The sequence below is a fragment of the Streptomyces sp. NPDC048353 genome (assembly GCF_055587165.1).
Genome location: NZ_JBVJGU010000011.1, coordinates 55,921 through 112,436 on the forward strand (window position 1 = coordinate 55,921; position 56,516 = coordinate 112,436).

The following is a 56,516-nucleotide window of genomic DNA, read 5'->3' on the forward strand; positions in this document are numbered from 1 at the left end:
CGCGGGGGGGGGGGGGCCCCCCACCGACGTCGAACGCCCCCCCCACAACCCAACAACCGGGGGGGTTGGGGGGGGGGGGGCGGCGCCCGGGAAGGGGGGGGGGGGGGGGGGGGGGGGCGCCCCCCCACCAGTCTACGTGTCCGCGAGGGTCCGGCACGCCCCGCATCGTGACACCTCGGAACGACACGCCTCGGACCCGGCCCCGCGCGGTGGGGCCGCGCGGGCGGGACCGTAAGCCGCTCCGCCCCCTCAGCTCTTCGCCGTCGGTTCCTTCGGGCGCTTCTCGACCGGGCCGCGGCGCACGGAGCCCGGCGCGTTCCAGTCCTGGCGCTTCCCGGCCCGCTTCTTCGCCGCCTCGGAGGACCGCAGCTGGTACGGCACCGAGGTGACCATCACGCCCGGCGTGAACAGCAGCCGCCCCTTGAGCCGCAGCGCGCTCTGGTTGTGCAGCAGGTGCTCGTACCAGTGGCCCACGACGTACTCGGGGATGTAGACCGAGACGGCGTCGCGCGGGCTCTCGCGGCGGATGCTCTTCACGTAGTCGATGACCGGCCGGGTGATCTCGCGGTACGGCGAGTCGAGGATCTTCAGCGGGACGTTGATGCCGCGCCGTTCCCACTCCTCCTTCAGTGCCTTCGTCTCCGCCGGGTCGACGTTGACGCTCAGCGCCTCCAGCTCGCTGGCGTGCAGCAGCTTGGCGTAGGCGAGCGCCCGCAGGGTCGGCTTGTGCAGCTTGGAGACCAGGACGACGGAACGGACCCGCGAGGGGCGTACGTACTCGTCGGGGCGCTCCTCGGCGGCCGCGATCTCCGCGGAGACGGAGTCGTAGTGCTTCCGGATCGCGGTCATCGTGCCGTAGAAGATCACCATGCCGAGCAGTGCGACCCAGGCGCCGTGGGTGAACTTGGTCGCCAGGACGACGACCAGGACCAGGCCGGTGAAGAAGGCGCCGAAGGCGTTGATCGCGCGCGAGCGGATCATGTGGCGGCGCTTCGCCTGGTCCTTCTCCGTCCTCAGGTGACGGTTCCAGTGCCGGACCATGCCGGTCTGGCTGAGGGTGAAGGAGACGAAGACGCCGACGATGTACAGCTGGATCAGCTTCGTCGAGTCGGCGCCGTACACCCACACGAGCAGCGCGGCCGCGCCGGCGAGGAGCACGATGCCGTTGGAGAACGCGAGGCGGTCGCCGCGGGTGTGCAGCTGGCGCGGCAGGTACCGGTCCTGGGCGAGGATCGAGCCGAGGAGCGGGAAGCCGTTGTACGCCGTGTTGGCGGCCAGGAAGAGGACGAGCGCCGTGGCCGCGGCGAGGACCACGAAGAGGAAGGTGCCGTCGCCGAAGACGGCCGCCGCGACCTGCGAGATGACCGGGTCCTGGACGTAGCTCTCGCCGACCGGGACGCCGTTGAGCAGCAGGTCGTGGGCGGGCTTCTCGGCCATCCGTACGTCGGTGGCCATGGCCAGGAAGATGATGCCGCAGAACATCGTGACGGCCAGGCCGCCCATGAGGGCGAGCGTGGTGGCGGCGTTCCGCGACTTCGGCTTGCGGAAGGCCGGGACGCCGTTGGAGATCGCCTCGACGCCGGTGAGGGCGGCACAGCCGGAGGAGAAGGCGCGCAGCAGCAGGAAGACCAGCGCGAAGCCGGCCAGGCCCTGGTGCTCGGGCTTGATCTCGAAGTCGGCGGTGGGGGCCTTCATCGTGTCGCCGAGGACGATGCCGCGGTAGGCGCCCCACGCGATCATGAGGAAGACGCCGGTGACGAAGACGTACGTCGGGATGGCGAAGAGGCTGCCCGACTCCCTCACCCCGCGCAGGTTCATCACGGTCAGCAGCACGATGACGGCGACCGCGCAGAGGACCTTGTGCTCGACGACGAACGGAATGGCCGAGCCGAGGTTCTCGATGCCGGAGGAGATGGAGACGGCGACGGTCAGGACGTAGTCGACGAGCAGGGCGCTGGCGACGGTGAGTCCGGCCTTCGGGCCGAGGTTGGTGTTGGCGACCTCGTAGTCACCGCCGCCGCTGGGGTACGCGTGCACGTTCTGGCGGTAGGAGGCGACGACCGTGAACATCAGGACGACGACCGCCAGGGCGATCCACGGGCTGAAGTGGTAGGCCGACAGACCGGCGATGGACAGGACCAGCAACACCTCGCCCGGTGCGTACGCCACCGAGGACAGAGGGTCGGAGGCGAAGACGGGGAGTGCGATGCGCTTCGGGAGGAGGGTCTCCCCGAGCCTGTCGCTGCGCAGGGCCCGCCCGATCAGGATCCGTTTGGGCACGTCGGTCAGTTTGGACACGGAGAGGATCGTAAGCGTTCGAAAAGCGCCATGCCCACCGGCACCCCCGATCCCCACGGAATCTCCGTGCGTACCACCTCGGATGAGGTCCCGGCCAGTGTTGCCGCATAAGCTCGGGTCGGACAGCACGGCAGGGCGCTGTCCGCCACGGCCCGGGCCAAGTCGGGTGAGGAAAGTTGTGAGCAGGGTGTTTTCGCAGGTCAGCAAGGCGATCAGGAGTGCGGGGTAAGGGGACGTGCACATCGTCATCATGGGCTGCGGGCGAGTGGGAGCCGCTCTCGCGCAGACCCTGGAGCAGCAGGGCCACACCGTCGCCGTCGTGGATCAGGACCCGACGGCTTTTCGCCGTCTCGGGTCCGCCTTCGGCGGTCGTCGGGTCACGGGCGTCGGGTTCGACCAGGACACACTGCGCGAGGCCGGCATCGAGGAGGCCGGGGCCTTCGCCGCGGTGAGCAGTGGTGACAACTCCAACATCATCGCCGCGCGGGTCGCGCGCGAGATGTTCGGCATCGAGAACGTGGCGGCCAGGATCTACGACCCCCGGCGCGCCGAGGTCTATCAGCGCCTGGGGATCCCCACGGTCGCGACGGTCCGCTGGACCGCCGACCAGATGCTGCGGCGGCTGCTGCCGTCCGGCGCGGAGCCGCTGTGGAGCGATCCGAGCGGTGGGGTGCAGCTCGCGGAGGTGCACACCTCGTCCGCGTGGATCGGCCACAAGGTGAGCAGGCTGCAGGACGAGACGGGGGTGCGCGTCGCGTTCCTCACCCGGCTGGGCGAGGCGATTCTCCCGACGTCGCAGACGGTGCTGCAGGAGGGCGACCTCGTGCACGTGATGATGCGTACGGACGAGATCGCGAAGGTCGAGGCGGCCTTCGCCGAGGGGCCTGAGGAGGGCGGTCACTGATGCGTGTCGCTATTGCGGGCGCGGGTGCGGTGGGCCGTTCCATCGCGGGCGAGCTGCTGGAGAACGGGCACGAGGTGCTGCTCGTCGACAAGGCGCCGACCGCCATCTCGGTGGAGCGGGTGCCGCAGGCGGAGTGGCTGCTCGCCGACGCGTGCGAGATCACGTCGCTGGACGAGGCGGCGCTGCAGCGCTGCAACGTGGTCATCGCGGCGACCGGTGACGACAAGGTGAACCTCGTCGTGTCGCTGCTCGCGAAGACCGAGTACGGCGTGCCGCGCGTGGTCGCCCGGGTGAACAACCCGAAGAACGAGTGGCTCTTCAACGAGTCCTGGGGCGTGGACGTCGCCGTGTCGACGCCGCGTCTGATGTCGGCCCTGGTGGAGGAGGCGGTGAGTGTCGGCGATCTGGTCCGGCTGTTGCGCTTCAGCCACGGCGACGCCAACCTGGTGGAGCTGACGCTGCCGCCGGAGTCGGCGATCGCGGGGACGTCGGTGGGCGACGTGGCTTGGCCGCAGGACACCTCTCTGGTCACGATCATCCGCGGTTCGCGCGTGCTCACGCCGAGCCCGGAGGAGACCCTGGAGGCGGGCGACGAGCTCCTCTTCGTGGCCGCTCAGGCCCGCGAGGAGCAGCTGGAGGACCTGCTGTCGGTCCGCCGCGGCGCCGAGGACACGCCGACCGACTGAGCACGGCGTACGCCCCCGGCACGGCGCGTGCGACGGGGAGTGTGCGACACGGTGGTACGAGAAGGGCCCGGGCCTCTGATGAGGTCCGGGCCCTTCTCGTGACGCGGGGGCGGGCGCCGCACGGGCCGGGAGCCGTACAGGTCCCGTGCGGGCGCTCCTGAGGCGGGCACTCCGGTTCGCGCTGTGGCGTGCGCCGACCCCCCTGTTACGCCTCCGGCTGCTGTGCCGCTGCCGCCTTGCGGGCCTTCTCGGCCTCCTCCTCCGCCTCCATCTCGGCGAAGACGTCGATCGGCGGCGGGGCCTTCGCGAGGAAGACCCACGTCAGATAGACGGCGAGCAGGAACGGCGGGATCTTGAGCGCCACCAGGACCCACCCGAACTGGGTCGTGTCGGCCCACCAGTACAGCGGGAAGAGGATGGCGCACTTGGCCAGCAGGATCAGGCCCCAGGCCCAGCTGGCCTTGGCGTACGCCTTCTTGCGTCCGGGGTTCCGGGTCCGCCAGGAGAGGTTCTCCTTGAACACCGGGCCGAGGATCAGGCCGATGAGGGGCACGCCCGCCAGCGTGGTGACGATGTAGGCGAGGGCGAGACCCAGGGTGTACAGCATGCCCGGGAGGTAGAAGTCCTTGGCGTTGCCGGTCATCATCGCGAAGACGACACCGATGGCGACGCCGAAGACGCCGCTGAAGGCGTGCTTCATCGTGTCCCGGCGGACCAGGCGGACGACCAGGAGGAGCACGGCGACCCCGAGCGCGGCGATGGCCGAGCTGTGCAGGTCCTTGTTGATCGTGAAGATCGTGACGAAGAGGAGTCCGGGCAGGACCGTCTCGACCATGCCTCGTACGCCGCCGAAGGCCTCGAACAGCGCGGCTTCGTTGACCTCGCGCGAGACCCGGGCCTGGGAGGCGGGCGCCTCGGGGGCCCGGGCGTCGTCGGAGGCCCGGGCGTCCTGATCCTGCGTCGGCTTGTCGAAGGACGTCACCGGCTACTCCTGTCCGAGCGGTCGGAGCTCGTATTTGGGGTTGAAGAGGACCCGCCGGCCGTGGCTCATGGAGATCCGGCCGGAGGCGATCAGCTTGCGGCCCGGCTCGATGCCCACGATGGACCGCCGGCCCAGCCACACCACGTCCAGCGGGGCCGTGCCGTCGAACAGCTCGGCCTCCAGGGCCGGCACACCGGCCCGCGGTCGCAGGGTGACCGTGCGCAACGTACCAGTCACCTTGACTATCTGGCGGTCGGAGCAGTCGCAGATGCGCGTGCACCCCGAAGCCGCGGTGTCCCCCTGGAGCTCTTCGGACTCCAGCTCCTCCTGCGAGGTGGACAGCCGGTCGAGCATCCTGCGGAAGCGCCCGGCCGGCTTCTCTGTTCGCGGTGCAGCACTCATACAGAAAGCGTACCGGCCCCCACGGACACGGGCCCCGGCCCTCCGTACGGCGGCCGACCGCGGCCGGATCAGTGCTCGAAGCGGTATCCCATGCCCGGTTCGGTGACGAAGTGCCGGGGGTGCGAGGGGTCCGCCTCCAGCTTGCGCCGCAGCTGGGCCATGTAGACCCGCAGATAGTTGGTCTCGGTGCCGTACGACGGCCCCCAGACCTCCTGGAGGAGCTGCTTCTGGCTGACCAGGCGGCCGCTGTTGCGGACCAGCACCTCCAGGAGGTGCCACTCGGTGGGGGTGAGGCGGACGTCCTTGCCGTCCCGGTGGACCTTCTTCGCGGCCAGGTCGACCGTGAAGCCGGCGGTCTCGACGACCACGGCCCCGTCCTCGGCGCCGCCGACCGGCTCGGCCCGGCGGACCGCGGCGCGCAGCCGGGCCAGCAGCTCGTCCATCCCGAAGGGCTTGGTCACGTAGTCGTCGGCGCCCGCGTCGAGCGCCTCGACCTTCTCGTCGGAGGTCTGGCGCGCCGAGAGGACGAGGATCGGCACGCGGGTCCAGCCGCGCAGTCCTCTGATGACCTCGACGCCGTCGATGTCGGGCAGCCCGAGGTCGAGGACGACCACGTCGGGATGGCGTTCGGCGGCGAGCCGGAGGGCGGTGGCTCCGTCGGGCGCGGCGTCCACCTCGTACTTCCGTGCCCGGAGGTTGATCACCAGCGCGCGGACGATCTGCGGCTCGTCGTCGACGACGAGGACCCGGGTCATCGAAGGGTTCCTTCTCTCTTCTGCGGCGGGGGCGTACGGGAAGCCGGCCCCTCGGGGTCGGGTCAGGAGGTGAGGCGGGCGGGGAGCCCGGCGGTCGGCGGCGGCTCCTCGGCCCTCCGTACGGCCTTGAGCGTGAGCGTCATGGTGAGGCCGCCGCCGGGGGTGTCCTCGGCGGTGAGCGTGCCGCCCATGGCCTCCACGAAGCCGCGGGCCACCGCGAGACCCAGGCCGACCCCGGAACCGCGCGGGGCGTCGCCGAAGCGCTGGAACGGTTCGAAGATGCCGTCCTTGCTCTCGTCCGGCACCCCGGGTCCGCGGTCGGCGACCCTGAGCTCCACCCGGTCGGCCAGCGCGCTGGCGGCGACGGTCACCGGCACGTCGGGCGGGCTGTACTTCACCGCGTTCTCGACGATGTTGGCCACCGCCCGCTCCAGGAGCCCCGTGTCGACGTCGACCATCGGCAGGCTCTCCGGGATGTCGAGCTCGGCGCTGCCGTCGGGGACGCCGCCGAGGGCCATCGGCACGACCTCGTCCAGGTCGACGGCCCGGATCAGCGGGGTGACGGTCCCGGTCTGGAGCCGCGACATGTCGAGGAGGTTGCCCACGAGGTGGTCGAGGCGGTCGGACCCCTCCTCGATGCCGGCGAGCAGCTCCGCCCGGTCCTCCTCCGACCAGTCGACGTCGTCGGAGCGCAGGGAGGAGACCGCCGCCTTGATCCCGGCGAGGGGGGTGCGCAGGTCATGGCTGACCGCGGCGAGGAGCGAGGTGCGGATCTTGTTGCCCTCGGCCAGCTTGCGGGCCTCCTCGGCCTCTCCGACGAGCCGCCGGCGGTCCAGTACCACCGCCGCCTGCGCGGCGAACGCGCCGAGCACGCGCCGGTCCTCGGCGGGCAGGGCCCGGCCGTTCAGGGCGAGTGCGAGGTGTTCGCCGACGGGCATGTCCACATCGGCCTCCTCGGGGCGGGCGGCGGGCGCCGCGCCCACGCTGCCCGCGCGCCGCCACGGCTCGACGTCGCTGTCCCGTTCCAGCAGGGCCACGGACTCCATGGAGAAGGTCTCCCTGACCCGCTCCAGCAGGGCGTCCAGGCTCGACTCCCCGCGCAGCACGCCCCCGGCGAGGTAGGACAGCACCTCGGACTCGGCGCGCAGCCTGGCGGCCTGGTGGGTGCGCCGGGCGGCCAGGTCGACCACCGACGCGACCGCCATGGCGACTCCGAAGAAGACGGCGATGGCGACGATGTTCTTGGGGTCGGCGATGGTCACCCGGTGCAGGGGCGGGGTGAAGAACCAGTTCAGCAGGAAGGAGCCGGCCGCCGCCGAGGCCAGGGAGGGGAGGAGTCCGCCGAGCAGGGCGGAGGCGACCGTGAGCGCGAGGAAGAGCAGCATGTCGTTGGCGAGACCGAGGTCGGCGTCGACATGGGTGAGGAGCAGGGCGAGCAGCACCGGCCCGGCGAGGCCCACCACCCAGCCCCAGATGATGCGGGAGCGGCCGAGGCGGGCACCGCGGGCGACCGGAAGTCCGCGGCCCTTGGCGACGGACTCGTGGGTGACGATGTGGACGTCCAGGTCCGGCCCGGACTCGCGGGCGACGGTCTGGCCGACGCCGGGGCCGAAGACGTACTGCCACGTCTTGCGCCTGCTGGAGCCGAGGACGATCTGGGTGGCGTTGACGCCCCGGGCGAATTCGAGGAGGGCGGAGGGGATGTCGTCGCCTATGACGTGGTGGAACGTTCCGCCGAGATCCTCGACCAGGGTGCGCTGGAGCGCCAGCTCCTTCGGCGAGGCGGCGGTGAGTCCGTCGCCGCGGGCGATGTAGACGGCGAGCACCTCCCCGCCGGCGCCCTTCTCGGCGAGCCGGGTGGCGCGCCGGATGAGGGTGCGGCCCTCGGGGCCGCCGGTGAGGCCGACGACGATCCGTTCACGGGCCTGCCAGGTCGAGCGGATGTTGTGCTCGCCCCGGTACTGCCGGAGGTACTCGTCGACCCGGTCGGCCGTCCACAGCAGGGCCAGCTCGCGCAGCGCGGTGAGGTTGCCGGGGCGGAAGTAGTGGGAGAGGGAGGCGTCGATCTTGTCGGGTGTGTAGATGTTGCCGTGGGCCATGCGCCGGCGCAGCGCCTCCGGCGACATGTCGACCAGTTCGATCTGGTCGGCGCGGCGGACCACCTCGTCGGGGACGGTCTCCCGCTGGCGGACCCCGGTGATCGACTCGACGACGTCGCCGAGCGACTCCAGATGCTGGATGTTGACGGTCGATATGACGTCGATCCCGGCGGCGAGCAGCTCCTCGACGTCCTGCCAGCGCTTGCCGTTGCGGGAGCCGGGGACGTTGGTGTGGGCAAGCTCGTCGACGAGGACGACGGCCGGTCTCCTGGCCAGGACCGCGTCGACGTCCATCTCGGTGAAGGTGGTGTCCCGGTAGGCGAGGGAGCGGCGCGGGACGTGCTCCAGGCCGTGCAGCATCACTTCGGTACGCGGGCGGTCGTGGTGCTCGACGAACGCGACGACGCAGTCCGTGCCACGCTCGACGCGCCGGTGCGCCTCGGACAGCATCGCGTACGTCTTGCCGACGCCCGGTGCCGCACCGAGGTAGATCCGTAGCCTGCCGCGTCCCGCCATGGCTCGACCATACGTCCAGCGAAACGGGCATACCGTACGGGTCCCGGGGCCTCCGGGCCGTATTGACGGGACTTTGATGCGGCCGCCCGGGGGCCACGAGCAGCCCGCCCGGACGGGACGGGCGGCTCCCCCTGGGATCCGCGGATGCCCGCGCGCCCCCGTGCCCCCGTGCCCCCGTACGTCTAGTGCTCGATGATCTCGCCGTCGTTCAGCTCCAGGACCCGGTCCGCCAGGCCCAGCAGCTGGGCGTCGTGGGTGGCCACCAGCGCGGTGACCCCCTCGCTCCGTACCACCGCCCGCAGCAGCTCCATCACCGCGAGGCCCGTCTCCGCGTCGAGCTGGCCGGTCGGCTCGTCGGCGATCAGCAGGGCCGGCCGGTTGGCGAGGGCGCGGGCGATCGCCACGCGCTGCTGCTGGCCGCCGGAGAGTTCGCCGGGGCGCTGGGCGGCGTGGTCCGCGAGGCCGACGAGGGCGAGGAGGAGGGCGACCCGCTCCTCGCGCTCCCGGGGGTCGGCCTTCCGCAGCCGCATCGGTACGCCGACGTTCTCGGCGGCGGTCAGAATCGGGATGAGCCCGAAGGACTGGAAGATGAAGCCGATACGGTCCCGGCGCAGCTCCAGGAGCCCGTTCTCGCCGAGGTCGGCCAGGTCCGTCCCGCCGACCGTGATCCGCCCGCCGTCGGGGGTGTCCAGGCCGCCGACCAGGTTGAGCAGCGTGGTCTTGCCGGAGCCCGAGCGGCCCTTGAGGGCGACGAGTTCGCCGCGCGGGATGTCGAAGGAGACCCCGCGCAGGGCGTGGACGGCCGCCTCGCCCGTACCGTACGAGCGGTGCAGGTCCTCGACCCGGACCATGGGGCCGCCGGTCGGGTCCTCGGCCACCGCCGTGCCGGACCGCGCGCTGCCGCTCCTGCTCTCGCTCATCCCTGGGACCCCCCGTCGTCGCACGTCCGTGCCGGACGTCTGCGCCCGCCAGTATGGGCCGCGCCACGCCCGGCGGGCCAGGGTTCACCGCCATCGGCGGATCTTCGTTCGAGGCGGCGGCTGCGTACGCGCACAGTGCGACGCCCCGCCGAGGCGCGTGTACGCGAACGGCCGGTGGCCCGGGCCGTACGCGAGGTACGGAGCGGGGCCACCGGCCGTCGTCCCGGCCCGGTCCTTCGGATCGGGCCGCGGGGTGGGTCGGCGTCGTGCCGTCGGCGGTCGGCCGGCGGCACGTGGTGTCAGCGGACCTCGGTGATCTCCGGTCCGCGCTGGAGCTGGCCCATGCCTCCGGAGAAGCGCGAGCCTTCCTGGTCGTCCGTCTGAACGCCCTCGGGCACCATCTGGGCGTCGTTCGGCAGCTTCAGCACGATCGGGTCGCGCGGAGCCATCGGGCCCTCGCCGCGGACGACGACGGTGTCCCGGACGATCTGCTCCAGGAGGCCGGCCGCCTCGGGCTGCACCGCGCCCTGGCCGGAGATGACTCCGCGGAGGAACCAGCGGGGGCCGTCGACGCCCACGAAGCGCACCAGCTGCACACCGCCGGTGCCGTCCGGCAGCTGCACCGGAACCTGGGCCCGCAGCTCCCAGCCGAGGGGGCCCTCGACCTCGTCGATGACACCGCCCTGCTGGGTGATGCCGGAGGCGATCTCCTCGCGGACCTCGCCCCAGATGCCTTCCTTCTTCGGCGCGGCGAACGCCTGCAGCTGCACGGCGCTGTCACGCAGGACGACGGTGGCGGCGACGATCGCGTCTCCGGCCACCTCCACACGCAGCTCCATGCCCTCGACTCCGGGCACGAAGATGCCGCCGAGGTCGACCCGGCCGTCCTCCGGCTTGGAGACCTCGGAGATGTCCCACGGCCCGTCGGGCCGGGGAGCCGGCGGAAGATTCATCCGACGCGACCGTCCGGCCGCGTCCGTGCCGTCACGGGTTTCGACCTCGTCGACGACCTGCTCGGCCTCGCCCGCTGCGTCCTCAGCGGCACCGCTCTTCTTGCGACGTCCGAACACGTCACTGTCCTTCCCGGTCGGATACGACCGAAGCGTATCGATTCCCACCCGTTGTGCCGTCCACGGCGGCATGACCGCCGGTGGACCCGAAGCCCCCCTCGGCCCGCGCGGAGCCGGGAAGCTCCGCGACCTCGTGGAAGCGCACCTTCTCGACCTGCTGGACGACAAGTTGGGCAATCCGGTCGAACCGCTCGAACCGCACGCTCTCACGCGGGTCCAGATTGACCACGATCACCTTGATCTCTCCACGGTACCCGGCATCCACCGTCCCCGGGGCATTCACCAGCGCGATACCCAGCCGTGCGGCCAGTCCGGAGCGCGGGTGCACGAAGGCGGCGTAGCCGTCGGGGAGGGCGATGGAGATCCCGGTGGGGAGCACGGTCCGCTCCCCGGGGGGCAGGACGGCCTCCTCCGTGGTCACCAGGTCCACCCCGGCGTCGCCGGGGTGGCCGTAGGCGGGGATCGGTACGTCCGGGTCCACGCGCCGGACGAGTACGTCGACAGGGTTACGCATCAGGGGTTCACCTCGAAGGCGCGGGCGCGCCGGACCTGGTCGGGGTCGGACATGGCCGCCTGGATCTCCTCCGGGCGTCCGTTGTCGATGAAGTGGTCGACCTTGACCTCGATGAAGAGGGCGTCGGCGCGGACCGCGACGGGGCCGCCGGGCCCGCCGATCCGGCCGGTGGCGGTCGAGTAGATCTTGCGCCCGTGCACGGCGGTGACCTCGGCCTCCAGGTGCAGCACCGTGCCGACCGGGACGGGCCGCGCGAAGTCGGTCTCCAGCCGGCCGGTGACGGCGATGACCCGGAGCAGCCAGTTCAGGGAGCCCAGGGTCTCGTCGAGCGCGGTGGCGAGGACGCCGCCGTGCGCGAGGCCGGGGGCGCCCTGGTGGTCGGGGGTCACGGTGAATTCCGCGGTGACGGTCACGCCCTCGCCGGCGCGGGCCGCGAGGTGGAGTCCGTGGGGCTGCCCGCCGCCGCACCCGAAGCAGTGCTCATAGTGCGCGCCGAGCAGCTCGCCGGGGGCGGGCGCGTCGGGGTGGCGTACCGGCGGTATGGCGTCGGCCGGCGGGGTGAGGGCGGCAGATGTTGCAGTCACAGGCGCAGACCTTACCCGCGCGGATGGGGGCGGGTCGCGCCGTGCCAAGCTAGGAGGTATGCAGCCTTCCGCACCGTCCTCCGCGCCGGGTTCCGCACCGTCCCCCTCGCCGTCCGCCGCCCCGGGTTTCGACGAGCGTCTGACCGCCCCCGCTTCCTGGTGGGTGATCGTGGCTCTGCTGGGGCTGTCGGGTGGTCTGGTGATGTTCCCGCTGGGCACGGTTCCGACGCTGGGCGGGCTGATCGGGGCGGCCGCGCTGGCGGCCGTGGCCGTCTCCTCGTACGGCTCGGCCCGCATCCGGGTCGTCGCGGGGTCGCTGGTCGCGGGCGACGCGCGGATCCCGGTGTCGGCGCTGGGCACGCCCGAGGCGCTGGACGCCGAGGAGGCGCGCGCGTGGCGGACGTACAAGTCCGATCCGCGCGCCTTCATGCTGCTGCGGAGCTACATCCCGACGGCGGTCCGGATCGAGATCACGGACCCGGCGGACCCGACGCCGTACGCCTATCTGTCCACCCGTGACCCGGAGGGCCTGATCGCGGCCCTGGAGGCCGTACGCGACGGGGGCACGCGGACGCGGGGCGCGGAGGAGCCGGCCGAGGACGCGGTCGCGACGGCCGAGGACGCCTAGACCGGGCGGGCCCTCTTCGCGAGGACGCCTGGATCGGTCGGGGCCTTCTCCGAGGGGCGCCGGACGCGGCGCCCTAGAACTCGATCTCCGTGGAGGGGTTCTCGGGCTGCTCCAGCGGCGGCAGCCCGCCCAGGGCGTCCCAGGGCACCTGGCGGTGCCGCAGGTCCTTGCGGACGTGCTCGGCGAGCTTCTTGGTGTCGCGCCGGTTCATCACGGCTCCGACGGCGGCGCCGACCATGAACGGCGTCAGGTTCGGCAGGTTGCGCACCATGCGCTTCATGATCTGCTGGCGCAGTTCGCGCTTGAGCTGACCGCCGAGCGCGGCGTTGACGGTGGTGGGCTTGGTGGGGTCGATGCCCCGCTCCTCCGCCCAGGAGGTCAGATAGGCCGCCGACCGCTGGGTGAGCGTGCCGGACGGTCGCACGCCGTAGACCTCGTGCAGCTCGGCGATGAGCTTCAGCTCGATCGCCGCGACTCCGGTGATCTCCGCGGCCAGCTCGGCCGGCATCGCGGGGGGTACGGGGAGCATGGCGGCGGCGCCGATGCTCGCGCCGACGGTCGAGCTGGCGTTGGCCGCTCCCGCGACGAGCTTGTCGGCGATCTGTTCGGGGCCCAGCCCCGGGAAGTGGCGGCGCAGGGTCGCCAGGTCCCGCACGGGGACGCGCGGGGCGATGTCGATGATCCGGTCGGCGATATAGCCGATTCCGGCCTTGGCGCTCTCGCCGCCGCGCTTCACGCCGCGTTTGACGGCGTCGATCCGCGCGCGGTCGAGTTTGACGCGCTCCAGCTGTACGCGCGCCGGATTGGCGACGCGCCTGACGGCGTCGAGACGCCTGTGGCGGGGCTCCTCCCGCTCCACCGGCACGGGAGCAGCTTCGAGCGAGGCCGAGGGGCCCCGCTCGTCGTCACGTGCGCCGAGGGAGGGCAGGAGGGCGGTGGGCTCGGCGTCGGGCGTGTGCTGGGCACCCTCGGCCCGGGCGGGGCCGCCCTGATCCGCCTCCGGCTTCCCATGAAGCCGGAAGCGTCGCTTCCGGGACGGTGTATCGCCTGCCACGGTCGGCCTGCCTCAGTCGCAGTCGCGGCAGATCGGCTGGCCGTTCTTCTCCCGAGCCAGCTGGCTGCGGTGGTGCACGAGGAAGCAGCTCATGCAGGTGAACTCGTCGGCCTGCTTGGGCAGGACCCGGACGGCGAGCTCTTCGTTCGAGAGGTCGGCGCCGGGCAGCTCCAGGCCTTCGGCGGCCTCGAACTCGTCGACGTCGACCGTCGAGGTCGACTTGTCGTTCCGGCGGGCCTTCAGTTCCTCAAGGCTGTCCGAATCGACGTCGTCGTCGGTCTTGCGTGGGGTGTCGTAATCCGTTGCCATGTCGCTCTCCCCCTCTGGGTGGTTGCGGTGTCTCCAGCGCACGTAACGCGTGAGAGGCCGGACTTGTGCCCGACCCGAGGCGGAGATTTTGCCTCACATCAAGGTCTGTTACTCAATCGACACCCAACCCGCCCTCTCACGAGTGATCGGCTTTGGGTGGCGAACGGGACCGTACACGGTCCACCTGCCGTCCTTCACGGGCGCCACCCCGTGTACTTCCCGTCATCAAGGGGCCCGGAAACCCGGACTTTTCCCGGTTTTCCGCGGGAATTCCCGATCACGGAGAGTGGAAAGACGGCTGTACGTACCTGTGATCGATCACACAGGGGCGTCTCACGGCCGGCCTCCGAAAATTCCGCGCACAGCGAACGGAAGCGGCAGGTACACGAAGTGTGTCAGATCGGGAGAGTGACGCGCATCACGAGACCACCGCCTTCACGAGGCTCCGCGATGATACGGCCGCCGTGGGCGCGCGCCACCGACCGGGCGATCGACAGGCCGAGCCCGACTCCCTTGTCGCTCCCCGTCCGCTCCTGGCGCAGGCGCCGGAAGGGCTCGAAGAGGTTGTCGATCTCGTACGCGGGAACGACGGGACCCGTGTTCGAGACCACGAGGACCGCCAGGCCGTGCTGGGTCTCGGTGGTGACCTCCACCCAGCCGTCCTCCGGCACGTTGTAGCGCACGGCGTTCTGGACCAGGTTCAGCGCGATCCGTTCGAGCAGGACGCCGTTGCCGTGGACGATGGCCGGCGCCCGCTCGCCACGGAACTCCACGCCCTTGGCCTCGGCCTCCGCGTGCACCTGGTCCATGGCCCGGGAGGCGACCTCGGCCAGGTCGACGGGCTTGCGCTCGATGATCTGGTTGTCGCTGCGGGCGAGCAGCAGCAGGCCCTCGACCAGCTGCTCGCTGCGTTCGTTGGTGGCGAGCAGGGTCTTGCCGAGCTGCTGGAGCTCGACCGGAGCGCCGGGGTCCGAGAGGTGGACCTCCAGGAGCGTGCGGTTGATCGCCAGCGGGGTGCGCAGCTCGTGCGAGGCGTTCGCCACGAACCGCTGCTGGGCGCTGAAGGCGCGCTCCAGGCGCTCCAGCATCTCGTCGAAGGTGTCGGCCAGCTCCTTGAGCTCGTCGTCGGGGCCGTCCAGCTCGATCCGGCGGGCCAGGTCCGACCCGGCCACCTGGCGGGCGGTCCGGGTGATCCGGCCGAGCGGGGACAGGACGCGTCCCGCCATGGCGTAACCGAAGGCGAAGGCGATGATGCTCAGGCCGAGGAGAGCGAAGAGCGAGCGGCGCAGGAGGTCGTCCAGGGCGTGCTGGCGCTGTTCGTTGACGCAGGTGTTCATGGCCGCGTTGAACTCGGTGGCCGGGGCGTCGTTGGGGAAGTTGCAGACCTCGCTGGTGACCTTGCCCTGCACGATCTTGAACGGCAGCTCGCTGCCGATGTGCAGCGCCTGCGCGGCGAGGAGGTAGATGATCGACAGCAGCAGGATGCCGGCGATCAGGAACATCCCGCCGTACAGCAGCGTGAGCCTTATCCGGATCGTCGGGCGCAGCAGGGGCCTGACGGGGTCCCGGGGGTCCCAGGTCGGCTTCGGGGGCGCCTGTGGCGGCGCCGGGGTCGCGGCCACCGGCTCAGATCCGGTAGCCGGAGCCGGGGACGGTGACGATGACCGGGGGTTCGCCGAGCTTGCGGCGCAGCGTCATCACCGTGACCCGTACGACGTTCGTGAACGGGTCGGTGTTCTCGTCCCAGGCCTTCTCCAGGAGCTGCTCGGCCGAGACGACCGCTCCCTCGCTGCGCATGAGGACCTCCAGGACGGCGAACTCCTTCGGCGCGAGCTGGACCTCCTTGCCGTCGCGGAAGACCTCGCGGCGGTTGGGGTCGAGCTTGATGCCGGCCCGCTCCAGGACGGGCGGGAGCGGGACGGTCGTACGCCGGCCGAGGGCGCGGACCCGCGCGGTCAGCTCGGTGAAGGCGAAGGGCTTCGGGAGGTAGTCGTCGGCGCCCAGCTCCAGGCCCTCGACCCGGTCGCTGACGTCGCCGGAGGCGGTGAGCATCAGGACGCGGGTGGGCATGCCGAGCTCGACGATCTTCCGGCAGACGTCGTCCCCGTGGACGAGCGGGAGGTCGCGGTCGAGGACGACGACGTCGTAGTCGTTCACCCCGATGCGCTCCAGGGCGGCGGCGCCGTCGTACACGACGTCGACGGCCATGGCCTCCCGGCGCAGTCCGGTGGCCACCGCATCGGCGAGCAGCTGCTCGTCCTCGACGACGAGTACGCGCACGTCGCAATTCCTTCCTGCCGGCCCTGGCGCGCATGGCGGACAGAGCGGTTCCTGAGCGTGGACTGTGGGTGTCCATCCTGCCCCGGACGCGCGTAAACCGGCTGTAAGGCGGGGTACAACCGGGTTCCGCACGGGCTCCGGCCGGGGGCGGGAGGTCGCGCGGGACAGAGGGCGGGAGGGGCCGGGGGCCCTGCGCGAGGGGGCGGGAGAGGGCCGGGGGCCCGGCCGGAGGGGCACCGAGAATTCACCTGACTCACCGGCCAGTTGAGGTTTCCGTGAGGAACGGCTTGGGGAGGACGTCTGCACACCCCGCGATCACGCCCTGTATGTGGCACGCCACAGGCCGCTCTGTCCCCCAGAGGTGGCAGCGTGTGATCCACCCACCCTCGGCACACCCCCGTGCCACCGACCCATGACGAGGGGGCGCACCATGGACGCTTTCACCGCAGGACTGCTGCAGCGCATCAGGAGCGCGCAGACCGACCTCACACGGGCTCGCGAGACGGGCGACGACTTCCTCGCGGACGTCGAGCAGGCTGAGCTCGAAGACCTGCACCGTCTGGCCGCCGAACACGGCGTGGAGGTCGGCGCCGCCAGCGTCTGATCTCGGACATGGCCTGACCTCGGTATGTGCGTGGGCCCCGGTGTCGATGACACCGGGGCCCACGCACATACAGTGCCTAGTCGTGCCAGGCGCCGAACTCCTCCAGGAGCCGCTGGAGGGGCTCGAAGACGCCGGGCGTCCCCGCCAGTGCCAGGGCGCCCGAGGCGGGCTCTCCGGGGCGTCCACCGGTCACCGCGCCCGCTTCCCGTGCGATGAGCTCCCCCGCTGCCAGGTCCCACGGGTTCAGACCGCGCTCGAAGTACGCGTCGAGGCGGCCCGCGGCCACGTCGCAGAGGTCGATCGCGGCGGAGCCGCCGCGCCGGATGTCGCGCACGCGCGGGATGAGGCGCTGGGCGACGTCCGCCTGGTGCGAGCGGACGGCGTGGACGTAGGCGAAGCCGGTGGAGACCAGGGCCTGCTCCAGCGGCGCCGGGGGCCGGCAGGAGAGCCGGCGCTCGCCGATGTCCGGGCCCTCGACGTACGCCCCGCCGCCGAGGACCGCGCGGTACGTCTCCCGGCGCATCGGGGCCGCCACCACGCCGACGACGGTCTCGCCGTCCCGTTCGGCGGCGATCGAGACGGACCAGGTCGGCAGGCCGTAGAGATAGTTCACCGTCCCGTCGAGCGGGTCGATCACCCAGCGGACGCCGCTGGAGCCCGGGCTGGCGGCGCCCTCCTCGCCGAGGAAGCCGTCGCCCGGCCGGTGCTCGGCGAGGAAGCCGGTGATCAGCTTCTCGGCGGCGATGTCCATCTCGGTGACGACGTCGATGGGGCTGGACTTGGTCTTGGCGACGGCCAGGTCGTCCGGGCGGCCGTCGCGCAGCAGCGCGCCCGCCCGGCGCGCGGCCTCCAGGGCGAGGTCGAGCAGCTCCGGCAGCAGGGGGTCGGTCTCGGTCACAAGCACTCCTCAGGCGTACGGACTGTCGGCACCGGCGGCCGCCGGCCGCTCCGCCCGCGCGGGGCAGCAGCCGATCGGGCAGAGGTCGTGGGACGGGCCGAGGGCCCCCAGGGCGCAGCGCTCGGCCCGGACGCCGCGCTCGCGCGCCGCGCGCTCCAGGACGAGGTCGCGGACGGCCGCCGCGAACCGCGGGTCCGCCCCGACGGTCGCCGCGCGCCGCACCGGGAGACCCAGCTCGGCGGCCTTGGCGGTGGCCTCGGTGTCGAGGTCGTACAGCACCTCCATGTGGTCCGAGACGAAGCCGATCGGGACCATGACGGCGGCCGGGGCGCCGGAGCCGTGCAGCGTCTCCAGGTGGTCGCAGATGTCGGGCTCCAGCCACGGGATGTGGGGGGCGCCGCTGCGGGACTGGTAGACGAGCTGCCAGGGGTGCGCGACGCCGGTCTCCGCTCGGACGGCGTCGACGATCACCCGGGCCACCTCCAGGTGCTGCCGCACATAGGCGCCGCCCTCGCCGTGCTCCCCGGCGGGGCCGGAGGTGTCCGCGGCCGACTCGGGGATGGAGTGCGTGGTGAAGGCGAGGTGCGCGCCGGCGCGCACGGACTCGTCCAGCTCGGCGAGCGAGGCGAGCACGCCGTCGATCATGGGACGGATGAACCCGGGGTGGTTGCAGTAGTGCCGGAGCTTGTCGACGCGGGGCAGCGGCAGCCCCTCCGCCTCCAGCGTGGCGAGCGCGTCGGCGAGGTTCTCGCGGTACTGGCGGCAGCCGGAGTACGAGGCGTACGCGCTGGTGGCGAGGACGGCGATGTGGCGCCGCCCGTCGGTCACCATCTCCCGCAGGGTGTCGGTGAGGTACGGCGCCCAGTTCCGGTTTCCCCAGTAGACCGGCAGGTCGAGGCCGGACGTCCCGAAGTCGGTCCGCAGCGCGTCGAGCAGGGCGCGGTTCTGGTCGTTGATCGGGCTGACGCCGCCGAAGAGGAAGTAGTGCTGCCCCACCTCCCTGAGCCGCTCCTTGGGGATGCCTCGGCCGCGGGTCACGTTCTCCAGGAAGGGGACCACGTCGTCCGGGCCCTCGGGGCCGCCGAAGGAGAGCAGCAGAAGGGCGTCGTACGGGGCGGGATCGTGCTGATCGGACATGGCACCGATCCTCCCACCCGCCTGTGACAGCCGGTGGTGCGGCCCGTCCGAAAAAGCGGCTGCCGCATCCAGTTCAACACCGTAGGCTTTAGCTATTAATTACACGTGTCCCACGACGGCACGTGCCGAGCGGATGCCGGAGATCCCCTTGCCCAGTCCCTATCGCGCGATCTTCGCCGCACCCGGCACGAAGGCGTTCTCGGTCGCCGGTTTCCTCGGCCGGATGCCGCTGTCGATGATGGGCATCGGCGTCGTCACGATGATCTCCCAGGTCACCGGGAGGTACGGTCTGGCCGGCGCGCTCTCGGCGACCCTGGCGATGTCCGCCGCCGTGATGGGCCCCCAGGTCTCGCGGCTGGTCGACCGCCACGGGCAGCGGCGGGTGCTGCGGCCGGCGACCCTGCTCTCGCTCGCGGCCTGCGCCGGGCTGCTGATCTGCGTCCAGCAGAAGGCGCCCGACTGGACCCTGTTCGTGTTCACGGCGCTGGTGGGGTGCGTGCCCAGCGTCGGCGCCATGACCCGGGCCCGCTGGGCCGAGATCTACCGCGGCTCGGCACGGGAGCTGCACACGGCCTACTCCTGGGAGTCGATCGTCGACGAGGTGTGCTTCATCTTCGGCCCGATCGTCTCCATCGGCCTGTCGACCGTCTGGTTCCCCGAGGCCGGCCCGCTGTTCGCCGCCGTCTTCCTCGCCGTCGGCGTCTTCTGGCTGACCGCGCAGCACGCCACCGAGCCCCGGCCGCACCCGCACGGGGAGCACAGCGGCGGCTCGGCCCTGCGCTCCCCCGGCCTGCAGGTCCTCGCGCTGGCCTTCGTCGCCACCGGAGCGATCTTCGGTTCGGTCGACGTCGTGACCGTGGCCTTCGCCGAGGAGGAGGGGCACAAGGCCGCCGCCAGCCTCGTCCTGGCCGTATACGCCCTCGGCTCCTGTCTGGCGGGCGCCGTCTTCGGGCTGCTCCACCTCAAGGGCGAGCCGTCCCGCAGATGGCTGCTGGGCGTCTGCGCGATGGCCGTGAGTATGATCCCCCTCCTACTGGCCGGGAACCTGCCGTTGCTGGCCGTGGCGCTCTTTGTCGCGGGCCTGTCCATCGCACCGACGATGGTGACCACCATGGCCCTCGTCGAAGCGCACGTACCGCGCACCAAACTGACCGAGGGCATGACCTGGACAGGGACCGGGCTCGCGATCGGCGTGGCGCTCGGCTCCTCGGCCGCAGGCTGGGTGGTCGACGCGTCGGGGGCGGAGGCGGCGTACGTCGTGCCGGTGGTCTCGGGCGCGGTCGCGGTCGTGGTGGGTCTCCTGGGGTACCGCCGGCTGCGCAGGCCGGTGCCGACTGGGGAGGGGCAGCGTGAGCGGGACGATGAGGGCGAGCACCAGGACGGCGGGCACCGGGACGGCGAGCGGACCGTGGCGTAACTGGGCGGGGAACGTCAGCTCCCGCCCGGCGCGGGAGGTGAGCCCCGCCTCGGCCGAGGAGCTCGCCGACGCCGTCCGGAAGGCGGCCGCCGACGGGCTGCGGGTGAAGACGGTCGGCACCGGCCACTCCTTCACCTCGATCGCCGCCACCGACGGCCTGCTGGTGCGGCCCCATCTCCTGGCGGGCATCCGGCGGATCGACCGCGAGGCGATGACCGTCACCGTGGAGTCGGGCACTCCGCTCAAGCGGCTCAACGTGGCGCTGGCCCGGGAGGGCCTGTCGCTCGCGAACATGGGCGACATCATGGAGCAGACGGTCGCCGGGGCGACCTCCACGGGCACGCACGGCACCGGCCGCGACTCGGCCTCGATCGCCGCGCAGATCCGGGAGCTCGAGCTGGTCACCGCCGACGGGCGGCTGATGACCTGTTCCGAGAAGGAGAACCCCGAGGTCTTCGCCGCCGCGCGGCTCGGGCTCGGTGCGCTCGGCGTGATCACGGCCCTCACCTTCGCGGTGGAGCCGGTCTTCCTGCTCGCCGCGCGCGAGGAGCCCATGACCTTCGACCGGGTCACCTCGGAGTTCGACGCGCTGCACGCGGAGAACGAGCACTTCGAGTTCTACTGGTTCCCGCACACCGACAACTGCAACACCAAGCGCAACAACCGCAGCGCGGGCCCCGCCGCGCCGCCCGGGAAGGTCGCCGGCTGGATCGAGGACGAGCTGCTCTCCAACGGCGTCTTCCAGCTGGCATGCTCGCTGGGCCGCGCGGTGCCGCCGGCCATCCCGACGCTCGCCAAGGTCTCCAGCCGCGCGCTGTCGGCCCGTACGTACACCGACATCCCGTACAAGGTCTTCACCTCCCCGCGCCGGGTGCGCTTCCTGGAGATGGAGTACGCCCTGCCGCGCGAGGCGGGCGTCGCCGCGCTGCGCGAGCTGAAGGCGATGGTCGAACGCTCGCCGCTGAAGGTGAGCTTCCCGGTGGAGGTACGGACGGCTCCGGCCGACGACCTGACGCTCTCCACGGCCTCGGGCCGGGAGACGGTCTACATCGCGGCCCACGTCTACAAGGGAACGCCCCACCGCGGGTACTTCACCGCGGTGGAGCGCATCATGACGGCGCACGGCGGCCGGCCGCACTGGGGCAAGCTGCACACCCGAGACGCCGCCTACCTCGCCGAGGTCTACCCGCGCTTCGGCGAGTTCACGGCGCTGCGCGACCGGCTGGACCCGGACCGGCTCTTCGCCAACGACTACCTCCGGCGCGTCCTGGGCGACTGACGGTCACTCGGCCGGCGGGGCCCCCTGGGCGGGAGCGTCGCCGGACGGGCTTACCGTCGGGGTCGGCGTGGGCGTCGCCGTGGACGGCGTGGGGGTGGGCGCCGGGTCGCCGCCGCCCGCGGGGTCCGAGGGGGTCGGGTCCGGGTCGGGGGTCTCCGGGGTGGTCCGCCCGGCGTCCGGGGAGGGGCTGCTCCCTCCCTGGTCCCCGCCCTTCTCGGGGTCCTGGCCCGGGTCCTGCTCCGGGCTCCCCTTCCGGGCCGGTCCCTCCTCGCCCCCGGGCCGGGGGGTGGCCGGATCCTCGGTGGAGGGCGCGTCAGGGCCGGCGTCGCCACCTCGGACCACGGAGCCGAAGGTGGTCCGGCCCTGGGTACCGCTGAAGTCCTGATCGGAGATCAGTTCGTAGGCGGTGATGCCGCCCATCGAGACGAGGAAGACGAGGGCGGCGGCCACGGCGGAGCGTTTCCAGCCACGGACGCGGGTGCCGTGCGTGGTCGCCGCCCCGAACTCCTCCCCGGACTCCCGGTCGGCCGCGCTTGCGGAATCCGCACCTGACGCCCCGCCGGAGCGCCCGCCGCCCCGCGTGGGAGAGGCGCCGTCGTGGAGCGGCAACGGCGGCGACCCGGACGTGGGCGCGGCGACGGTGACCGGGATCTCGGCGCGTTCGCCATGGACGGTCGCCACACGTATCTGCTCGCCGGTGCGCTTGAAGAGGTGCTGGAAGAGGGAACCGCCGCAGGTCGCGATGACGCTGATCACGCCGGCGCCCAGGATCGTGCCGTACACGCCGAGGGTGGAGGCGAGTTTGGCCGCCACCACGGCGGCGATCGCGCTGCCCGAGACCTGAGCCACGCTCAGGTCGAGCTTCTTCTTCTCCTGATCCATACCCGCCCTTGCCTGGTCGGCTTTCAACGATCCACCCAGAGAGGACAAATGGGCGAAGTGATTAGTTCCGTTTCTGGGTTTTCTGTGAAGAGCGCCACGTGTCGGCCGCGAGCGCGCAGACTCAACTCCCGTACCTCCTGAGAAGTTGAGCGGCGCGCCGGTCCACCCACATGGCCCGAATGGAGTACTGTGGCGAGCCCTGGGTCCGGGCTCCCACGTGGGTGCTCGGGTCAACGGGAGGGAGCCGACGGCGGCACTCGAACCGGCGGCGCCGTGGCACCGCACGGGCGCCCGATGCACAGAGTGACCGCATGTCACTCTGCGTTGTAAACGGGTAACCGTGCCATAACGGCGTTCCAGGGTCCATGCCCGACACGCCGGGCAACTCGGCAAGGTTGTGGCAGGCTGCACCCGGGCAGGCCACACTCGACTAGCGGAAGCAGCGACGCACGTGACGTCGGCAGGCACCACCCGGGAGGTCCCCATGCCCGAACTGCGTGTCGTGGCCGTCTCCAACGACGGCACACGACTGGTGCTGAAGGCTGCTGACAGCACGGAGTACACGCTTCCGATCGACGAGCGGCTGCGCGCCGCCGTGCGCAACGACCGCGCGCGACTCGGTCAGATCGAGATCGAGGTGGAGAGCCACCTCCGCCCCCGTGACATCCAGGCGCGGATACGTGCCGGTGCGTCGGCGGAGGAAGTCGCCCAGTTCGCCGGTATCCCCGTCGACCGCGTGCGGCGCTTCGAGGGCCCCGTGCTGGCGGAGCGCGCGTTCATGGCGGAGCGGGCCCGTAAGACGCCCGTACGCCGTCCCGGCGAGAACACCGGACCGCAGCTCGGCGAGGCGGTGCAGGAGCGGCTGCTGCTGCGCGGCGCCGAGAAGGACACCGTGCAGTGGGACTCCTGGCGCCGTGACGACGGCACCTGGGAGGTGCTGCTCGTCTACCGCGTGGCGGGCGAGGTGCACACCGCGAGCTGGACGTACGACCCGCCCAGGCGACTCGTCCAGGCCGTCGACGACGAGGCCCGCTCGCTCATCGGCGAGACGGACGACACGATCGCCGCCGCGCCGGAACCGAGCTTCCCGTTCGTACCGCGGATCGCCCGGCTGCCTCGCGACCGGCCGCTGGACCGCGCCCTGGACCGCCAGCTCGAACGGCCGGCCGCCGCGCTGCCGCCCGCCGAGCCGGAGGAGGAGCGCGACTCCCTGACCAGCCTCCTGGAGGCGGTGCCGAGCTTCCGCGGCGACATGATCGTGCCCGAACCCGCGGACACGGAGATCGCCGAGGAGCCCGACGCGGAGGAGCCCCCGGCCCCCGCCGCGTCCGCCGGCGCGGGCTCGGCCTACGCCGACGTGCTGATGCCCCGCGCCGTCTCCGGCCACCGCGACCGCCTGACCGGCACGACCGACCGCCAGGCCGAGGCGGACGGCGTCCGCCCGGGCCGCCGGGCGGCGGTCCCGAGCTGGGACGAGATCGTCTTCGGCACGCGAAGGAAGAAGCAGGACTGACCGGGGCTCCCGGTGGACGCGGCGCCCCGCACCGGCGCCGCCCCGGCCGCCCGCGCGGCCTCGGCTGTACGCGAGAACGGGCCTCCGCCGATGGCGGGGGCCCTCGTCGTGCGGAGGGCGAGGCCGGGACCCCGTGCCGGGTCGGCCCCCGCCTCGGCCGTGCGTGGGCGCGGCACGGGGATCAGGGCGGTGCGCCGGCCCCTTCGTGAGGCCGGTACGCCGGGCTGGCCCCCCGCCGACGGCCTCTCCCGGGCCTCCCGCTACTGCGGGTCCGGCCCCTTCGCGACCGGGCGGGCCGGGTCGGTGGACCATTCCGACCAGGAGCCCGCGTAGAGGGACGCCCGGATGCCCGCCAGTTCCAGGGCCAGGATTTCGTGGGCGCCGGAGACGCCCGAGCCGCAGTAGACGGCGACGGCCGTCGCGTCCGACGCGCCGAGGGCGGCGAAACGGGCCGCCAGCGACTCCGCCGGCAGGAAGCGCCCGTCCTCGGCGACGTTCTCCGTCGTGGGGGCCGACACCGCGCCCGGGATGTGCCCGCCCACCGGGTCGATCGGCTCCACGTCCCCCCGGTACCGCTCCGCCGCCCGCGCGTCGAGCAGCAGCCCCGAGCGGGCCAGCGCCGCCGCCCCGTCCGCGTCGAGCACACCGGCGGCCCCCGGCACCGGCACGAAGTCCCCCGGCTCCGGAGCCGGCGTCCGACTCGACAGCTCCCCCGGCCACGCCGCGAGCCCGCCGTCCAGCACCCGTACGTCCGGATGACCGGTCCAGCGCAGCAGCCACCACGCCCTGGCCGCGCCCCAGCCCAGCCCGCCGTCGTAGACGACCACCGGGGTGTCCGCCGAGACGCCCGCCCGGCGCATGGCCGCGCCGAAGGCGTCGAGGTCCGGCAGCGGGTGCCGGCCCCCCGCCCCCGGCGGCCCCGCCAGCTCCGCGTCCAGGTCGACGTAGACCGCCCCGGGCAGGTGGCCGGACTCGTACGCCGGCCGTCCGGGCGGCCCGCCCAGGGACCAGCGGACGTCCAACAGGACCGGGGGCCGCGCCCCGACCGACTCGCTCGCGAGTTCGCTTGCGGAGATGATGGGCTTCATGGGGGTCATCCTCGCGCACCCGTGACGGCGCCACGGATGGCGTAGGCGCGACGGTCGCGGCAGAAACGACAAACCAGGCATCCTCCTGCGGGATCGCGCCAAAAACGGCGCGGCCCGGGAGCGGCCCGCGTCCGGTGGTGCGAGCATCTGCTCGGGGGCGCGCGAGCGAGGCGCGACACGGCAGGCGGACGGCAGGCACGGAACCGCTACAACCCCCGTGACCCGGGGCCCCACGGCCCGTAGGAACGGGTGCGTACGCCTTGTCCCCCCGCACGGCCACGACGATGGTCCGAGGAGAGAGTGACGATGAGCGAGGCGACCCGGCGCACACCCGGTACACCCTGTTGGGTGAGCTTGATGGTGCACGGGCTTGACGCGACACAGGAGTTCTACAACGCCCTCTTCGGCTGGGAGTTCGTGCCCGGCCCGCAGCAGCTCGGCCCGTACGTGCGTGCGCTGCTCGACGGCAGGGAGGTGGCCGGCATCGGTCAGCTGCCTCCCGACCGGCATCTGCCGGTCGCCTGGACCACCTATCTGGCGTCGGACGACGCCGACGAGACGGCGGAGTCGATCCGCTGCTGCGGCGGGACCGTCGCGGTCGGGCCGCTCGACGCGGGCGAGGCGGGCCGGATGGTGATCTGCTCGGACCCCGCCGGCGCGGTCTTCGGGGTGTGGCAGGCCGAACGGCACACCGGCACTGCGACCGCCGGCCGGCCCGGAACCCCCGTTTGGAACGAGCTGCTGACGTACGAGACGTCCACCGTCGGCAAGTTCTACCGCACGGTCTTCGGCTACGACGCGGAGCCGAACGTCGCCGACAACCCCGACTCCCTCACCCTCCGCCGGGACGGGCGCCCGGTCGCCGCCGTCCACGGGCTCCACGGCGGGCTGCCCCGCGACCGGGGCGCGCACTGGATGACGTACTTCGAGGTCACCGACACCGACGCGGCCGCCGCACTGGTCACGGAGCTGGGCGGCCGTGTCCTCCGGGCGCCCGAGGACGGGCCGGCGGGACGCCTCGCCCAGGTGGCGGACCCGGAGGGCGCCGTCTTCACGATCATCCGCCCGGCGGACGGCTGACCACGAGGCCCGGCACCGGGACAGCCACGGCAGCGGGCGGCGGGCGGCCACGCACTCGGGAACGGTGAGCCGGGGTCAGCTCCTGCCGCGTGCCAGTCCGCGGCGCAGCCGGGACGCCGTCCGCCGCGGGTCGCCGCCGGGCAGTCCCAGGTCGGTCAGCCGGTCCTGGTGGAAGTACCGGGCGGCGGCCGTGCCGCTCGTGAGCAGCGCCTCCGTCTCCTTCCGCAGCAGGGGGTGCAGCCGCGGCTGCATGCAGTACCCCACGGCCCTGACGAGGGGCTCCAGGGTGTCCGGCGCCGGTCCGGGCACGGCGGGGTCCGCGCCGCTCTCCAGGTCGGGGACGACATGGTCCACGACGGTCAGCGGGACCCGGTTGCTGTTCTCGTACGGCGTGAGCCGTTCCAGGATCGTCTCCGTGCCGACCCTGGCGACGGGCACGTCGAAGTACACGGCGGCGGTGAGCATCGCCGTCGAGAAGCAGCCGACGACGAGCCGGGGACGGCAGCGCGCGTAGAAGGTCTCGGCGAGCAGCGGACCGTCCAGGACGGTGAGCCGCACACCGGCGGCCCCGGCGGCCTCCCGCAGGGCGAGGGAGTAGCGGGCGGGCGCGGTGGGGTGGGGCTTGAAGACGATCGAGCGGTGGCCGGCGGCCGCGGCCCCGCGCACCATGCGGACGTGCAGCTCCTCCTCCTCGTCCGGGGTGAGGATGCCGAGGACGGCGAGGTACTGGCCGAGGAGCACGGCGGTCGGGGCGGCCGCGGCCGCCTCCTCGACCTGCCGGTCGCCGTCGACAGCCGCGGCGATCTCGGCGAGCACCGCGCGGAACGCGTCGTCGGGCACCAGCTCGCATGCGACGCCGGTCTCGGCCAGGAGCAGCGGGCGCAGCCCCGGTACGAGGTCGAGGTGGAGCAGGCGCCGGACCCGGCAGCCGATCGACTGGGGAAGCTCGTCGCGGGTGGGGCCGTAGCTCATCAGGCCGTCCGCGTACACGTCCACACCGCTCTCCGCGAAGACGGCGGCGAGCGCCTTGGCCGGGTTGACCTGGATGGACTCGACGACGAGGTGGACGGGTGCGGCGCCCAGCCCCCACGCGGTGCGGAACACCCGCTGCCAGAGCGGTGCCTCCTCGGGGCGCGGCGCCCAGGTGCCGGGGTGGTGGGGCCGGATGGCGTGGTTCCAGTGGACGGTGGCGTCGAAGCGAGCCGCGATCCGGTCGTAGCCGGTCATCTCCTCCAGCCGCAGGGCGGTCTCCGGGATCTCGGCGTTGTTCGAGACCAGCAGGAGGCGCCGGGCGTCCTCGCGGGCGCCGAACAGCCCCGCATCGAGGGCGGCGGCCACGGTGGCGGCGCCGTACAGTGTCGACACCTGGAAGATCTGGACGGGAAGGGCGGCGCCGGGCGCCCCGGGGGTGCGGGTCTGCATGGTCAGGCGGTCCTTCCGGTGGCGCGCAGGGTACGGAGCAGGGTGTTGCGCGCGGTGTCCATCGTCGCCAGGGTCTCGTCGAGCACCTGCTGGGGCATGCGGCGCAGGGCGTCCGTCACGTTCCGCTTGAGGCGTTTGGTGACGGCGGATTCGTACTGCTCCGCCTTTCCCATATGAAAGGCGATCATGGCGCAGTAGGTGCGGACCGCTTTCGGCAGAAAACGGTCCGCCTCGGCGTCCCGGGAGACCTCTTCGAGCAGCAGGTCGTACGACGGGATGAAATCGAGCTGGCGGTGGTCCGTGATCTGCGTGAGGGACGTGGTGACCCCGCGGCGGTAGAAGACGCCGTGCATGCTGAGCGCGGCGTAGGTCGTCGCTTTCAGATGGAGCCGCCAGATCCACAGCCGGTCCTCTGCGGTGCGGAGGGTCGTCTCGAATCGCGAGGCGCCGTCGGCGAAGAGATGGCCGGCGTAGACGCCGAACGGAACGAACGGATAGTCCACCATCGTCACCATGTTGGCCGGGGCGATTCCGTCCCGCGGGTCCATCACCGTGTCCCGGCGCGTGGCCGGGGCGTAGCGGACGCTGCGGGAGGTGCCGGTCGACTGGACGTGGTCGGTGCGGGCGAAGTCGCAGCCCAGCGCCTCGATGCCGTCGACCATGGCGCGCAGGTGGCCGGGGGCGTACCAGTCGTCTCCGTCGAGGAAGGTGACGTAGTCGCCGGTCGCGGCGTCCAGGCCGGTGTTGCGGGCCTGGGCCACCCCGAGATTGGTCGCGTGGCGGATGACGGTCGCGTTCGGGATCCGGCTCTTCCAGCGGTCGAGAACGTCGGGCGTCTCGTCCGTCGAACAGTCGTCGATCAGCAGGAACTCGAAATCCGGATCCGCGTTGCCGGCGAGACTGCGCATGGTGTCGGGGGCGTAGATCCCGACATTGTGGAGGGGCACGATGACGGACAGTTTCGGCACTCGGAAATTCCCAACACTCACACACGGCAGGACGGGCAGGAACGGCAGGCGGGCAAGGGGCCAGGGGCGGGCAGCGTATCGGCGCTCAATTCCGGTCCGCGGAGCCGGATGTGCACTCCGGATGAACTCTTTCCGTCCTGCGCGGAAACCGGTTCCGGAAGCCGATCGCGAGCAGGCACAACAGGGCGACCGCTCCGATCGCCCCGCCGCCGCGCAGGCCCGGCGGCCGGAACACGCAGTGGACCGAGGTGGCCGTGCCGTCGAGCGGCACGGCGAGCAGGCCCATGCGGCTCCGGGCCGGCGTGGGCTCCGCGTCGCCCGCCGCGCAGCGCCAGCCGGAGATGCGGGGAACGGCGACGACGGCGGTTCCGGTGCTGCCCGCGGGGAGTTCGGCGGTGAGGGAGTGGCCGGTGGCGCGCACCTCGGTGGCTCCGGTCGCGGTGAGGTGCCGTACGGCCGCGTCCAGCCGGTCCCGTACGAGGCAGCCGACCGGGTTCGGCGGCAGGGCGGGCTCTCCCGAGCGGGGCTTCAGGTCGATCCGTACGGCGCCGGAGGCGGGGACGGTGCCGAGCGGCTGCACGGGGGCGAGGACGGACGGCGGTTTTCCGGCGAAGTCGACGCCCGGCTGTCCGGCGAGGGCGGCCGTGCCCCGGTAGCGCGGCGCCCAGAACCAGAGCTGCGCGCCGGCCGGACAGACGGCGGTGAGGATGGTCCGGCCCTTGCCGGTTGCGCCGGGGCCGGTACTCGCCGCCCGGCGCACGGGCGGCTCGTCATACACGTCGGCGCCGAGCATCGACTCCTGGCGGGCGAAAGCCGATGCGGCGGAGGAGCCGGAGGCCTCGGCCGACGGGTCGGTGGGGCCGCTCCCGCGCGCCGGGAGCCGGACGTCCGCGCGGACGGTGACCAGGGGCGGTACGGGCGAGTCGGTGGTGGTGATCGTGGCCCGGGGCGGCCTGTCGGCGTGGAGGGGACCGGTGGGCGTCGAGCGCATCCGGGTGCCGATGGAGAAGATCGCGTCGGTGACCGGGTTGTCCAGGCTGACCGGGTGGCGCCCCTTGGCGTAGTAGCCGAAGCCGAGGGAGGCGGCCGTGCGGGAGAAGACGTCCGCGGTGAGGCTGCTGTAGTAGTCGGCGCCCTGGCCGCCGACGAGGAGGACGTCATTGCCGCCCGGCACCTCCCCGGGATCCGTGCGGTGGCGCGGCCAGGCGTCCGCGGCCTCGGTCGCCCGCGCCATGTCCGTGTGCCAAGGGCCGAGGGGCGGCGCCCAGGAGACCTTGCTCAGCTGCTGCCGTTCGACCCTGCCGCCCGTGATCGCGGTCTCGCCCGCCTGGGCCAGGACGAGCAGGCCGACTGCCACGGCCGGGAGCGCGCGGGCGCCGACGCCGTACCGCCGGGCCGCGAGGACGGCTGTCGCGGCGAGCGCGGCGACGGCCAGGGCGGCCGTGAACGCCGGATAGGTCCAGCGGTCGACGACCGCGCTGCCCCGGGCCGCGAAGGCCATCGCGCCCAGCAAGGTCCCGGCGCCGAGGAGCGCCGGCAGCCGGGGCAGGCCCCGGGCCGTGGAGATCCAGGCCGCGATCAGCAGCAGACCGCAGAGCACGAAGGACTGACGGTACGGAATGCCGTTGGGCGAGGCACCGGCGTGCCACAGGAGGTGGGTGGGACCCCACTGCATCGAGAGCGCCACCAGGCAGATCGCGGCCGTCCAGGCGAGGCGGACCCGGGGGGCCAAGGCGCGGTTGAACGGCAGGGTCAGCGCCAGCAGGAGCGCGGGGGTGCCGATGAAGAGGGCGGGGGAGGCGACGCTCGCCGTCGCCGGCAGCAGCCGGGCGAAGACCTCGGTCCAGGAGACGGCGGTGAAGGTCACCACGGGGGTGGGGTCCGCGACCCGGGTGGCCAGGAAGATCACCAGGACGAGCGGGGTGGCGAGGCCGATGCCCACGAGCACCGAGCGGGCGGCGCGCAGCAGTCCGGCGAGGCGCCGGCGGCCGGTGTCGTCGGCGGTGAGCAGCCGGACGGCGAGGACCACGGCGGCGCCGACGGTCGCCATGTAGGCGGTGTAGAAGTTGGCGTACCACGCGAGCCCCACGACGAGCGGGCCGAGGACCGGGCGCCGCCCGGAGCGCGCCCACTCGCCCACCAGACAGAGCAGCGGGAAGGCCAGCAGTCCGTCCAGCCACATCGGTACGGTGGCGGCGAAGTTCAGCGTCCAGCCGCAGAGCGCGTACGCCGCGCCGAGGACGGCGGCCACCGGCCAGGGGCCCCGGCGCAGCCGCAGCAGCAGCACCGCCATCGCGGCTGCCGCGGCGGTGATCTTGGCGGTGGTGATGACGTACAGCGCGAGTTCGATCCGGTCGGCCGGGAAGAGGACGACCAGCAGGTCGAACGGGCTGGAGAGATAGGTGCCGTAGTCGCCGAGGAAGTTCGAGCCGAAGCCCGAACGCCAGTTCAGGAAGAGGTCGCCCTCGGTGTCGCCGAGCAGGAAGGCGCGCCAGTAGGCGTGGTACGGGAGGTACTGCTGGCCGAGGTCGACGACGTTGCGGGTGGTGGGCCCGAACGGCCGGCTGCCGGCCAGGGCTCCCCCGAGGCAGAAGACCACGGAGCCGAGCAGGGCCGCGAGGGCGGCCGCCCGCAAGCGAACGCTGCGCCGTGCGCGGTCGCTCCACCGCCGGGGGCCGCCGGGCGGCCGCTCACCGCCCGAGCCGGCCGCCGTGCGGGGCCGCTTGTCCGCGGTCCGCGTGTCCCGGCCGACGGCGGGCACGGTCTCGGCAGCAGGGGGCACGCGTCCTCCGGAGGTGTCACGCGGCGCCGGGAGGCACCGGGCCCGGTCTTCGTGTCACGGGCCGACGGCCATTACCTCCGAGCCGGGCGACCCGCATCCGATCAGCAGTGGGTCCCCGGGTACACCGGAGGTGAATTGGAGGTGCCGGGGGCGGCGACGCCGTGCGGGAACCGAGGCGTACGGGCGGGAACCGAGGCGTGCGGGCGGGGCCCCAGGCGTACGGGCGGGAATTGAGGCACACGTGCGCGCCCCGGGCGTACGGACAGGCGCGTGTACGGGCGCCTCCGCGCCGGGCTCGTACCGGCGGGCCCGTGCCGACGGCTCGCGCCCCGGGCGTACGGAGGCGGCCACTCCCCCGCGTGCGGGGCGGGCGCGGGCCCGGCGGGCGCGTAAGGCGCGTGAGGCGGGCGCGTGCCGGGCGGGCGCGTGCCCCGCTTCCCGGGGCATGAGCGAGCCGGAGCGTGCGCGTACAAACGCCCCCGCGCGCGGCGTACTACGAGCGGCGGCGGGGCTTGCCCCGCTTGGCCGGGGTGGGGCCGCCGGAGCGGCCGCGCGTGCTCTTCCCGGCGGGCTTGCCGGCCGTCTTCCCCGTCGACCTGCCGCCCGACGTGGCACCGGCGGGCTTCTGGCGTGCGCCGCCGCCCTTCTCCGCCCGCTTGTCCTTCGCCTCCGGCGCGCCGCCGGCGCGGCCGCGCGTGCTGTTGACGGTCCGCCCCCGCACGATCCCGATGAAGTCCTCGACCAGGTCGGTGGTGGCGTCCTCGCGCCAGGACAGCGCGACCCGGGACTCGGGAGCGCCCGTGACCGTCCGGTACGTCAGGTCCTTGCGGTGGTGCAGGCGGGCGAGCGACTGGGGGACGACGAGGACGCCGATTCCGGCCGCCACCAGTTCGACGGCGTCCGCCGTGGTGGCCGGGCGTTCGATCGCCGGGCGGCCCGGCAGGGTCTCCCAGTCCAGGGTGTCGTCGAGGGGATGCAGCACGATGTCGTCGGCGAGGTCCTCGACGGTCACCTCGTCCGCCGCGGCGACGAGGTGGTCCTTGGGGACCACGACGACCGTGGTCTCGGTGTAGAGGGGGATCGCGCTGAGGTCCGTGCGGTCGATCGGCAGCCGGACGAACCCGGCGTCGGCGCCGGTCTCCCGCAGCACGGCGGGCGCCTCGGCGGCGGACACGGGCACGAGCTCCAGCGGAGTGTCGGGCAGGCGCTCGTTCCAGATCCGCACCCACTTGCCGGGCGTCACCCCGGGAACGTACGCGAGCCGGAACGAGGGGGATTCTTCCGAGCCTGTCACCCCGCCAGGTTACCGGTCGTGGTCGGAGGTAGCGCACATGCTCGATACCCTTGACCTCATGAAGTCGCACCAGAGCGCCCAGACGATGAAGCCCGCCACCGCGGCGAAGAAGCTGGGTGTCTACCTCGAGGCCACCCCCGCCGAGTTCCAGGAGGGCGTCGTCTCCCGCGCCGAGCTGAGTGCGCTGCAGACCGATCCGCCCGAGTGGCTGCGGGAGCTGCGCCGCAGCGGACCGCACCCCCGGCCGGTGGTCGCGGCCAAGCTCGGCGTCTCCATCTCGGGTCTTGCGCGCGGCGGGGTGACCGAGCCCCTCACGACGGAGCAGATCGAGGAGCTGAAGACGGAGAACCCGGAGTGGCTGCAGAAGGAGCGCGCCACCCAGGCCGACGTCCGCAAGGAGACCGTCCGTCTCAAGGAGAAGCAGGCGGAGCAGAAGCAGACCGGGCAGCAGTAGCCGGGCGGGCCGGCCCGCCCGCGCGGTGACCGCGCCCGGGCCTCGCTTCGCCGGTTTACCCGAGTCCCACGTCGGCCCCTCACCCCGCCCGGGGTGAGGGGCCGACGCCGTACGTCCCTGCCCGACCCTCGCCGTCAGGCGTGGTTGACCGGCAGAACGTCCGGGGACAGGGCACCCGCCCTGGCCGACGCGCTGGTCATGTGGCGGCGGTGGTGGCGGCGGCACAGGACCTCGTAGCCGATCTCCTCGGCCGGACGGTTCACGTCGCCGACGACGACCTGCTCGCCTTCGACGACCATCTGCCCGCCCACGGTACGGGCGTTGTGCGTGGCGCGCGCCCCGCACCAGCACAGCGCCTCCACCTGCAGCTGCTCGATCCGGTCGGCCAGTTCGATCAGCCGCTGCGAGCCCGGGAACAGCTTCGTCCGGAAGTCCGTCGTGATGCCGAAGGCGAAGACGTCCATGTCGAGGTCGTCGACGATGCGGGCCAGCTGGTCGATCTGCTCCGGGGCCAGGAACTGCGCCTCGTCCACGATCACGTAGTCGGCCTTGCCGCCCTTGGACATCTGGTCCACGAGGTACGCGTAGAGGTCCACGCCCTCCCCCGCCTCGACAGCGTCCGTCACCAGGCCCAGCCGGGACGACAGCTTGCCCTCGCCGGCGCGGTCGTCACGGGTGAAGATCACACCCTGGAGCCCGCGGGCGGAGCGGTTGTGCCCGATCTGGAGCGCCAGTGTGCTCTTTCCGCAGTCCATCGTTCCGGAGAAGAACACCAGCTCGGGCATGGGAGGTCGAGGCCTTTCGGGCGGGGCGGCGGCCGGCGACGGCGATAAGGGCCGGACCGCGGGGTCGGGGAACGACGAGTCGGGGAACGAGGGATCAGGAGCCGGGGCCGGAGGGCGGCGACCGAGGGGTCAGGTACGGACCTCGAGGAGCGGGACGAACTGCTCCGCGGGCGTCATGGAGCCGTGCACGCCGACCATCGCCGACTCGTGCGGTTCCTTGACGGAGGCGGTGATGATGACGTCGTCACGGGCCGCGGCGACCACGTCGCCGATCCTCCCGTACACCCGCTCGTCGACCGTGCCGCCGAACCAGCCCAGCTCGATGGCCTCGTCCCTGCCCGCCACCCAGAACTGCTCGCCGAGGACCTCGCGCCAGCAGGTCAGGACGTCGGCCTGGGCCCCCGGCACGGCATAGACGTGGCGGGCGCGGCCCTCGCCGCCGAGCAGGGCGACGCCGGCGCTCAGCTCCCAGTCCTCGTCGAAGTCGATCCGGGACTGCTCGTCGAAGGGGACGTCGACCATGCCGTGGTCGGCGGTGACGTACAGCGCGGAGTGCGGGGGCAGTTGCTCGGCGAGCCGCTGCACGAGCCGGTCGACGAACATCAGCTGGCCGCGCCAGGCGTCGGAGTCGATCCCGAACCGGTGCCCGGCGCCGTCGAGTTCGCTGTAGTACGTGTAGACCAGCGAGCGGTCGCCGGCGGCGAGCTGCTCGGCGGCGAAGTCCATGCGCTCCTCGCCCGTGAGCCGGCCGTGGAACGCTCCGCCGCTCAGGGCGATCTTGGTGAGCGGGGTGTCCTGGAAGATCGGCGAGGAGACCTGCGCCGTGTGGATCCCGGCTTCGTGGGCGAGCTGGAAGACCGTGGGGTACGGCTGCCAGACGTGGGGCGGCGTCCACGGCTTCCACCGGAGCTGGTTCATCAGCTCACCGGTGTCGGGGTCGCGGACGGTGTAGCCGGGCAGTCCGTGCGCGCCGGGGACCTGTCCGGTGCCGACCGAGGCGAGCGAGGTCGCGGTGGTGGCGGGGAAACCGGCGGTGATCGGGCGTCCCGTGCCGCCGCGCGAGGTGGCGAGCAGCGAGGTGAGGTACGGCGCCTCGTCGGGGTGGGAGCGGATCTGCTCCCAGCCGAGTCCGTCGATCAGGAACACGCAGTTCCGGTCGGCCGGGGCGAGTTCGGCGATCCGGGCCTCGAAGCCGGGCGCGCCCTGTCCGGCGACGAGGGTCGGCAGGAGGTCGGCGAGCGAACCGGTGCCGTACTCCGGAACGGGCGCGGACGCGGGCGCGAGGACGACCGGTTCGTCGGGCCAGCCCGAGGCGACCGTGGAGGGCTGGACCATCAGCGCGTCGCCGCGGTGGCTTCGGAGAGCGACTGGGCGAAGGCGAGGGTCTGGCGAACCGTGTCCGGGCCGTCGCCGGCGTCGCTGACGCGGAGGCTGAGGTCGTCGGCGGTGGCGTTGCCGGTGTAGCCGTGATCGGCGTCGCAGTTGGGGTCGCCGCAGGCGGCGGGCTCCAGGTCGATCCGGGAGACGGCGCCCCAGCCGATGGTGAGGACGACCTCGCGGGGCAGCGTGCCGGGGGTGTACGACTCCGGGTTGGCGACGACGCGGCTGACGACGACGGAGGAGATCCGGTCGAGCTTGACCGACTCCGTGGAGGTGGTCGCGTACGGCGTCGGGGAGCTGGTGTCGGCAGCCTGCTCGTCGGTGTGGCTCACGATGAAGCGGGTGGCCGTCAGGACGAGGACCGTGACATGGCGGCGGACCTCGTTGGTGTCGAACGTGGTCTCCTGGTGCACCACGTATGACGCGATCGCCTCGCCACCGACGGCGGCCTCCACCGCCTCGGCCACGAGGGCCGGGTAGTAGCCGCTGCGCTCGATCGCCGCGCGCAGCCCCTGGGTCGTCGTACCGGTCTTCGCCATGGACTCCATCCTAATCCGTCGGGAGGGGCGCTCCGGGACGTGTCGGTCGCCGCGAGCCCGGCTCGCGCGGCGGCGGGCCGGCCACGGCGTCAGTAGCTGGGGAGCCGGCGCGGGCCGAGGTCCGTGCGGGGCGGGGGCGGGGCGAGGCGGACCGTGGCGCCGAGCACGGAGAGTCCGCGCGAGGCGACGACGACGGGCTCCAGCGTGATCGCGACGACCTCGGGGTGGTCGTCGACGAGTCGGGAGACGCGCAGCAGCAGCTCCTCCAGGGCGGGGGTGTCGACGGGGTCGGAGCCGCGCCAGCCGAAGAGGAGGGGCGCGGTCCGGATGGACCGGACCAGCTCGGCGGCGTCCCGGTCGGTGGCGGGGACGAGCCGGTGGGACATGTCGCCGAGCAGCTCGGAGGCGGCTCCGGCGAGGCCGAAGGAGAGGACGGCGCCGACGGCCGGGTCGATGGCGGCCCTAACGACGGTGTCGACGCCGCGCGGCACCATCGCCTGGACCACCGGATGCAGCTCCTCCGGCTTGCCGAGGGTGTCGGTCACCTCGGTGTAGGCGGTGCGGAGTTGCTCCTCGGTGGCGAGGTCGAGCCGTACGCCACCGAGGTCGGGGCGGTGGCGCAGGTGGGGCGCGGTCGTCTTCAGGGCGACGGGGTAGCCGAGGCGGGCGGCGGCCGCGACGGCGGCGTCGGGGGTGGGCGCGGGCAGGGTCGGCAGGACGTTGATGCCGTACCGCGCGAGCAGCTCGCCCGCCTCTTCGGCGCCGAGGGTGACGCCCCGGGCGTCCACGTCGTCCCCGAGCATCCGCTCGATCCGGGCGGCGGCCCCCGCCTCGTCGATGTCCTCGTACTCCGGGACCCGCCCCGGCTCGGCGGCCTGGCGGCGCCACTCGGCATAGCGCACGGCCTCGGCCAGCGCCCGCACGGCCCGCTCGGCGGCGGGATAGGCGGGGATGTTGCCGCTGACCCGCGGAGACGCGGAGCCGTCTCCGCCGCCGTCCTTGGCGGAGGTGGGGGCCGCGGGCGGGCCGAGGCGGGTCGGGGGCGCGGGCGGGCCGGCGACGGCTGCCGGGCTTCCGCCCGGGCCGAGGCGGGTCGGTGCCGAGGTCCCGCCGCCCTCTCGCGCACCGCCGGTGCGCGACGCGTCCGGGGCGCCGGGCGCGGTGGCGGCCGGTGCCGTGGGGGGCGCGGCGGCCGTCAGGGGCGGAACCCCCGCGGCGGACGAACCGGCCGGAGTGACGGGCGGGGAGCCGGCCCGGAGTCCGGGAGCGGGTCGCGTGCTGGTCGCCGCGGACAGGGCCTCGGCGAGTCCGCCCATCTCGACGTGCACCACGACGACCGGCTTCGTCGGGGCGGGGGCGGAGGCGACGGCCTCCCGGAGGTACGCCGCGAGGACCTCCCCGTCACCGGATTCCACGGCTCCGTTCTCGCCGACCCAGGGGATCGCCGTCACGACGACCGCGTCGCTGGTCTCGTCCACGAGGGCGGCCGCCAGTGCCGCGCGGAAGTCCGCCGGGCTCGCCGCCGTCGTGAGGTCGATCGGGCGCAGCGGCCGCAGCCCCTCGGTCAGGCAGGCGTCGTACGTCAGCAGCCCGAGCGACTCGGAGTTGCCGAGGATCGCCACGCGCGGCCCGGTCGGCAGGGGCTGCCCGGCGAGGAGGAGCCCCGCGTCGACGAGCTCGGTGACGGTGTCGACGCGGATGACCCCGGCCTGCCGGAGGAGGGCGGAGACCGTGGCGTACGGGATGCGGGTGACGGGCACCCGGTGGCCGGGCGGGGCGCTGCCGCTGTGCCGGGCGCCCTTGACCACCACGACCGGTTTGACCGCGGCGGTCCGGCGGGCCAGCCGGGTGAACTTCCGCGGGTTGCCGATCGACTCCAGGTAGAGCAGGACGACGTCCGTGGCCGGGTCGTCGTACCAGTGCTGGAGGAAGTCGTTGCCGGAGACGTCGGCGCGGTTGCCCGCGGAGATGAAGGAGGACAGCCCGGCTCCCCGCCGGTGGAGACCGGCGAGGAGGGCGATGCCGATGGCGCCGGACTGGGTGAACAGCCCGATCCGTCCGGCCGTCGGCATCTGCGGGGCGAGCGAGGCGTTCAGCCGGACGTCGGAGGCGGTGTCGATGAGTCCGAAGGCGTTGGGTCCGATGATCCGCATGCCGTACGAGCGGGCCTGCCGGACCAGCTCGCGCTGTCGCGCCCGTCCTTCCTCGGTGCCGGTCTCGGCGTATCCGGCGCTGAGGACGACCAGGCCCCGGACCCCGTGCTCGCCGCAGTCGGCGACCGCGTCGGGCACCCGCTCGGCGGGGACGGCGACGACCGCCAGGTCCACCGGCTCGCCGATGTCCGCGACGGAGCGGAAGGCCGGCACGCCGTCGAGCGCCGCCGCCCCCTCGTCCAAGGCGCGGTTCACGGCGTAGGTCCGGCCGGTGTAGCCGGAGGCGAGGAGGTTGCGCAGAACGGTCCGGCCGACGCCGCCGGGGGTGCGGCCGGCTCCCACGACGGCGACCGAGCCGGGAGCGAGCAGCCGCTGCACGGAGCGCGCCTCGGCGCGCTGCTCGCGCGCGAGCTGGACGGCGAGCGAGCGGTCGGTGGGCTCCAGGTCGAGGTGGAGGCGGACGGAACCGTCCTCGAAGCTGCGCTTCTGGGTGTACCCGGCGTCCGTGAACACCTTGATCATCTTGGTGTTGGCGGGGAGCACCTCGGCCGCGAACCGGCGGATGTCCCGCTCCCGCGCCACCGCCGCGATGTGTTCGAGGAGGGCGGAGGCGACTCCCCTGCCCTGGTGCGCGTCCTGGACGAGGAAGGCGACCTCGGCCTCGTCGGCGGGGGCGGAGGCGGGCAGGCCCTGGGCGTTGATGCGGTCGTACCGCACGGTGGCGATGAACTCGCCGCCGACGGTCGCGGCGAGTCCGACCCTGTCCACGTAGTCGTGATGGGTGAAACGGCGGACGTCCTTGGCGGAGAGGCGGGGGTAGGGCGCGAAGAAGCGGTAGTACTTCGACTCGTCCGAGACCTGTTCGTAGAAGCTGACCAGTCGGTCGGCGTCGTCGACGGTGATGGGCCTGATGCGTGCGGTGCCGCCGTCGCGGAGGACCACGTCCGCTTCCCAGTGATCCGGGTAGGCGTGTTCCGGCTGGGCCGGGTGCGGCTGTTCCGACGCGCTCTGCATGGGGCAAGACTACGGCCGGGGTACGACAGTGGCACCGGTCCCGCACGGGGTGCGTGCCCCGGGTGGCGCGTGCAAGGTGGGAGGGCCGGAGGGCCGCCCCACGCCCGGGCCGGACGCAGTGCCGAGCACGACGCAACCCGTGAGAGACTGGTCTAGACAACCCGCTAAGACTTGAAGGGCAACACCATGGCTGAGCGCCGCGTCAACGTCGGCTGGGCCGAGGGCCTGCACGCCCGCCCCGCCTCCATCTTCGTCCGCGCCACCACGGCCTCCGGCGTCCCCGTGACGATCGCCAAGGCCGATGGGAACCCGGTGAACGCCGCTTCGATGCTCGCGGTGCTCGGTCTGGGCGCGCAGGGCGGCGAGGAGATCGTGCTCGCTTCGGACGCCGAGGGCGCCGAGGCCGCGCTGGACCGCCTCGCCAAGCTGGTTGCCGAGGGGCTCGAGGAGCTTCCCGAGACCGTCTGACCTCGCCGTCCCGGTCTCGTCCGGGTCTCGTCTGCGAGGAGCCGCGCCCGCCATCCCCCCGGCGGACGCGGCTCTTTCGCGTCTGGGGGCACGGCGAAAGCGCGGCCGGGGCCGACTCCGGACTTCCCGGGCCATGGAACCCGGGGCACGTCCGGACGGTCCCCCGCGGCTCGCCCTGGTCCTCGGAATTCCGGTCACACCGCTGTGAGGGCGGCTTGGCATTCCGGGCAGCGAAATACGACGCCCCGCATCGGAGGCGCCCCGTTCACGAAAGCCCCGGGGCTTTCGGATGCATTTCCGGGCAGCACTTCCACGGGCCATCGAATTCCGCCGGCTGCATTCCTTCTCTTTGTATACGGCCCGGTCGTTAATTCCGGACGTTCGCGGTGTATACGACATGTTGCGAAGCCCTCACACCGCCGCGCGCGGGGCGCTTCGGCCGGTGCAGCGCCGGTGAGCGTTCGGCGTGCAGGGCGGTCAGGGCGCGGGCCCGCTCGGCGTCGCCGCGGGCCACCGCGTCGACGATCGCTCCGTGCTCGGCCCAGGCCTCGACCGGCTGCGCGGCCGGCTCGATCGCGTACATCCAGGCGATCTTGTGCCGCAGCTGGGTGAGCAGCGCGGTGAGCGCCGGGCTGCCGGAGGCCTGCGCGAGGGTCTCGTGGAACCAGCCGTCCAGGGAGCGCAGGTCTTCGCCCTGGCCGCGCCTGGCCCGCTCCTGCCCCAGCCTGACCAGGCCCCGCAGCACTTTGAGGTGGGCCTCCGTGCGGCGCTGGGCGGCGCGGGCGGCCCCCAGCGGCTCCAGGAGCGCCCGCATGTCCAGGAGGTCCGCCGCCTCCTGCTCGGTGGGCTCGGCGACATGGGCGCCCGCGTGCCGGCGGGTGACCACGAAGCCCTCCGACTCCAGGGTGCGCAGCGCCTCGCGGACCGGGACGCGGGAGACTCCGTACCGGCGTGCCAGCTGCTCCTCCGTCAGCCGGCTTCCGCACGCGAAGACACCGGAGACGATGTCGTCCCGAATCGCCGTGCATACCGAATGCGCGGGGATGCGCATGTTCGACCTCCGCCTTTTCCGCGCGAAAACCATCCGATGGACGTCTGTTCGTCGACTCTTCGGTGACTCTATTGCAGCGGGGCGGTATTTCCGATGGCTACCGGGGATTCATGGATGTCTTTTGGCCGAGAAAAAGCCCCGGCTCGGTACGAGCCGGGGCTTTTTCGACCGGGCCGTGGGGCGGCCCGTGCGTTCGGACGCGGTCGGGTCAGACGTTCACACCGCGGGCGCGCAGGTACGCGACGGGGTTGATGTCGGAGCCGTACTCGGCGCTCGTGCGGGCCTCGAAGTGCAGGTGCGGGCCCGTGGAGTTGCCGGTCGAGCCGGAGATGCCGATGCGGTCGCCGGGGGTCACGGTCTCGCCGACCGAGACACTGATGGCCGAGAGGTGACCGTACTGGGTGTACGTACCGTCGTTCATCCGGATGACGATGTTGTTGCCGTACGCGCCGCCCCAGCCGGCCTCGACCACGGTGCCGGCGCCGACGGAGACGACCTCGCTGCCGTAGGAGGCGTGGAAGTCGACGCCCGAGTGGCTGCCGGAGGACCAGAGGGAGCCGCCGGTCTGGTAGCCGGTGCTGACGTACGAGCCGGCCACGGGGAGCTGGAAGGAGTTCAGGCGCTTGCGCTCGGCCTCCCGGGCGGCGCGCTCCTTGGCCTCGCGGATCTCCTTTGCGCGGGCCTCGGCCTTGCGCTTCGCCTCCGCCTTCGCGCGGGCCTCGGCCTTGGCCTTGGCTATCGCCTCGACGGCTTCCCGCTCCTGCTCGGCGGCCTGGACGTCGATCCGGTCCGCCAGCGACTCGGAGACGACGGCCATGTTCATGCCGGTGTCCTCGAGCGCGCGGGTGTCCGTGTCGGCGGCGAGCGCCGGGGAAGCGAGGGTTCCGATGACCCCGGTGGTGGCGATGGTGGCGACGCCGGCGATGCCCGCGCTGCGGCGCGCCAGACGGCTCGGACCACGATGCTTCCCGGTGGCACGGGTGAACGCCATGTAGTGGCTGATCCTTTCCTTCCTTCTCGCCTACCGGGTTAGCTGACGGGTTCGGAGCAGGAAGGTCTCCTACGGGCCCCTCCGCACGGGTGCGAAGGCGTCCGATTCACCCCAGGGACTTCATGGGTCCCCGGCTCCCCAGGCTCGCGCCTGACGGGGACTCGGCGATGACTGTCCGATGCCACGGGTGTGGCGGGTGCAACTGGCGAACAGCCGGATTGACGCTAAGCGGACCGTCTTTCAATCGGCAAACGGACTCGCCGGTTTGTAAGACATGCCACAGGTCAGACAGGCATCCTCTCCCTCAATACGGACAAACGATCAATATGGGCGAGGACCCCGACGTATGGTGACGTCGGGGTCCTCGCCGGAGCGCGCGTTCCGCTCCGTTCAGCCCTCGTTCGGCCGGTCGGCCCGTGCCCGGTTCTCGTCCGGAGCGCGCTCCGCCGGTCGGCCTCCCGGTGCTCGATCAGCCGGTGACGACGGTGACTTCGCCGATGCCGAGCGCCCGCACGGGCTCCTCGATCTGCGCCGCGTCGCCGACGAGCACGGTCACCAGACGGTCCACCGGGAAGGCGTTGACGACCGCCGCCGTCGCCTCCACCGTGCCCGTCTCGGCCAGGCGCGCGTACAACTGCGCCTGGAAATCGTCCGGAAGGTGCTGCTCGACCTGGTCGGCGAGCGTCCCGGCGACGGAGGCGGCGGTCTCGTACTTCAACGGCGCCACGCCCACCAGGTTCTGCACCGCCACGTCGCGCTCCGCGTCGGTCAGCCCCTCGGCGGCGAGGGTGCGCAGCACCTTCCACAGGTCGTCAAGTGCCGGACCGGTGTTGGGGGTGTCGACCGAACCGCTGATGGCGAGCATCGCGGCGCCGTTGCCCGCGCCGTCGGAGCGCAGCACCTGGCCGAAGGACCGCACGCCGTAGGTGTAGCCCTTCTCCTCGCGCAGGACGCGGTCCAGGCGGGAGGTGAGGGTGCCCCCGAGGCAGTACGTGCCGAGGACCTGGGCCGGCCAGACCCGGTCGTGCCGGTCGGCGCCGACCCTGCCGATCAGCAGCTGCGTCTGGACCGCCCCGGGGCGGTTGACGATGACCACGCGGCCGGTGTCGTCGGCCGTGATCGGCGGGACGGGGCGCGGCTCGGCGGTGTCGCCGGTCCACGCGCCGAGCGTCTCGGCGAGGACCTTGTCCAGGTCGACGTCGGTCAGGTCGCCCACGACCACGGCGGTGGCCGTGGCGGGCCGGACGTGCGCCGTGAAGAAGGCGCGGACGGCCGTGGCGTCGATCGCGGCGACGGTCTCCTCGGTGCCCTGGCGCGGCCGGGACATGCGCGAACCGGCCGGGAACAGCTCCTTGGAGAGCTGCTTGGCCGCCCTGCGGGCCGGGTTGGCCGTCTCGTGCGGGATCTCGTCGAGCCGGTTGCGCACCAGCCGCTCGATCTCGGTGTCGACGAAGGCCGGGGCGATCAGGGCCTCGGCGAGCAGGCCGAGCGCCTTGGGCAGCCGCGAGACGGGAACCTCGAGGGAGACCCGTACGCCCGGATGGTCCGCGTGGGCGTCGAGGGTGGCCCCGCAACGCTCCAGCTCCGCCGCGAACTCCTCGGCCGAGTGCTTGTCGGTGCCTTCGGACAGGGCCCGCGACATGATCGTGGCGACGCCGTCCAGACCCTCCGGCTCGGCCTCCAGGGGGGCTTCGAGGAAGATCTCGACGGCCACCACCTGCTGGCCCGGACGGTGGCAGCGCAGCACCGTCAGGCCGTTGTCCAGGGCCCCCCGCTCCGGAGCCGGGAAGGCCCAGGGGCGGGCCGTGCCCGGCTGCGGCTGCGGGTGGAAGTCCATGCTCGTCAAAGACGCGGCAGCGTCGCTCACTGGTCCGCTCCCTCTTCCTCGTCGTTCTCGCTGTCGCTGTCGCTCTGCTCGGCGGTCACCGGTTCGTAGACGAGCACCGCGCGGTTGTCGGGACGCAGCCGGGCCGCGGCGACGGCCCGCACCTCGTCCGCGGTGACGTCCAGGACGCGGTTGACGGCGGTCAGGGCGAGCTGCGGGTCGCCGAACAGCACCGCGAAGCGGCACAGTTCGTCGGCGCGGCCGGCGACCGTGCCGAGCCGGTCGAGCCACTCCCGCTCCAACTGCGCCTGGGCACGCTCCATCTCCTCGGGCGTGGGGCCCTCGGAGGCGAAACGGGCCAGCTCCTCGTCGACGGCGGCCTCGATCTCGGGGACCTCCACACCGCCGGAGGTCTTCACGTCCAGCCAGCCCAGCGAGGGAGCACCGGCCAGGCGCAGCAGGCCGAAGCCGGCCGCGACGGCCGTGCGGTCGCGGCGGACCAGCCGGTTGTGGAGCCGGGAGGACTCGCCGCCGCCGAGGACGGTCAGGGCCAGGTCGGCGGCGTCGCACTCGCGCGTGCCGTCGTGCGGGAGGCGGTAGGCGGCCATCAGCGCGCGCGCCGGGACCTCCTCCTCCACGACCTCGCGCAGCTGCTCGCCGATAGTCTCGGACAGCGTGCCGTCGCGCGGCGGACGCTTGCCGTCGTGGGACGGGATGGAGCCGAAGTACTTCTCGATCCAGGCGAGGGTCTGCTCCGGGTCGATGTCGCCGACGACCGACAGCACCGCGTTGTTCGGCGCGTAGTACGTACGGAAGAAGCTGCGGGCGTCCTCCAGGGTGGCCGCGTCCAGGTCGGCCATGGAGCCGATCGGCGTGTGGTGGTACGGGTGGCCCTCGGGGTAGGCGAGGGCGGTCAGCTTCTCGAAGGCCGTGCCGTAGGGCACGTTGTCGTACCGCTGGCGGCGCTCGTTCTTGACGACGTCGCGCTGGTTCTCCATGGACTCGTCGTCCAGGGCCGCCAGCAGCGAGCCCATGCGGTCCGCCTCCAGCCAGAGCGCGAGCTCCAGCTGATGCGTCGGCATCGTCTCGAAGTAGTTGGTGCGCTCGAAGCTCGTCGTGCCGTTGAGCGAACCGCCCGCTCCCTGGACCAGCTCGAAGTGACCGTTTCCGTGGACCTGCTTCGACCCCTGGAACATCAGGTGCTCGAAGAGGTGGGCGAGGCCGGTACGGCCCTCGACCTCGTGACGCGAGCCGACGTCGTACCAGAGGCAGACCGCGGCGACCGGGGTCAGGTGGTCCTCGGAGAGCACCACGCGCAGGCCGTTGGCCAGCCGGTGCTCGGTCGCTGTCAGGCCGCCGGAGCCGGCCTCGGCCGTGGCCGTGTGACCCATGGGCATGTACGTCCCTTCGATCGCGATATGGAAAAGTCCTGCCACTGTATGCAAGCGCACCGACACCTCGCGAAGTTCCCGCGGGCTCGAGGCTTCCCTCTTCCGGGTCGCGCACGCGTCCCGCTTCCCCTCCGTCCCGCCTCCACCCTCGCCTCCACCCGGCGCCCGGGAGGCGGGCCGGGAGGGGCCATTCCCGGGTCGCGGTCGGCGTTGTCAGTGGGACGGTCCACAATGGTCCGCGTCAGATCAACCTTGTTGGTGAAGGAGCCGCAGCCGCGATGGCCCGCCGCAGCACGAAGACACCGCCGCCGGACGACGCGTTCGAGGAGCGAATCCTCGACATCGACGTCGTCGACGAGATGCAGGGCTCCTTCCTCGAGTACGCGTACTCGGTGATCTACTCCCGCGCGCTGCCGGACGCCCGCGACGGCATGAAGCCGGTGCAGCGCCGCATCGTCTACCAGATGAACGAGATGGGGCTGCGTCCCGACCGCGGCTATGTGAAGTGCGCCCGCGTCGTCGGCGAGGTCATGGGCAAGCTGCACCCCCACGGCGACGCGTCGATCTACGACGCGATGGTGCGGATGGCGCAGCCGTTCTCCATGCGGGTCCCCCTCGTCGACGGCCACGGCAACTTCGGCTCGCTGGGCAACGACGACCCGCCGGCCGCCATGCGGTACACCGAGTCCCGGATGGCGTCGGCCGCGCTGCTGATGACCGAGTCCATCGACGAGGACACCGTCGACTTCTCGCCGAACTACGACGGCCAGGAGCGGGAGCCGGTCGCCCTGCCGGCGGCGTACCCGAACCTGCTGGTCAACGGCGCCTCCGGCATCGCGGTCGGCATGGCCACCAACATGCCGCCGCACAACCTGGGCGAGGTGATCGCGGCCGCCCGCCACCTCATCCGGCACCCCAACGCCGACCTCGACGCGCTGATGCGGTTCGTCCCCGGCCCCGACCTCCCGACCGGCGGCCGGATCGTCGGCCTGTCCGGCATCAAGGACGCGTACGAGAACGGCCGCGGGACGTTCAAGATCCGCGCCACGGCCACGGTGGAGAACGTCACCGCCCGCCGCAAGGGCATCGTCGTCACCGAACTGCCCTTCACGGTCGGCCCGGAGAAGGTCATCGGCAAGATCAAGGACCTGGTCGGCTCCAAGAAGCTCCAGGGCATCGCCGACGTCAAGGACCTCACCGACCGCAGCCACGGCCTGCGGCTGGTCATCGAGATCAAGAACGGCTTCGTGCCCGAGGCGGTCCTGGAGCAGCTCTACAAGCTGACGCCGATGGAGGAGTCCTTCGGCATCAACAACGTGGCGCTGGTCGACGGCCAGCCGCTCACGCTCGGTCTCAAGGAGCTGCTGGAGGTCTATCTCGACCACCGCTTCACCGTCGTCCGACGCCGCTCCGAGTTCCGGCGGACCAAGAAGCGAGACCGGCTGCACCTGGTCGAGGGCCTGCTCGTCGCTCTCCTCGACATCGACGAGGTCATCCGTCTCATCCGCTCCAGCGAGAACTCGGCGCAGGCCAAGGAGCGCCTGATCGCCCACTTCTCGCTGAGCGAGATCCAGACGCAGTACATCCTGGACACCCCGCTGCGCCGGCTCACGAAGTTCGACCGAATCGAGCTGGAGAGCGAGCGGGACCGGCTCAACGGCGAGATCGACGAGCTGACCGGGATCCTCGACTCGGACGCCGAGCTGCGCAAGCTGGTCTCGGGCGAACTGGCCGCGGTGGCGAAGAAGTTCGGTACCGAAAGGCGCACGGTCCTGCTGGAGTCGGCGGGCGCGCCCGTCGCGGCCGCCTCCCTGGAGGTCGCGGACGACCCGTGCCGGGTGCTGCTCTCCTCGACGGGGCTGCTGGCCCGCACGGCGACGGCGGAGCTGCCGTCCGCCGAGGACGGCCGCCGCGCCAAGCACGACGTGATCGTCTCGGCCGTCCCGGCGACCCAGCGCGGGGATGTCGGCGTGGTGACCTCGACCGGGCGGCTGCTGCGGCTCGCCGTGATCGACCTGCCTCAGCTGCCGGACACCCACGCCGCGCCGAACCTCGCGGGCGGGGCGCCGCTGGCGGAGTTCCTGACCTTGGAGAACGACGAGTCGGTGGTCTGCCTGACCACGCTGGACGAGTCCTCGCCGGGTCTGGCGATCGGCACGCTGCAGGGCGTGGTGAAGCGGGTGGTGCCGGACTATCCGGCGAACAAGGACGAGCTGGAGGTCATCGCCCTCAAGGACGGAGACCGGATCGTCGGAGCGACCGAGCTGCGGACGGGCGAGGAGGACCTGGTCTTCATCACCTCCGACGCCCAGCTGCTGCGCTTCCAGGCCGCGCAGGTACGGCCCCAGGGACGGCCCGCGGGCGGCATGGCGGGCATCAAGCTCGCGGCCGGCGCCGAGGTGATCTCGTTCACGGCCCTGGACCCGGCGGCGGAGGGCGTGGTGTTCACCATCGCGGGCTCGACGGGCACCCTGGACGGGTCGGCCGCCACGTCGGCGAAGCTGACGCCGTTCGACCAGTACCCCCGCAAGGGGCGCGCGACCGGTGGCGTGCGCTGCCAGCGGTTCCTCAAGGGCGAGGACGTGCTCCTGCTCGGCTGGGCGGGTGGCTCCCCGGCCCGCGCCGCCCAGCAGAACGGCACCCCGGTGGATCTCCCCGAGATCGACCCGCGCCGCGACGGCTCGGGCACCCCCCTGGCCAAGCCGGTCACGGTCCTGGCGGGCCCGACTAGCTGAGCGGGGCCGGCGGAGGCTCCCAGGGAGCGTCCGCCGGCTCCTCCTCGGACTCGTCGCGCCGTACGTACCGCAGGACGCCCCACATGGCGTGCTCGTCCGGGGCTTCCCGCGGGCCGGCCGCCTCGCACGCGGCGAGTTCCTTGCGCAGGGCCTCGGCGTCGATGCCGGACCCGATGAGGACGAGCTGGGTCCGCCGCTCCTCGCCCTCCGGCCAGGGCTCGGGGTAGAAGCGCAGGAACCGGCCGACGGCGTGGACGCCGTAGCGGTTGACCGGGTCGGCCGCGCCGAAGTCGACGAATCCCTTGAGGCGGTAGAGGCCCTGGGGCCGGGAGTCCAGGAACTCCATGAGCCGCCGCGGGTGCAGGGCGGTCGCGGTGGAGACCGAGAGGGTCTCGTAGTGGGCGTGCGGATGGGCGGCCGTGTCCTCGTCCCCGTACAGCAGGTCCTCGATGGACATCTGCCCCTCGATCTCGTCGTCGGGCGCGACCCGGTCGAAGAGGACCTCGGGGTCGACCCGCCCGTGGGCGGCGCGGATCACGGCGGCGCGTCCGGCGAGACCGGTCACGGTCGCGTGGACGGCGTCCAGCTCCCGCTCCCCGACCCGGTCGGCCTTGTTGACGACCACCAGGTCGGCGAGGGCGAGGTGCCGGTCGGTCTCGGGATGCCTCTCGCGCGTGGCGGAGAACTCGGCGGCGTCGACGACCTGCACGAGCCCGCCGTACACGATCCGCTCGTTCTCGCTGGCGAGCACCATGCGCACCAGCTCCTGCGGCTCGGCGAGCCCGCTCGCCTCGATGACGATCACGTCCAGGCGGGCGGAGGGCCGGGTGAGGACCTCCAGGTACTCGTCCAGCTCGCTCGCGTCCACGGCGCAGCACAGGCAACCGTTGCCGAGCGAGACGGTGGACCCGACCTGCCCGGCGACGGTCATGGCGTCGATCCCGATGTCCCCGAAGTCGTTCACCATGACCCCGATCCGGGTGCCCCGGGCGCTGCGCAGCAGATGGTTGAGCAGCGTCGTCTTGCCCGACCCCAGAAATCCGGAGAGGACGACGACGGGGATCTGCTGCGTGCTCAAGGGAAACCCTCCTGGTGCCTCGGGCGCTCGACGAAGCTCCCAGAATAGGCAAGCCGCCGCCCGGGCGGGCACGGGCGGCCGACGGTCCACCGAACGGGCGGCCACCCCACAAGGGGCACCCCGTCCCGGACGTCCGCGCCCGTGCCGCGGCGCACAGCGGGCCGCCCGGAATTTCCGGTCGCGTTCCCCCGGCCCGTACCGTTCCCGCATGAGCCCCGCACCGACCACCCCCGCGCGGCCCGCTGTGCGCCGTCGGCGGATCGGCTGGCCGCGGCGGGTCTTCGCGCAGGTCCTCCTCATGCAGCTGGCCATCGCCACCGGCGTGACCGTGCTCGCCACCGGCCTCTTCTTGGCGCCCCTCAGCGCCCAGCTCGACGACCAGGCCATGCGCCGCGCGCTCGCCATCGCCGAGACGACCGCGTCCCCGCGGGTCGCGACGGCGCTGCGGGACACCTCCCCCACCGCCGGCGGCCCCGTACAGACGGAGGCCGAGCGGATCCGGCGGTCCACCGGCGCCGAGTACGTGGTCGTCATGGACACGCGCGGGATCCGCTGGTCGCACACCGACCCGGCCCAGATCGGCAAGGTCGTCTCCACCGACCCCAGCACGGCCCTCGCCGGCCGCGAGGTGATGGAGATCGACAGCGGGACCCTCGGCCGCTCCGCCCGGGGCAAGGCGCCGCTGCGGGCCGCCGACGGGAGCATCGTCGGCGCGGTGTCGGTCGGCATCGAATACGACAGCGTCCAGGACCGGCTGCTCGGGGCGATCCCGGGCCTGCTCGCGTACGCGGGCGGCGCCCTGGCCGTCGGGGCCCTGGCGGCCTATCTGATCTCCCGCAGACTCCAGCGGCAGACCCACGACCTGGCCTTCTCCGACATCTCCGCGCTGCTCGCCGAGCGCGAGGCGATGCTCCACGGCATCCGCGAGGGCGTCGTCGCCCTGGACCGCGCCGGACGGATACGGCTCCTGAACGACGAGGCCCAGCGCCTCCTCGGAATCGGTGCCGAGGCCATCGGCAGACCGTTGGAGGAGGCGCTCGGCTCCGGCCGCACCGCCGACGTGCTGGCCGGGCGGGTCACGGGCGAGGACCTGGTGACGGTCCGCGGGCAGCGGGTGCTCATCGCCAACCGGATGCCGACGGACGAAGGCGGCGCCGTCGCCACCCTCCGCGACCGCACCGAACTGGAGCGGCTCGGTCGCGAGCTGGACTCCACCCGAGGTCTGATCGACGCGCTGCGCGCCCAGGACCACGAGCACGCCAACCGGCTGCACGCCCTCCTCGGTCTGCTGGAGCTGGAGATGCACGAGGAGGCGGTGGAGTTCGTCACCGAGGTCGTCGGTGTCCACCGCGCCACCGCCGAGCAGGTCACGGAGAAGATCCACGACCCGCTGCTCGCCGCGCTCCTGGTCGGCAAGGCCACCGTCGCCGCCGAGCGGGGCGTCTCGCTGCGCGTCGTGCCCGGATCGCTGCTGCCCGACCGGCTGGTCGACCCGCGCGAGCTGGTCACCGTCGTGGGCAACCTCGTCGACAACGCCCTGGACGCGGCGGCAGGCACCGCCGACGCGCGCGTCGAGATCGCCGTACGCGCGGAGGGCCGCACGGCCGTCCTGCGGGTGTCGGACAGCGGCCCCGGGGTCCCCGAGGACCGGCACGAGCTGATCTTCACGGAGGGCTGGACCACGAAGGAACCGCCGGCCCACGGCAAGCGCGGTATCGGCCTGGCACTCGTCCGCCGCCTCGCCGAGCGCCAGGGCGGCAGCGCCCGGGTCGCCGAGGGCGCCTCCGGCGGCGCCGAGTTCACCGTCGTACTCCCTGAAGCGCTGGTACTCCCCGACGCCCATGGGGCGCCTGAGGCTCACGTGGCGCCTGAAGCCGCGCCCGGGACCCCCGACGGGGCGCGGACGGCCGGTGAGGTGTGGTGATCGACGTCCTGGTCGTGGACGACGACGTGCGCGTGGCGGGGATCAACGCCGCCTACGTCGCCCGGGTGCCCGGCTACCGTGTCGTCGCCACCGCCCACTCCGCCGCCGGGGCGCTCGCCCGCCTCTCCGAGACGCCGGTCGACCTGATCCTGCTCGACCACTACCTGCCGGACGAGAACGGGCTCTCGGTCGTACGGGAGCTGCGCCGGCTCGGCCGGCAGACCGACGTGATCATGGTGACGGCGGCCCGGGACGTGGCGACCGTCCAGGCGGCGATGCGGCACGGCGCGCTCCAGTACCTGGTCAAGCCGTTCGCCTTCGCGGGCTTGCGCGCGAAGCTGGAGGCGTACGCCGTGCTCCGCCGCGCCCTCGACGGCGGCGGTGAGGCGGAACAGTCGGAGGTGGACCGGCTCTTCGGCGCGCTGTCGGCGGCCGCCGTGGAACCGGAGCTTCCCAAGGGCCATTCGCCGACCACGGCCGAGCTGCTGCGGCAGGTCCTGCTGGCCGCCGACGGGCCGCTGTCCGCGCAGGAGATCGCCGAGCGGGCAGGGGTGAGCCGGCAGACCGCCCAGCGCTATCTCAAGCTGCTGGAGCGGACGGGCAGGGTGCGGCTCTCCCTGCGGTACGGCGAGACGGGCCGCCCGGAACACCGGTACGTCTGGGCGTCGTCCCCTGCGGGCTGACGGCCCTCCCCCAGGGTCGACGGGTCACACCGCTCCGGCCCCGGTCAACGCCCGTACCTCCGTCTCCGCGTGCTTGGCGGCGTCCGGCGGCTCGTGCGAGGTGACGGTCCCGACCCAGCCGGCCAGGAAGCCCATCGGGATGGAGACCACGCCCGGGTTCTGCAGGGGGAAGAGATGGAAGTCGACGCCCGGGAAGAGCGCTTCGGGGCTGCCGGAGACCACCGGCGAGAGGACGACGAGCAGCACGGCCGGGACGAGCCCGCCGTACACCGACCAGACGGCTCCCCTGGTGGTGAAGTTGCGCCAGAACAGGGAGTAGAGGAGCACCGGCAGGTTGGCGGAGGCGGCGACGGCGAAGGCAAGGCCGACCAGGAACGCCACGTTCAGGTCGCGGGCGAGCAGGCCGAGCCCGATGGCCGCCACGCCAATTCCGACCGCGGCGAGCCGCGCCACGGTCACCTCGCTGTAGGGCTTGGACCGGCTGTCGCGGCGGCGCAGCGAGGCGTACAGGTCGTGGGCGACGGACGCCGAGGAGGCGAGGGTGATGCCGGCGACCACGGCCAGGATCGTGGCGAAGGCGACGGCGGCGACGATGGCGAAGAGCACGGTGCCGCCGGTGGAGCCTGCGCCTCCGCCCAGGTCGAGGGCGAGCAGCGGTACGGCGGTGTTGCCGGCGGCGTTGGACGCGCGGACGGCATCGGGGCCGATGATCGCGGCGGCGCCGAAGCCGAGGACGATCGTCATCAGGTAGAAGCTGCCGATGAGGCCGATCGACCAGACGACGGAGCGGCGGGCGGCGCGTGCGGTGGGCACGGTGTAGAAGCGCGACAGGATGTGCGGCAGGCCGGCGGTGCCCAGGACGAGGGCGATGCCGAGGCTGATGAAGTCCAGGCGCGCGGTCCAGTCCCCGCCGTAGCGCAGACCCGGCGCGAGGAAGTCCCGGCCGTGGCCGCTGCGGTCGGCGGCGGTGGCGAGCAGCTGCTCGAAGTCGCCGTGGAAGCGGAGCAGCACGAGCACGGTGAGGGCGATCGTGCCGGCCATGAGCAGCACGGCCTTGACGATCTGGATCCAGGTGGTGGCGCGCATCCCACCCAGCGATACGTAGATCACCATCAGGGCGCCGACGCCGATCACGGTCCAGGAGCGGGCGGCTTCGCTCGTGCCGCCGAGGAGGAGGGCGACGAGGCTGCCGGCTCCGACCATCTGGGCCACCAGGTAGAGCACGGAGACGGTGACGGAGGAGGTCCCGGCCGCGATGCGGACCGGGCGCTCGGTCATCCGGGCGGCGACGACGTCGGCGAGCGTGAACCGGCCGCAGTTGCGGACCAGTTCGGCGACGAGGAGGAGGACGACCAGCCAGGCGACGAGGAAGCCGACGGAGTAGAGCATGCCGTCGTAACCAAAGAGGGCGATCAGGCCGGAGATGCCGAGGAAGGACGCGGCGGACATGTAGTCGCCGGCGATGGCGAAACCGTTCTCCATCGGGGAGAAGAGCCGGCCGCCGGCGTAGAACTCCTCGGCGGAGCCGTGCCGTTTGCGGCTCACCCAGGTGGTGATCGCCAGGGTCACCGCGATGAACGCGCTGAACAGCAGCAGGGCCAGGGTCTGGTGGTCACCGGTCACCGCTGGGCCCCCCGCGTCATCTCCTGCGTGTCCCACCGCAGGTCCAGTGCCGCCCGGTCCCGGCGGAGCCGGGCATGCCGGGCGTAGGCCCAGGTGAGCAGGAAGGTCGTGAGGAACTGGCCGAGTCCGGCGACCATCGCCACGTTGACCGCCCCGGCGACGGGCCGAGCCATCAGCCCGGGCGCGGCGGTCGCGGCCACGACGTAGGCGAGGTACCAGAGCAGGAAGGCGAGGGCAGCCGGGACCACGAACCGGCGGTAGCGGCTGCGTACTTCCTGGAAGGCGGGGCTGCGCTGGACCTCCAGATAGATGTCCGCGGCGCTGCGCGCGGACCGCTGTCGCGGCATGCCCCCCGGCGCCTCGGCGTCGGTGGTCGCGGCGCCGCCGTCCAGCGCGTCCGGGTCGGCGGGCTCGCCCCAGCCGGACGCCAGGGCGTCGTACCAGGGGTCCTCGATCCGGACCGCCGCCGGATCGCCGTTCGGCACCGCGGGCGCGTGCGGCCCTTCCTGCTTCTCCACCGGTGAACTCTCCTTGTCAGCGAACCGTTTCGGCCGCGTGCACAAGGATGGACAGAGCGGGAAGATCCCGGACTCTTCTCCTCCCGCACTTCACCCCATCAGGTGATGGAATTCCGGGTGGGGGGACAACTCCGCGCTGATAGGCGTACCGGAACGGGGCGGAAGCGGTCCGGAGTGGCACGGAGGCGGCGCCGGGCGCGAACGGGGAGGTACCGCCGAGGGGGCGGAGCCGTCGGCTCCGCCCCCTCGGTGAGACCGGTGGCTCAGGCGTCGATGCGCGAGCGGTCCAGGGTCGCCGCCGAGCTGGTGATGAACTCCTTGCGGGGAGCGACGTCGTTCCCCATGAGGAGGTCGAAGACCTGCTCGGAGGAGTCCAGGTCGCCGATGTTGATCCGGCGCAGGGTGCGGTGGCGCGGGTCCATCGTGGTCTCCGCGAGCTGGTCGGCGTCCATCTCGCCGAGGCCCTTGTAGCGCTGGATGGCGTCCTTGTAGCGGATGCCCTTGCGCTGGTACTCGAGCAGTGTCTGGCGCAGCTCGTTGTCGGAGTAGGTGTAGACGTACTTGTCCTGGCCCTTCTTGGGCTGGACCAGTTCGATGCGGTGCAGCGGCGGCACGGCGGCGAAGACCCGGCCGGCCTCGACCATGGGCCGCATGTAGCGCTGGAAGAGCGTCAGCAGCAGGCAGCGGATGTGGGCGCCGTCGACGTCGGCGTCGACGAGGAGGACGATCTTGCCGTAGCGGGCCGCGTCGATGTCGAAGGTGCGGCCGGAGCCGGCTCCTATGACCTGGATGATCGCACCGCACTCGGCGTTCTTGAGCATGTCCGAGACGGACGACTTCTGGACGTTGAGGATCTTCCCGCGGATCGGCAGCAGCGCCTGGAACTCGCTGTTGCGGGCGAGCTTGGCGGTGCCGAGCGCGGAGTCGCCCTCGACGATGAAGAGCTCGCTGCGCTCGACGTCATCGCTCCGGCAGTCGGCGAGCTTGGCCGGCAGCGAGGAGGACTCCAGCGCAGTCTTCCTGCGCTGCGCCTCCTTGTGCTGGCGTGCGGCGATCCGGGTCCTGGCGGCCGCCACCGCCTTCTCCAGGACGGCCCGGGCCTGGGCCTTGTCGTCCCGCTTGGTGGACGTCAGGAAGGCCTTCAGCTCCTTCGCGACCACATTGGCGACGATCCTGCGGGCCGCGGAGGTGCCCAGGACCTCCTTGGTCTGGCCCTCGAACTGCGGCTCGGCGAGGCGGACCGTCACGACGGCCGTGAGCCCTTCCAGGGCGTCGTCCTTGACGATGTCGTCCTCGGCGACGCGCAGCATCTTGGCGGAGCGGAGGACTTCGTTGACCGTCTTGGTGATGGCCTGCTCGAAGCCGGAGACGTGGGTGCCGCCCTTGGGGGTGGCGATGATGTTCACGAACGACTTGACCGTCATGTCGTAGCCGGTGCCCCAGCGCAGGGCCACGTCGACGCCGAGCTCGCGGGTGACCTCGGTGGGCGTCATGTGCCCGCGGTCGTCGAGGACCGGGACGGTCTCCTTGAAGGTCCCCTGGCCGCTCAGCCGCTGCACGTCGCAGACGGCCTTGTCCTGGGCGAGGAACTCGCAGAACTCGCTGATCCCGCCGTCGAAGCGGAAGGTCTCCTCGCTCTTGCCGACGCCTTCCAGGTCCCGCTGGTCGCGGACGACGATGGTCAGGCCGGGCACGAGGAAGGCAGTCTGGCGGGCGCGCTGGTGCAGGTGGTCCAGGGAGAGCCGGGCATCCTTGAGGAAGATCTGCCGATCGGCCCAGTACCGCACCCGGGTACCGGTTCGCGTCTTGGGTACGCGCTTGCCCTTGAGCAGGCCGTTGCCCGGGTCGAAGGGGCTGTCGGGGCCCTGCTCCGTGAAGATGCCGGGGACGCCTCGGCGGAAGCTGATGGCGTGCGTGGCGCCGTTCCGGTCGACCTCGACGTCGAGACGTGCGGAGAGCGCGTTCACCACGGAGGCGCCGACGCCGTGGAGGCCGCCGGAGGCCGCGTACGAGCCACCGCCGAACTTTCCGCCGGCGTGGAGCTTGGTCATGACGACCTCGACACCGGAGAGCCCGGTCTTGGGCTCCACGTCGACCGGGATGCCCCGGCCGTTGTCGCACACCTCGACGGAGCCGTCCTCGTGGAGGACGACGTCGATGTGGTCGCAGTAACCGCCGAGGGCCTCGTCGACGGAGTTGTCGATGATCTCCCAGAGGCAGTGCATCAGGCCGCGGCTGTCGGTGGACCCGATGTACATTCCGGGGCGCTTGCGAACCGCTTCGAGCCCTTCGAGTACGAGCAGGTGCCGCGCGGTGTAGTTGGAACCGTCACGGTCTGCGGTCAGCAGCGCACTCGACGGCACGGACGTTTCGGCGGTCACGCGGTTCGCTCCTCGCTGAATTTGAAAAGTGGCCCGGTGGGGTAAGGCCCGGCGTCGTTCACCGGTCAGAGGGTACCGATGCCTGGTAGACGGGTTGCCACGCCACCCTCCCGAATTCTCATGCTAGTGCAGAGTCGCATGCGTGTTCGATCCCTCGAAGGGGTGACGTGAACATCACGTTCCCTTCCAGGCATGAACCATTTAGGCTCCGGGCACGTCCTCATGAACAACCGGCAACCCAGCCGGGAGGACCGGACCCCTGCAAGCAACGCGAAATCCGTAGTGCGACGCAATACGGCTCATTCGCCGCCAACCGGCAGCAGACAGCCACCTTGGAAGAAGTTTCAAGGAAAAGCCACGAGCGGGAACGTTTTCGGCCTGGTTGGATGTTGACCCTGGTACGACAGCTCGTCGAGCTAGAGAAGAGGCGACGTGACTACTGTTCTGACCCCCGCGAGCCCCCTGACGGCCGCTGACCGCTGCGACCGCTGCGGCGCCCAGGCGTACGTGCGCGTCGTTCTGACCAGCGGCGGTGACTTGCTCTTCTGCGCGCACCACGGGCGTAAGTTCGAGCCGGAACTCAAGAAGATCGCCGCGGAAATACAGGATGAGACGGACCGGCTCACCGAGGTGCCGGCCAAGGCAGTAGACGAGGACCGCTGACGCCTCGCAGATACGACGAGCCAAGGGCCGGTCACTGACCGGCTGACGGGCGGCCACCCCCGCGGTCGAAGGGGGGTGGCCGCCCGTTCTCGCGTCCCGGGCCGCTCGGGCCCGGGCGCTCGCTACAGACCTGTGTCGATTCCGACCGGACAGCCGCCTCAGACCCGGACAGGCGCCTCAGGCCCGGCCTGGGAGCAGCGCCGAGATCCGGGTGTAGACCCCGGGGCTGCCGGCCTGCCCGCAGCCGCTGCCCCAGGACACCAGGCCGATGAGCCGCCCCTGGGCCACCAGAGGCCCTCCACTGTCCCCCTGGCAGGCGTCCTTGCCGCCCTGGGGGTCACCGGCGCACAGCATCGTGTCCGCGCGGTAGGCGGCGCCCAGGACGCCTGAATAGGCACGCGTGCACGCGCTGTCCGCCAGCACCTGTACGCGGGCCGAGCGCAGGGCCGAAGAGTAGGTCTCGTTGCCCGTGGTGTCCCCCCAGCCGAAGACCTC

General features: G+C 72.5%; 48 protein-coding genes and 1 riboswitch (1 of these 49 running past the window's edge). Of the genes, 14 read left to right on the forward strand and 34 right to left on the reverse strand.

Annotated features, from left to right (window positions below; genetic code table 11):
• Positions 1-249 precede the first annotated feature (249 nt).
• Positions 250-2,298, reverse strand: a complete 2,049-nt coding sequence (locus ACZ6RC_RS30630; protein ID WP_391141528.1) for an APC family permease — start codon at positions 2,296-2,298, stop codon at positions 250-252.
• A gap of 235 nt (positions 2,299-2,533) precedes the next feature.
• Here ACZ6RC_RS30630 and ACZ6RC_RS30635 point away from each other — a divergent pair, with 235 nt between their 5' ends.
• Both ACZ6RC_RS30635 and ACZ6RC_RS30640 read left to right on the forward strand, forming a co-directional pair.
• On the forward strand, positions 2,534-3,202 hold the full coding sequence (locus ACZ6RC_RS30635; protein ID WP_453619263.1) for a potassium channel family protein: 669 nt from the start codon (positions 2,534-2,536) through the stop codon (positions 3,200-3,202).
• Positions 3,202-3,888 carry a potassium channel family protein gene (locus ACZ6RC_RS30640; protein WP_391141523.1) on the forward strand — a complete coding sequence of 229 codons (687 nt, stop codon included), beginning with the start codon at positions 3,202-3,204 and terminating at the stop codon, positions 3,886-3,888. The genes ACZ6RC_RS30635 and ACZ6RC_RS30640 overlap by 1 nt, the downstream gene beginning before the upstream one ends.
• Positions 3,889-4,093: 205 nt before the next feature.
• Here the strand turns inward: ACZ6RC_RS30640 and ACZ6RC_RS30645 are convergent, their stop codons facing one another.
• The 8 genes from ACZ6RC_RS30645 to ACZ6RC_RS30680 all read right to left on the reverse strand — a co-directional run bounded on the left by ACZ6RC_RS30645 (position 4,094) and on the right by ACZ6RC_RS30680 (position 11,730).
• The gene (locus ACZ6RC_RS30645) at positions 4,094-4,870 is read right to left on the reverse strand and encodes a DUF3159 domain-containing protein (RefSeq protein WP_469589371.1); all 777 of its coding nucleotides are present in this window, start codon (positions 4,868-4,870) and stop codon (positions 4,094-4,096) included.
• A 3-nt stretch (positions 4,871-4,873) separates the two neighbouring features.
• Entirely contained in the window at positions 4,874-5,272 is a 399-nt protein-coding gene (locus tag ACZ6RC_RS30650; protein WP_365713893.1) for an OB-fold nucleic acid binding domain-containing protein, read from the reverse strand.
• Between the two features lie 68 nt (positions 5,273-5,340).
• Positions 5,341-6,027 (reverse strand): response regulator, encoded by a 687-nt coding sequence (locus ACZ6RC_RS30655; protein WP_391141516.1) that lies wholly within the window; start codon positions 6,025-6,027, stop codon positions 5,341-5,343.
• Between the two features lie 62 nt (positions 6,028-6,089).
• A complete protein-coding gene (locus ACZ6RC_RS30660; protein ID WP_469589376.1) occupies positions 6,090-8,642 on the reverse strand; it encodes an ATP-binding protein in 2,553 nt (850 codons plus the stop codon).
• 182 nt (positions 8,643-8,824) lie between these two features.
• Positions 8,825-9,562, reverse strand: a complete 738-nt coding sequence (locus tag ACZ6RC_RS30665) for an ABC transporter ATP-binding protein (protein ID WP_469589379.1) — start codon at positions 9,560-9,562, stop codon at positions 8,825-8,827.
• 299 nt (positions 9,563-9,861) lie between these two features.
• Complete coding sequence (locus ACZ6RC_RS30670) at positions 9,862-10,632, reverse strand: DUF3710 domain-containing protein (RefSeq protein WP_391141508.1); 771 nt, start codon at positions 10,630-10,632, stop codon at positions 9,862-9,864.
• 1 nt (position 10,633) lies between these two features.
• Entirely contained in the window at positions 10,634-11,146 is a 513-nt protein-coding gene (gene dut, locus ACZ6RC_RS30675; RefSeq protein ID WP_391141505.1) for a dUTP diphosphatase, read from the reverse strand.
• On the reverse strand, positions 11,146-11,730 hold the full coding sequence (locus ACZ6RC_RS30680; protein WP_391141502.1) for a PaaI family thioesterase: 585 nt from the start codon (positions 11,728-11,730) through the stop codon (positions 11,146-11,148). The genes dut and ACZ6RC_RS30680 overlap by 1 nt, the downstream gene beginning before the upstream one ends.
• Before the next feature lie 58 nt (positions 11,731-11,788).
• Between ACZ6RC_RS30680 and ACZ6RC_RS30685 the strand changes: the two genes are divergently transcribed.
• On the forward strand, positions 11,789-12,358 hold the full coding sequence (locus tag ACZ6RC_RS30685) for a DUF3093 domain-containing protein (RefSeq protein ID WP_469589385.1): 570 nt from the start codon (positions 11,789-11,791) through the stop codon (positions 12,356-12,358).
• Positions 12,359-12,431: 73 nt separating this feature from the next.
• Here the strand turns inward: ACZ6RC_RS30685 and ACZ6RC_RS30690 are convergent, their stop codons facing one another.
• The 4 genes from ACZ6RC_RS30690 to ACZ6RC_RS30705 form a co-directional block, all read right to left on the reverse strand.
• Positions 12,432-13,412 carry a hypothetical protein gene (locus ACZ6RC_RS30690; protein ID WP_469589387.1) on the reverse strand — a complete coding sequence of 327 codons (981 nt, stop codon included), beginning with the start codon at positions 13,410-13,412 and terminating at the stop codon, positions 12,432-12,434.
• A gap of 12 nt (positions 13,413-13,424) precedes the next feature.
• A complete protein-coding gene (locus ACZ6RC_RS30695; protein WP_003955561.1) occupies positions 13,425-13,721 on the reverse strand; it encodes a DUF4193 domain-containing protein in 297 nt (98 codons plus the stop codon).
• Between the two features lie 395 nt (positions 13,722-14,116).
• Positions 14,117-15,343: a sensor histidine kinase gene (locus tag ACZ6RC_RS30700; protein WP_469589390.1), complete on the reverse strand. Its 1,227-nt coding sequence runs from the start codon at positions 15,341-15,343 to the stop codon at positions 14,117-14,119.
• A gap of 4 nt (positions 15,344-15,347) precedes the next feature.
• Complete coding sequence (locus tag ACZ6RC_RS30705; protein ID WP_132914883.1) at positions 15,348-16,001, reverse strand: response regulator transcription factor; 654 nt, start codon at positions 15,999-16,001, stop codon at positions 15,348-15,350.
• 430 nt (positions 16,002-16,431) lie between these two features.
• On the opposite strand from ACZ6RC_RS30705, the gene ACZ6RC_RS30710 reads away from it, so the two are divergent.
• Positions 16,432-16,605 carry a hypothetical protein gene (locus ACZ6RC_RS30710; RefSeq protein WP_469589394.1) on the forward strand — a complete coding sequence of 58 codons (174 nt, stop codon included), beginning with the start codon at positions 16,432-16,434 and terminating at the stop codon, positions 16,603-16,605.
• A 76-nt stretch (positions 16,606-16,681) separates the two neighbouring features.
• On the opposite strand, the gene ACZ6RC_RS30715 is transcribed toward ACZ6RC_RS30710, so the two are convergent.
• Positions 16,682-17,503 carry an inositol monophosphatase family protein gene (locus ACZ6RC_RS30715; protein WP_391141487.1) on the reverse strand — a complete coding sequence of 274 codons (822 nt, stop codon included), beginning with the start codon at positions 17,501-17,503 and terminating at the stop codon, positions 16,682-16,684.
• A gap of 9 nt (positions 17,504-17,512) precedes the next feature.
• A complete protein-coding gene (locus tag ACZ6RC_RS30720) occupies positions 17,513-18,640 on the reverse strand; it encodes a ferrochelatase (protein ID WP_469589396.1) in 1,128 nt (375 codons plus the stop codon).
• A 148-nt stretch (positions 18,641-18,788) separates the two neighbouring features.
• Here ACZ6RC_RS30720 and ACZ6RC_RS30725 point away from each other — a divergent pair, with 148 nt between their 5' ends.
• Both ACZ6RC_RS30725 and ACZ6RC_RS30730 read left to right on the forward strand, forming a co-directional pair.
• A complete protein-coding gene (locus ACZ6RC_RS30725; protein WP_391141482.1) occupies positions 18,789-20,057 on the forward strand; it encodes an MFS transporter in 1,269 nt (422 codons plus the stop codon).
• The gene (locus ACZ6RC_RS30730; protein WP_453619389.1) at positions 20,002-21,336 is read left to right on the forward strand and encodes a D-arabinono-1,4-lactone oxidase; all 1,335 of its coding nucleotides are present in this window, start codon (positions 20,002-20,004) and stop codon (positions 21,334-21,336) included. Before ACZ6RC_RS30725 ends, ACZ6RC_RS30730 begins: the two co-directional genes overlap by 56 nt.
• Positions 21,337-21,339: 3 nt before the next feature.
• On the opposite strand, the gene ACZ6RC_RS30735 is transcribed toward ACZ6RC_RS30730, so the two are convergent.
• Entirely contained in the window at positions 21,340-22,218 is an 879-nt protein-coding gene (locus ACZ6RC_RS30735) for a hypothetical protein (protein WP_469589400.1), read from the reverse strand.
• Positions 22,219-22,669: 451 nt separating this feature from the next.
• On the opposite strand from ACZ6RC_RS30735, the gene sepH reads away from it, so the two are divergent.
• Positions 22,670-23,731 carry a septation protein SepH gene (gene sepH, locus ACZ6RC_RS30740; RefSeq protein ID WP_391141477.1) on the forward strand — a complete coding sequence of 354 codons (1,062 nt, stop codon included), beginning with the start codon at positions 22,670-22,672 and terminating at the stop codon, positions 23,729-23,731.
• Positions 23,732-23,991: 260 nt separating this feature from the next.
• Here sepH and ACZ6RC_RS30745 read toward each other — a convergent pair whose 3' ends face one another.
• Positions 23,992-24,819, reverse strand: a complete 828-nt coding sequence (locus ACZ6RC_RS30745; RefSeq protein ID WP_469589404.1) for a sulfurtransferase — start codon at positions 24,817-24,819, stop codon at positions 23,992-23,994.
• A 306-nt stretch (positions 24,820-25,125) separates the two neighbouring features.
• On the opposite strand from ACZ6RC_RS30745, the gene ACZ6RC_RS30750 reads away from it, so the two are divergent.
• Positions 25,126-25,899, forward strand: coding sequence for a VOC family protein (locus tag ACZ6RC_RS30750; protein ID WP_469589407.1), 774 nt, complete (start codon positions 25,126-25,128; stop codon positions 25,897-25,899).
• A gap of 75 nt (positions 25,900-25,974) precedes the next feature.
• On the opposite strand, the gene ACZ6RC_RS30755 is transcribed toward ACZ6RC_RS30750, so the two are convergent.
• The 4 genes from ACZ6RC_RS30755 to ACZ6RC_RS30770 all read right to left on the reverse strand — a co-directional run bounded on the left by ACZ6RC_RS30755 (position 25,975) and on the right by ACZ6RC_RS30770 (position 32,365).
• Positions 25,975-27,321, reverse strand: a complete 1,347-nt coding sequence (locus tag ACZ6RC_RS30755) for a polysialyltransferase family glycosyltransferase (protein ID WP_469589410.1) — start codon at positions 27,319-27,321, stop codon at positions 25,975-25,977.
• 2 nt (positions 27,322-27,323) lie between these two features.
• Positions 27,324-28,289, reverse strand: coding sequence for a glycosyltransferase family 2 protein (locus ACZ6RC_RS30760; protein ID WP_469589413.1), 966 nt, complete (start codon positions 28,287-28,289; stop codon positions 27,324-27,326).
• Positions 28,290-28,374: 85 nt separating this feature from the next.
• Positions 28,375-31,071, reverse strand: a complete 2,697-nt coding sequence (locus tag ACZ6RC_RS30765; RefSeq protein WP_469589415.1) for a YfhO family protein — start codon at positions 31,069-31,071, stop codon at positions 28,375-28,377.
• A 493-nt stretch (positions 31,072-31,564) separates the two neighbouring features.
• Positions 31,565-32,365 carry a LysR family substrate-binding domain-containing protein gene (locus tag ACZ6RC_RS30770; RefSeq protein ID WP_391141458.1) on the reverse strand — a complete coding sequence of 267 codons (801 nt, stop codon included), beginning with the start codon at positions 32,363-32,365 and terminating at the stop codon, positions 31,565-31,567.
• A gap of 58 nt (positions 32,366-32,423) precedes the next feature.
• Between ACZ6RC_RS30770 and ACZ6RC_RS30775 the strand changes: the two genes are divergently transcribed.
• Positions 32,424-32,819: a DUF5997 family protein gene (locus ACZ6RC_RS30775; protein WP_391141456.1), complete on the forward strand. Its 396-nt coding sequence runs from the start codon at positions 32,424-32,426 to the stop codon at positions 32,817-32,819.
• A gap of 134 nt (positions 32,820-32,953) precedes the next feature.
• Here ACZ6RC_RS30775 and ACZ6RC_RS30780 read toward each other — a convergent pair whose 3' ends face one another.
• From ACZ6RC_RS30780 to ACZ6RC_RS30795, 4 genes are all read right to left on the reverse strand, one after another.
• Positions 32,954-33,604 carry a thymidine kinase gene (locus ACZ6RC_RS30780; protein WP_391141453.1) on the reverse strand — a complete coding sequence of 217 codons (651 nt, stop codon included), beginning with the start codon at positions 33,602-33,604 and terminating at the stop codon, positions 32,954-32,956.
• Positions 33,605-33,733: 129 nt separating this feature from the next.
• Positions 33,734-34,939, reverse strand: coding sequence for an alkaline phosphatase family protein (locus tag ACZ6RC_RS30785; RefSeq protein ID WP_469589421.1), 1,206 nt, complete (start codon positions 34,937-34,939; stop codon positions 33,734-33,736).
• The gene (locus ACZ6RC_RS30790; protein ID WP_391141448.1) at positions 34,939-35,523 is read right to left on the reverse strand and encodes a DUF5998 family protein; all 585 of its coding nucleotides are present in this window, start codon (positions 35,521-35,523) and stop codon (positions 34,939-34,941) included. Before ACZ6RC_RS30790 ends, ACZ6RC_RS30785 begins: the two co-directional genes overlap by 1 nt.
• A gap of 89 nt (positions 35,524-35,612) precedes the next feature.
• Positions 35,613-38,690, reverse strand: a complete 3,078-nt coding sequence (locus ACZ6RC_RS30795; RefSeq protein ID WP_469589424.1) for a bifunctional acetate--CoA ligase family protein/GNAT family N-acetyltransferase — start codon at positions 38,688-38,690, stop codon at positions 35,613-35,615.
• 186 nt (positions 38,691-38,876) lie between these two features.
• Between ACZ6RC_RS30795 and ACZ6RC_RS30800 the strand changes: the two genes are divergently transcribed.
• Complete coding sequence (locus ACZ6RC_RS30800) at positions 38,877-39,158, forward strand: HPr family phosphocarrier protein (protein ID WP_048477591.1); 282 nt, start codon at positions 38,877-38,879, stop codon at positions 39,156-39,158.
• Positions 39,159-39,525: 367 nt separating this feature from the next.
• On the opposite strand, the gene ACZ6RC_RS30805 is transcribed toward ACZ6RC_RS30800, so the two are convergent.
• From ACZ6RC_RS30805 to ACZ6RC_RS30820, 4 genes are all read right to left on the reverse strand, one after another.
• Positions 39,526-40,209 (reverse strand): GntR family transcriptional regulator, encoded by a 684-nt coding sequence (locus tag ACZ6RC_RS30805; protein ID WP_469589428.1) that lies wholly within the window; start codon positions 40,207-40,209, stop codon positions 39,526-39,528.
• A 208-nt stretch (positions 40,210-40,417) separates the two neighbouring features.
• Positions 40,418-41,200: a M23 family metallopeptidase gene (locus ACZ6RC_RS30810; protein ID WP_391141440.1), complete on the reverse strand. Its 783-nt coding sequence runs from the start codon at positions 41,198-41,200 to the stop codon at positions 40,418-40,420.
• 13 nt (positions 41,201-41,213) lie between these two features.
• Positions 41,214-41,377: riboswitch (cyclic di-AMP (ydaO/yuaA leader) on the reverse strand.
• Between the two features lie 292 nt (positions 41,378-41,669).
• Complete coding sequence (locus ACZ6RC_RS30815) at positions 41,670-43,037, reverse strand: M16 family metallopeptidase (RefSeq protein WP_391142205.1); 1,368 nt, start codon at positions 43,035-43,037, stop codon at positions 41,670-41,672.
• Between the two features lie 26 nt (positions 43,038-43,063).
• Positions 43,064-44,422 carry a M16 family metallopeptidase gene (locus tag ACZ6RC_RS30820; protein WP_391141437.1) on the reverse strand — a complete coding sequence of 453 codons (1,359 nt, stop codon included), beginning with the start codon at positions 44,420-44,422 and terminating at the stop codon, positions 43,064-43,066.
• Between the two features lie 272 nt (positions 44,423-44,694).
• Here ACZ6RC_RS30820 and ACZ6RC_RS30825 point away from each other — a divergent pair, with 272 nt between their 5' ends.
• Positions 44,695-47,151 (forward strand): DNA gyrase/topoisomerase IV subunit A, encoded by a 2,457-nt coding sequence (locus tag ACZ6RC_RS30825; protein WP_469589431.1) that lies wholly within the window; start codon positions 44,695-44,697, stop codon positions 47,149-47,151.
• Here ACZ6RC_RS30825 and ACZ6RC_RS30830 read toward each other — a convergent pair.
• Positions 47,144-48,229, reverse strand: coding sequence for a CobW family GTP-binding protein (locus ACZ6RC_RS30830; protein ID WP_469589434.1), 1,086 nt, complete (start codon positions 48,227-48,229; stop codon positions 47,144-47,146). The two genes, ACZ6RC_RS30825 and ACZ6RC_RS30830, sit on opposite strands and share 8 nt — an antisense overlap.
• Positions 48,230-48,437: 208 nt before the next feature.
• Between ACZ6RC_RS30830 and ACZ6RC_RS30835 the strand changes: the two genes are divergently transcribed.
• Together ACZ6RC_RS30835 and ACZ6RC_RS30840 are read left to right on the forward strand one after the other, a co-directional pair.
• Positions 48,438-50,153, forward strand: coding sequence for an ATP-binding protein (locus ACZ6RC_RS30835; RefSeq protein ID WP_469589437.1), 1,716 nt, complete (start codon positions 48,438-48,440; stop codon positions 50,151-50,153).
• Positions 50,150-50,836, forward strand: coding sequence for a response regulator (locus ACZ6RC_RS30840; RefSeq protein WP_469589439.1), 687 nt, complete (start codon positions 50,150-50,152; stop codon positions 50,834-50,836). Before ACZ6RC_RS30835 ends, ACZ6RC_RS30840 begins: the two co-directional genes overlap by 4 nt.
• A gap of 24 nt (positions 50,837-50,860) precedes the next feature.
• On the opposite strand, the gene ACZ6RC_RS30845 is transcribed toward ACZ6RC_RS30840, so the two are convergent.
• The 3 genes from ACZ6RC_RS30845 to ACZ6RC_RS30855 form a co-directional block, all read right to left on the reverse strand.
• Positions 50,861-52,459: a solute symporter family protein gene (locus tag ACZ6RC_RS30845; RefSeq protein WP_469589442.1), complete on the reverse strand. Its 1,599-nt coding sequence runs from the start codon at positions 52,457-52,459 to the stop codon at positions 50,861-50,863.
• On the reverse strand, positions 52,456-52,977 hold the full coding sequence (locus tag ACZ6RC_RS30850; protein ID WP_391141423.1) for a DUF485 domain-containing protein: 522 nt from the start codon (positions 52,975-52,977) through the stop codon (positions 52,456-52,458). The genes ACZ6RC_RS30845 and ACZ6RC_RS30850 overlap by 4 nt, the downstream gene beginning before the upstream one ends.
• A gap of 263 nt (positions 52,978-53,240) precedes the next feature.
• Positions 53,241-55,358: a DNA gyrase/topoisomerase IV subunit B gene (locus ACZ6RC_RS30855; protein ID WP_469589447.1), complete on the reverse strand. Its 2,118-nt coding sequence runs from the start codon at positions 55,356-55,358 to the stop codon at positions 53,241-53,243.
• Positions 55,359-55,790: 432 nt separating this feature from the next.
• Between ACZ6RC_RS30855 and ACZ6RC_RS30860 the strand changes: the two genes are divergently transcribed.
• Complete coding sequence (locus tag ACZ6RC_RS30860; protein ID WP_391141419.1) at positions 55,791-56,021, forward strand: DUF7455 domain-containing protein; 231 nt, start codon at positions 55,791-55,793, stop codon at positions 56,019-56,021.
• A gap of 177 nt (positions 56,022-56,198) precedes the next feature.
• Here the strand turns inward: ACZ6RC_RS30860 and ACZ6RC_RS30865 are convergent, their stop codons facing one another.
• Positions 56,199-56,516, reverse strand: partial view of a serine protease gene (locus ACZ6RC_RS30865; protein ID WP_391141416.1) — the end only. 501 nt of this gene lie beyond the right edge of the window; only the last 318 of its 819 coding nucleotides appear in the window; the start codon falls outside the window, past its right edge; the stop codon is at positions 56,199-56,201.

What these genes read in the sequence shown, in the direction of transcription:
- ACZ6RC_RS30640 (WP_391141523.1), top strand. Translation starts at nt 3,202, where the DNA reads ATGCGTGTCGCTATTGCGGGCGCGGGTGCGGTGGGCCGTTCCATCGCG.
- ACZ6RC_RS30650 (WP_365713893.1), bottom strand. Translation starts at nt 5,272, where the DNA reads ATGAGTGCTGCACCGCGAACAGAGAAGCCGGCCGGGCGCTTCCGCAGG.
- ACZ6RC_RS30655 (WP_391141516.1), bottom strand. Translation starts at nt 6,027, where the DNA reads ATGACCCGGGTCCTCGTCGTCGACGACGAGCCGCAGATCGTCCGCGCG.
- ACZ6RC_RS30660 (WP_469589376.1), bottom strand. Translation starts at nt 8,642, where the DNA reads ATGGCGGGACGCGGCAGGCTACGGATCTACCTCGGTGCGGCACCGGGC.
- ACZ6RC_RS30665 (WP_469589379.1), bottom strand. Translation starts at nt 9,562, where the DNA reads ATGAGCGAGAGCAGGAGCGGCAGCGCGCGGTCCGGCACGGCGGTGGCC.
- dut (WP_391141505.1), bottom strand. Translation starts at nt 11,146, where the DNA reads ATGCGTAACCCTGTCGACGTACTCGTCCGGCGCGTGGACCCGGACGTA.
- ACZ6RC_RS30685 (WP_469589385.1), top strand. Translation starts at nt 11,789, where the DNA reads ATGCAGCCTTCCGCACCGTCCTCCGCGCCGGGTTCCGCACCGTCCCCC.
- ACZ6RC_RS30695 (WP_003955561.1), bottom strand. Translation starts at nt 13,721, where the DNA reads ATGGCAACGGATTACGACACCCCACGCAAGACCGACGACGACGTCGAT.
- ACZ6RC_RS30710 (WP_469589394.1), top strand. Translation starts at nt 16,432, where the DNA reads ATGGACGCTTTCACCGCAGGACTGCTGCAGCGCATCAGGAGCGCGCAG.
- ACZ6RC_RS30720 (WP_469589396.1), bottom strand. Translation starts at nt 18,640, where the DNA reads ATGTCCGATCAGCACGATCCCGCCCCGTACGACGCCCTTCTGCTGCTC.
- ACZ6RC_RS30730 (WP_453619389.1), top strand. Translation starts at nt 20,002, where the DNA reads ATGAGGGCGAGCACCAGGACGGCGGGCACCGGGACGGCGAGCGGACCG.
- ACZ6RC_RS30735 (WP_469589400.1), bottom strand. Translation starts at nt 22,218, where the DNA reads ATGGATCAGGAGAAGAAGAAGCTCGACCTGAGCGTGGCTCAGGTCTCG.
- ACZ6RC_RS30745 (WP_469589404.1), bottom strand. Translation starts at nt 24,819, where the DNA reads ATGAAGCCCATCATCTCCGCAAGCGAACTCGCGAGCGAGTCGGTCGGG.
- ACZ6RC_RS30750 (WP_469589407.1), top strand. Translation starts at nt 25,126, where the DNA reads ATGAGCGAGGCGACCCGGCGCACACCCGGTACACCCTGTTGGGTGAGC.
- ACZ6RC_RS30755 (WP_469589410.1), bottom strand. Translation starts at nt 27,321, where the DNA reads ATGCAGACCCGCACCCCCGGGGCGCCCGGCGCCGCCCTTCCCGTCCAG.
- ACZ6RC_RS30775 (WP_391141456.1), top strand. Translation starts at nt 32,424, where the DNA reads ATGAAGTCGCACCAGAGCGCCCAGACGATGAAGCCCGCCACCGCGGCG.
- ACZ6RC_RS30780 (WP_391141453.1), bottom strand. Translation starts at nt 33,604, where the DNA reads ATGCCCGAGCTGGTGTTCTTCTCCGGAACGATGGACTGCGGAAAGAGC.
- ACZ6RC_RS30785 (WP_469589421.1), bottom strand. Translation starts at nt 34,939, where the DNA reads ATGGTCCAGCCCTCCACGGTCGCCTCGGGCTGGCCCGACGAACCGGTC.
- ACZ6RC_RS30790 (WP_391141448.1), bottom strand. Translation starts at nt 35,523, where the DNA reads ATGGCGAAGACCGGTACGACGACCCAGGGGCTGCGCGCGGCGATCGAG.
- ACZ6RC_RS30795 (WP_469589424.1), bottom strand. Translation starts at nt 38,690, where the DNA reads ATGCAGAGCGCGTCGGAACAGCCGCACCCGGCCCAGCCGGAACACGCC.
- ACZ6RC_RS30800 (WP_048477591.1), top strand. Translation starts at nt 38,877, where the DNA reads ATGGCTGAGCGCCGCGTCAACGTCGGCTGGGCCGAGGGCCTGCACGCC.
- ACZ6RC_RS30805 (WP_469589428.1), bottom strand. Translation starts at nt 40,209, where the DNA reads ATGCGCATCCCCGCGCATTCGGTATGCACGGCGATTCGGGACGACATC.
- ACZ6RC_RS30810 (WP_391141440.1), bottom strand. Translation starts at nt 41,200, where the DNA reads ATGGCGTTCACCCGTGCCACCGGGAAGCATCGTGGTCCGAGCCGTCTG.
- ACZ6RC_RS30815 (WP_391142205.1), bottom strand. Translation starts at nt 43,037, where the DNA reads ATGGACTTCCACCCGCAGCCGCAGCCGGGCACGGCCCGCCCCTGGGCC.
- ACZ6RC_RS30820 (WP_391141437.1), bottom strand. Translation starts at nt 44,422, where the DNA reads ATGCCCATGGGTCACACGGCCACGGCCGAGGCCGGCTCCGGCGGCCTG.
- ACZ6RC_RS30825 (WP_469589431.1), top strand. Translation starts at nt 44,695, where the DNA reads ATGGCCCGCCGCAGCACGAAGACACCGCCGCCGGACGACGCGTTCGAG.
- ACZ6RC_RS30835 (WP_469589437.1), top strand. Translation starts at nt 48,438, where the DNA reads ATGAGCCCCGCACCGACCACCCCCGCGCGGCCCGCTGTGCGCCGTCGG.